The sequence below is a fragment of the Pelorhabdus sp. sgz311002 genome, assembly GCF_056134285.1.
Window position 1 is genome coordinate 57,672 of sequence record NZ_JBWBCL010000006.1, and the last position, 57,671, is coordinate 115,342.

General features: G+C 42.6%; 55 protein-coding genes and 3 riboswitches (2 of these 58 cut by a window edge). Of the genes, 10 read left to right on the top strand and 45 right to left on the bottom strand.

The window, feature by feature from the left end:
* The 6 genes from AC0NJP_RS10735 to AC0NJP_RS10760 form a co-directional block, all read right to left on the bottom strand.
* On the bottom strand, positions 1–572 hold the 5' portion of the coding sequence (locus tag AC0NJP_RS10735; protein ID WP_474039856.1) for a 2-hydroxyacyl-CoA dehydratase family protein. Its footprint begins 406 nt before the window's first position; 572 of the gene's 978 nt are visible here — the first part of the coding sequence; it begins with the start codon at positions 570–572; its stop codon lies beyond the left edge, outside the window.
* 119 nt (positions 573–691) lie between these two features.
* Positions 692–1,348: a coenzyme F420-0:L-glutamate ligase gene (locus AC0NJP_RS10740; RefSeq protein ID WP_474039857.1), complete on the bottom strand. Its 657-nt coding sequence runs from the start codon at positions 1,346–1,348 to the stop codon at positions 692–694.
* Between the two features lie 21 nt (positions 1,349–1,369).
* The gene (locus AC0NJP_RS10745) at positions 1,370–1,915 is read right to left on the bottom strand and encodes a hypothetical protein (RefSeq protein WP_474699774.1); all 546 of its coding nucleotides are present in this window, start codon (positions 1,913–1,915) and stop codon (positions 1,370–1,372) included.
* Between the two features lie 45 nt (positions 1,916–1,960).
* On the bottom strand, positions 1,961–2,374 hold the full coding sequence (locus tag AC0NJP_RS10750; RefSeq protein ID WP_474039859.1) for an acyl-CoA thioesterase: 414 nt from the start codon (positions 2,372–2,374) through the stop codon (positions 1,961–1,963).
* A gap of 12 nt (positions 2,375–2,386) precedes the next feature.
* Positions 2,387–2,797 (bottom strand): DUF3842 family protein, encoded by a 411-nt coding sequence (locus AC0NJP_RS10755; RefSeq protein WP_474039860.1) that lies wholly within the window; start codon positions 2,795–2,797, stop codon positions 2,387–2,389.
* Positions 2,798–2,875: 78 nt separating this feature from the next.
* Positions 2,876–3,430, bottom strand: coding sequence for an HPP family protein (locus AC0NJP_RS10760; protein WP_474699775.1), 555 nt, complete (start codon positions 3,428–3,430; stop codon positions 2,876–2,878).
* Between the two features lie 165 nt (positions 3,431–3,595).
* Between AC0NJP_RS10760 and AC0NJP_RS10765 the strand changes: the two genes are divergently transcribed.
* Positions 3,596–4,444, top strand: a complete 849-nt coding sequence (locus AC0NJP_RS10765; protein WP_474699776.1) for a methyl-accepting chemotaxis protein — start codon at positions 3,596–3,598, stop codon at positions 4,442–4,444.
* Positions 4,445–4,494: 50 nt separating this feature from the next.
* On the opposite strand, the gene AC0NJP_RS10770 is transcribed toward AC0NJP_RS10765, so the two are convergent.
* The 8 genes from AC0NJP_RS10770 to AC0NJP_RS10805 all read right to left on the bottom strand — a co-directional run bounded on the left by AC0NJP_RS10770 (position 4,495) and on the right by AC0NJP_RS10805 (position 13,956).
* On the bottom strand, positions 4,495–5,424 hold the full coding sequence (locus AC0NJP_RS10770; RefSeq protein WP_474039863.1) for a methylenetetrahydrofolate reductase: 930 nt from the start codon (positions 5,422–5,424) through the stop codon (positions 4,495–4,497).
* 76 nt (positions 5,425–5,500) lie between these two features.
* On the bottom strand, positions 5,501–7,519 hold the full coding sequence (locus AC0NJP_RS10775) for a SpoIIE family protein phosphatase (RefSeq protein WP_474699777.1): 2,019 nt from the start codon (positions 7,517–7,519) through the stop codon (positions 5,501–5,503).
* A gap of 105 nt (positions 7,520–7,624) precedes the next feature.
* A complete protein-coding gene (locus tag AC0NJP_RS10780; RefSeq protein ID WP_474699778.1) occupies positions 7,625–8,020 on the bottom strand; it encodes a hypothetical protein in 396 nt (131 codons plus the stop codon).
* 59 nt (positions 8,021–8,079) lie between these two features.
* Positions 8,080–9,825: a methyl-accepting chemotaxis protein gene (locus tag AC0NJP_RS10785; RefSeq protein ID WP_474040068.1), complete on the bottom strand. Its 1,746-nt coding sequence runs from the start codon at positions 9,823–9,825 to the stop codon at positions 8,080–8,082.
* Between the two features lie 102 nt (positions 9,826–9,927).
* Positions 9,928–10,013, bottom strand: a riboswitch (cyclic di-GMP riboswitch).
* Between the two features lie 118 nt (positions 10,014–10,131).
* A complete protein-coding gene (gene kdgT / locus AC0NJP_RS10790) occupies positions 10,132–11,115 on the bottom strand; it encodes a 2-keto-3-deoxygluconate transporter (protein WP_474699779.1) in 984 nt (327 codons plus the stop codon).
* 393 nt (positions 11,116–11,508) lie between these two features.
* Positions 11,509–12,666, bottom strand: a complete 1,158-nt coding sequence (locus AC0NJP_RS10795; protein WP_474699780.1) for an iron-containing alcohol dehydrogenase — start codon at positions 12,664–12,666, stop codon at positions 11,509–11,511.
* A gap of 128 nt (positions 12,667–12,794) precedes the next feature.
* Positions 12,795–12,956 carry a hypothetical protein gene (locus AC0NJP_RS10800; RefSeq protein ID WP_474699781.1) on the bottom strand — a complete coding sequence of 54 codons (162 nt, stop codon included), beginning with the start codon at positions 12,954–12,956 and terminating at the stop codon, positions 12,795–12,797.
* 100 nt (positions 12,957–13,056) lie between these two features.
* The gene (locus tag AC0NJP_RS10805; RefSeq protein ID WP_474699782.1) at positions 13,057–13,956 is read right to left on the bottom strand and encodes a LysR family transcriptional regulator; all 900 of its coding nucleotides are present in this window, start codon (positions 13,954–13,956) and stop codon (positions 13,057–13,059) included.
* Positions 13,957–14,100: 144 nt separating this feature from the next.
* On the opposite strand from AC0NJP_RS10805, the gene AC0NJP_RS10810 reads away from it, so the two are divergent.
* Positions 14,101–15,039 (top strand): AEC family transporter, encoded by a 939-nt coding sequence (locus AC0NJP_RS10810; RefSeq protein ID WP_474699783.1) that lies wholly within the window; start codon positions 14,101–14,103, stop codon positions 15,037–15,039.
* Between the two features lie 84 nt (positions 15,040–15,123).
* On the opposite strand, the gene lpdA is transcribed toward AC0NJP_RS10810, so the two are convergent.
* From lpdA to AC0NJP_RS10855, 9 genes are all read right to left on the bottom strand, one after another.
* The gene (gene lpdA, locus AC0NJP_RS10815; RefSeq protein ID WP_474699784.1) at positions 15,124–16,542 is read right to left on the bottom strand and encodes a dihydrolipoyl dehydrogenase; all 1,419 of its coding nucleotides are present in this window, start codon (positions 16,540–16,542) and stop codon (positions 15,124–15,126) included.
* A 15-nt stretch (positions 16,543–16,557) separates the two neighbouring features.
* Positions 16,558–17,382: a lipoate--protein ligase family protein gene (locus tag AC0NJP_RS10820; RefSeq protein WP_474699785.1), complete on the bottom strand. Its 825-nt coding sequence runs from the start codon at positions 17,380–17,382 to the stop codon at positions 16,558–16,560.
* On the bottom strand, positions 17,363–18,352 hold the full coding sequence (locus AC0NJP_RS10825) for a radical SAM protein (protein WP_474699786.1): 990 nt from the start codon (positions 18,350–18,352) through the stop codon (positions 17,363–17,365). The genes AC0NJP_RS10820 and AC0NJP_RS10825 overlap by 20 nt, the downstream gene beginning before the upstream one ends.
* On the bottom strand, positions 18,349–19,167 hold the full coding sequence (locus tag AC0NJP_RS10830) for a radical SAM protein (protein WP_474699787.1): 819 nt from the start codon (positions 19,165–19,167) through the stop codon (positions 18,349–18,351). The genes AC0NJP_RS10825 and AC0NJP_RS10830 overlap by 4 nt, the downstream gene beginning before the upstream one ends.
* Positions 19,155–20,606, bottom strand: a complete 1,452-nt coding sequence (gene gcvPB, locus AC0NJP_RS10835; RefSeq protein ID WP_474699788.1) for an aminomethyl-transferring glycine dehydrogenase subunit GcvPB — start codon at positions 20,604–20,606, stop codon at positions 19,155–19,157. The genes AC0NJP_RS10830 and gcvPB overlap by 13 nt, the downstream gene beginning before the upstream one ends.
* Positions 20,603–21,949 (bottom strand): aminomethyl-transferring glycine dehydrogenase subunit GcvPA, encoded by a 1,347-nt coding sequence (gene gcvPA / locus AC0NJP_RS10840; RefSeq protein ID WP_474039876.1) that lies wholly within the window; start codon positions 21,947–21,949, stop codon positions 20,603–20,605. Before gcvPA ends, gcvPB begins: the two co-directional genes overlap by 4 nt.
* Position 21,950: 1 nt before the next feature.
* On the bottom strand, positions 21,951–22,340 hold the full coding sequence (gene gcvH, locus AC0NJP_RS10845) for a glycine cleavage system protein GcvH (protein ID WP_474040069.1): 390 nt from the start codon (positions 22,338–22,340) through the stop codon (positions 21,951–21,953).
* Between the two features lie 2 nt (positions 22,341–22,342).
* Positions 22,343–23,443 (bottom strand): glycine cleavage system aminomethyltransferase GcvT, encoded by a 1,101-nt coding sequence (gcvT, locus tag AC0NJP_RS10850; RefSeq protein ID WP_474039878.1) that lies wholly within the window; start codon positions 23,441–23,443, stop codon positions 22,343–22,345.
* A 171-nt stretch (positions 23,444–23,614) separates the two neighbouring features.
* Positions 23,615–23,702, bottom strand: a riboswitch (glycine riboswitch).
* 120 nt (positions 23,703–23,822) lie between these two features.
* The gene (locus tag AC0NJP_RS10855) at positions 23,823–25,466 is read right to left on the bottom strand and encodes an amidohydrolase (RefSeq protein WP_474699789.1); all 1,644 of its coding nucleotides are present in this window, start codon (positions 25,464–25,466) and stop codon (positions 23,823–23,825) included.
* Between the two features lie 492 nt (positions 25,467–25,958).
* On the opposite strand from AC0NJP_RS10855, the gene AC0NJP_RS10860 reads away from it, so the two are divergent.
* Positions 25,959–27,452, top strand: a complete 1,494-nt coding sequence (locus AC0NJP_RS10860) for a sensor domain-containing diguanylate cyclase (RefSeq protein ID WP_474039880.1) — start codon at positions 25,959–25,961, stop codon at positions 27,450–27,452.
* Between the two features lie 8 nt (positions 27,453–27,460).
* Here AC0NJP_RS10860 and AC0NJP_RS10865 read toward each other — a convergent pair whose 3' ends face one another.
* Entirely contained in the window at positions 27,461–28,441 is a 981-nt protein-coding gene (locus tag AC0NJP_RS10865; RefSeq protein WP_474039881.1) for a YeiH family protein, read from the bottom strand.
* Between the two features lie 109 nt (positions 28,442–28,550).
* Between AC0NJP_RS10865 and AC0NJP_RS10870 the strand changes: the two genes are divergently transcribed.
* Positions 28,551–29,438 carry a LysR family transcriptional regulator gene (locus AC0NJP_RS10870; RefSeq protein WP_474039882.1) on the top strand — a complete coding sequence of 296 codons (888 nt, stop codon included), beginning with the start codon at positions 28,551–28,553 and terminating at the stop codon, positions 29,436–29,438.
* Positions 29,439–29,508: 70 nt separating this feature from the next.
* Positions 29,509–30,294: a 4,5-DOPA-extradiol-dioxygenase gene (gene ygiD, locus AC0NJP_RS10875; RefSeq protein ID WP_474039883.1), complete on the top strand. Its 786-nt coding sequence runs from the start codon at positions 29,509–29,511 to the stop codon at positions 30,292–30,294.
* 310 nt (positions 30,295–30,604) lie between these two features.
* A riboswitch (cyclic di-GMP riboswitch) is annotated at positions 30,605–30,690 on the bottom strand.
* A 110-nt stretch (positions 30,691–30,800) separates the two neighbouring features.
* Here the strand turns inward: ygiD and AC0NJP_RS10880 are convergent.
* From AC0NJP_RS10880 to AC0NJP_RS10895, 4 genes are all read right to left on the bottom strand, one after another.
* A complete protein-coding gene (locus AC0NJP_RS10880; protein WP_474039884.1) occupies positions 30,801–31,136 on the bottom strand; it encodes a nitrous oxide-stimulated promoter family protein in 336 nt (111 codons plus the stop codon).
* A 23-nt stretch (positions 31,137–31,159) separates the two neighbouring features.
* Positions 31,160–31,669: an HD domain-containing protein gene (locus tag AC0NJP_RS10885; protein ID WP_474039885.1), complete on the bottom strand. Its 510-nt coding sequence runs from the start codon at positions 31,667–31,669 to the stop codon at positions 31,160–31,162.
* Between the two features lie 117 nt (positions 31,670–31,786).
* Positions 31,787–32,023, bottom strand: a complete 237-nt coding sequence (locus AC0NJP_RS10890) for a hypothetical protein (RefSeq protein WP_474039886.1) — start codon at positions 32,021–32,023, stop codon at positions 31,787–31,789.
* A gap of 81 nt (positions 32,024–32,104) precedes the next feature.
* Positions 32,105–33,442, bottom strand: a complete 1,338-nt coding sequence (locus AC0NJP_RS10895; RefSeq protein ID WP_474040070.1) for an aspartate aminotransferase family protein — start codon at positions 33,440–33,442, stop codon at positions 32,105–32,107.
* A 126-nt stretch (positions 33,443–33,568) separates the two neighbouring features.
* Between AC0NJP_RS10895 and AC0NJP_RS10900 the strand changes: the two genes are divergently transcribed.
* From AC0NJP_RS10900 to AC0NJP_RS10910, 3 genes are all read left to right on the top strand, one after another.
* A complete protein-coding gene (locus AC0NJP_RS10900; protein WP_474039887.1) occupies positions 33,569–34,450 on the top strand; it encodes a LysR family transcriptional regulator in 882 nt (293 codons plus the stop codon).
* Between the two features lie 105 nt (positions 34,451–34,555).
* Complete coding sequence (locus AC0NJP_RS10905) at positions 34,556–34,837, top strand: ArsR/SmtB family transcription factor (protein WP_474039888.1); 282 nt, start codon at positions 34,556–34,558, stop codon at positions 34,835–34,837.
* A 25-nt stretch (positions 34,838–34,862) separates the two neighbouring features.
* Positions 34,863–37,322, top strand: a complete 2,460-nt coding sequence (locus tag AC0NJP_RS10910) for a CoA-disulfide reductase (protein ID WP_474039889.1) — start codon at positions 34,863–34,865, stop codon at positions 37,320–37,322.
* Positions 37,323–37,409: 87 nt separating this feature from the next.
* On the opposite strand, the gene AC0NJP_RS10915 is transcribed toward AC0NJP_RS10910, so the two are convergent.
* The 4 genes from AC0NJP_RS10915 to AC0NJP_RS10930 all read right to left on the bottom strand — a co-directional run bounded on the left by AC0NJP_RS10915 (position 37,410) and on the right by AC0NJP_RS10930 (position 42,914).
* A complete protein-coding gene (locus AC0NJP_RS10915; protein WP_474039890.1) occupies positions 37,410–39,437 on the bottom strand; it encodes a methyl-accepting chemotaxis protein in 2,028 nt (675 codons plus the stop codon).
* 330 nt (positions 39,438–39,767) lie between these two features.
* Entirely contained in the window at positions 39,768–41,099 is a 1,332-nt protein-coding gene (locus AC0NJP_RS10920; RefSeq protein WP_474039891.1) for an MATE family efflux transporter, read from the bottom strand.
* Positions 41,100–41,144: 45 nt separating this feature from the next.
* Positions 41,145–41,951, bottom strand: a complete 807-nt coding sequence (locus AC0NJP_RS10925; RefSeq protein WP_474039892.1) for a MerR family DNA-binding transcriptional regulator — start codon at positions 41,949–41,951, stop codon at positions 41,145–41,147.
* A 90-nt stretch (positions 41,952–42,041) separates the two neighbouring features.
* On the bottom strand, positions 42,042–42,914 hold the full coding sequence (locus tag AC0NJP_RS10930) for a LysR family transcriptional regulator (RefSeq protein WP_474699790.1): 873 nt from the start codon (positions 42,912–42,914) through the stop codon (positions 42,042–42,044).
* Positions 42,915–43,058: 144 nt separating this feature from the next.
* On the opposite strand from AC0NJP_RS10930, the gene AC0NJP_RS10935 reads away from it, so the two are divergent.
* On the top strand, positions 43,059–43,964 hold the full coding sequence (locus AC0NJP_RS10935) for an alpha/beta fold hydrolase (protein ID WP_474699791.1): 906 nt from the start codon (positions 43,059–43,061) through the stop codon (positions 43,962–43,964).
* Positions 43,965–44,101: 137 nt separating this feature from the next.
* Here the strand turns inward: AC0NJP_RS10935 and AC0NJP_RS10940 are convergent, their stop codons facing one another.
* The 3 genes from AC0NJP_RS10940 to AC0NJP_RS10950 are packed head-to-tail and all read right to left on the bottom strand — an operon-like array spanning position 44,102 to position 47,307.
* Positions 44,102–44,605 carry a LeuD/DmdB family oxidoreductase small subunit gene (locus tag AC0NJP_RS10940; RefSeq protein ID WP_474699792.1) on the bottom strand — a complete coding sequence of 168 codons (504 nt, stop codon included), beginning with the start codon at positions 44,603–44,605 and terminating at the stop codon, positions 44,102–44,104.
* An 11-nt stretch (positions 44,606–44,616) separates the two neighbouring features.
* Positions 44,617–45,870, bottom strand: coding sequence for a 3-isopropylmalate dehydratase large subunit (locus AC0NJP_RS10945; RefSeq protein ID WP_474699793.1), 1,254 nt, complete (start codon positions 45,868–45,870; stop codon positions 44,617–44,619).
* A gap of 33 nt (positions 45,871–45,903) precedes the next feature.
* Positions 45,904–47,307: an anion permease gene (locus AC0NJP_RS10950; RefSeq protein ID WP_474699794.1), complete on the bottom strand. Its 1,404-nt coding sequence runs from the start codon at positions 47,305–47,307 to the stop codon at positions 45,904–45,906.
* Positions 47,308–47,545: 238 nt separating this feature from the next.
* Here AC0NJP_RS10950 and AC0NJP_RS10955 point away from each other — a divergent pair, with 238 nt between their 5' ends.
* A complete protein-coding gene (locus tag AC0NJP_RS10955; protein WP_474699795.1) occupies positions 47,546–49,414 on the top strand; it encodes a sigma 54-interacting transcriptional regulator in 1,869 nt (622 codons plus the stop codon).
* Between the two features lie 76 nt (positions 49,415–49,490).
* On the opposite strand, the gene madM is transcribed toward AC0NJP_RS10955, so the two are convergent.
* The 10 genes from madM to AC0NJP_RS11005 form a co-directional block, all read right to left on the bottom strand.
* On the bottom strand, positions 49,491–50,261 hold the full coding sequence (gene madM, locus AC0NJP_RS10960) for a malonate transporter subunit MadM (RefSeq protein ID WP_474699796.1): 771 nt from the start codon (positions 50,259–50,261) through the stop codon (positions 49,491–49,493).
* A 33-nt stretch (positions 50,262–50,294) separates the two neighbouring features.
* On the bottom strand, positions 50,295–50,657 hold the full coding sequence (gene madL, locus AC0NJP_RS10965) for a malonate transporter subunit MadL (protein WP_474699797.1): 363 nt from the start codon (positions 50,655–50,657) through the stop codon (positions 50,295–50,297).
* A gap of 126 nt (positions 50,658–50,783) precedes the next feature.
* Positions 50,784–51,992, bottom strand: a complete 1,209-nt coding sequence (gene madB, locus AC0NJP_RS10970; RefSeq protein ID WP_474699798.1) for a Na+-transporting malonate decarboxylase, carboxybiotin decarboxylase subunit — start codon at positions 51,990–51,992, stop codon at positions 50,784–50,786.
* On the bottom strand, positions 51,985–52,110 hold the full coding sequence (locus AC0NJP_RS10975; RefSeq protein WP_474699799.1) for a hypothetical protein: 126 nt from the start codon (positions 52,108–52,110) through the stop codon (positions 51,985–51,987). Before AC0NJP_RS10975 ends, madB begins: the two co-directional genes overlap by 8 nt.
* Positions 52,111–52,158: 48 nt before the next feature.
* Positions 52,159–52,569, bottom strand: a complete 411-nt coding sequence (locus AC0NJP_RS10980) for an acyl-CoA carboxylase biotin carboxyl carrier protein subunit (protein WP_474699800.1) — start codon at positions 52,567–52,569, stop codon at positions 52,159–52,161.
* Between the two features lie 32 nt (positions 52,570–52,601).
* Complete coding sequence (locus tag AC0NJP_RS10985) at positions 52,602–52,898, bottom strand: hypothetical protein (protein WP_474699801.1); 297 nt, start codon at positions 52,896–52,898, stop codon at positions 52,602–52,604.
* Between the two features lie 36 nt (positions 52,899–52,934).
* Positions 52,935–54,464 (bottom strand): methylmalonyl-CoA decarboxylase subunit alpha, encoded by a 1,530-nt coding sequence (mmdA, locus tag AC0NJP_RS10990; RefSeq protein ID WP_474699802.1) that lies wholly within the window; start codon positions 54,462–54,464, stop codon positions 52,935–52,937.
* Between the two features lie 63 nt (positions 54,465–54,527).
* Positions 54,528–55,712: a CaiB/BaiF CoA transferase family protein gene (locus AC0NJP_RS10995; protein WP_474699803.1), complete on the bottom strand. Its 1,185-nt coding sequence runs from the start codon at positions 55,710–55,712 to the stop codon at positions 54,528–54,530.
* Positions 55,713–56,181: 469 nt separating this feature from the next.
* Positions 56,182–56,943, bottom strand: coding sequence for a LytR/AlgR family response regulator transcription factor (locus AC0NJP_RS11000; RefSeq protein ID WP_474699804.1), 762 nt, complete (start codon positions 56,941–56,943; stop codon positions 56,182–56,184).
* Positions 56,940–57,671 carry the 3' end of a LytS/YhcK type 5TM receptor domain-containing protein gene (locus AC0NJP_RS11005; protein WP_474699805.1) on the bottom strand. It continues 969 nt past the right edge of the window, so the window shows 732 of its 1,701 coding nt (coding positions 970–1,701); its start codon lies off the right edge, out of view; the stop codon is at positions 56,940–56,942. Before AC0NJP_RS11005 ends, AC0NJP_RS11000 begins: the two co-directional genes overlap by 4 nt.

Sequence of the window (57,671 nt, forward strand, 5' to 3'; positions counted from 1 at the left end):
TTGCTCCTCGCTTCCGCTAAAAAGGTATCAAGCTCTGCCTCAAACGCCCCTACATCGCCGTTAAAATCACTGCTGGAAACAAGATAGAGATGATTATAAAAACCATTTACTTGATTCGTTTCCCAGGTAAGACGATCTAGTTCAACGAGTTTTTCCCGTACTGACTTTAGGCGTTCTTTCACTTCATACGTTGCATCCCAAGTCGTGCCTAAGGCGCTGATTAGCTTTTCCATTTGCAGTTTCAGCATATCATAATCACGATCTTCAGGATAGGCAAAAGGAATTGTCTTAATTCCCTCTAGCTGATATGTCTCCATGAGCGCCTGCGTATTGCTGCAATCTCCTTGAGTAACGGCTATCACTTCTTGAATCGCGTCCTGCTCTAAAGCAACCGAATAAAGGCCCTTAATCCAGCCACAGCAATTGCGGGGAAACCCAGCTTCTTCCGCAGTCTCCAAATAAGAATTGGGATTATCATGGGTAATAAAAATATTATTTAAATCAACTGGCTTCCGACCGGAAGCTAGGATAATTTCCACAGGCACTGTTGTGGTCATACCGATTGGTGACATAACGACCTCCTACATCTTACTTTATCTTTTTAGTATAACCTAAAATGACAAAAAGAGGATAGCCTAAGCCTCCCCTTTTGCACTACCTAATTTGTCTCTCAAACAAATCTACTTGCTACTCAAATTTTGTCGGCAGCTTGCGCGTAATTTTTTATAATTACAATCGGCGTCTTCTGGCTGGCATTGCCAAAAGGATTATCAATTAAAATTTTTGCCAGCTTGTCAGCTGTCAGTCCTTGGCTTGTGCCTACAATCAGCGATCGTTTCAAATCATTGACATCGGCTACGGCAGCGCCATAACAGCCAAGTCGGTCTTTAATCTTTTGAGCCACCTGATCTGCATCAGCCGGACCATAAACAATACTCTTGTCAAAAGGCGGCATCGTCCCTGTTACATCATCAACCAAAGCAGCCTGACGTCCTGCCATATTATAAAAGACACCGCTCTTGCCAATCATTTTGCCTAAAATTCCTATAATCATCGCAAACAATACGCGATACTTGCCTTCTACATCCATAACTGCCTGCATGCCATATACACTGGACATACTGCCTTCTTGCGGAATAAACCGACATAACACACGAGCTAAAAAACAAGGTTTTAGCTCTTCCGGCCGCGTCATACGCCCTTGTGTAATTGCTACAACACTTTCCGCCACCGTAATTACATCATTAGGACCAATTTGCTCTTTCGCGTAACGTTCCATCACATCAACAATATCATCGCTATCGGTTAAGATTCTCGTCCGAACTGGTATTAATTCTAACTCTTCCATGATTCTTCTCCCCTTTCGGCCTTACTCGCCTTGCACTGCAGCAAGTTTATTTTTCAGCGCCTCGCGGGCTTCTTCCGCTACAAACAATAGCCGGTTCTTGGTAATATACCAATCACTGCGGGCTACAATTTGATATACAATTTCTACAGGCATATTCACCATATCGGTCATAGCCGTCTGAATCGTTCCTTCTTTCGCCGTAAGCTTCACAGTAACAATGGCCCGCCCGCCCTCATTGGGCGTAACAATGACCGACTCCCAATAGCCGTCAGTTCGGAACATAGCTTCATTCGTAAGTTGAGACTGCACAGTAACAGCATCATATTGTTCACAAGGCAACAAATGGCGCGTATAAGCATCCATAATTGTACCACCCTGCCGCCCTTTATTGATAAAGGGAACTTTGGCCGTAAAGGTAACAGATCTATCATCAAGATCTTCTACGATCCAAGGAGTATGTTCTTCCACTAAAAAAACAAATTCGGCATCTCCCTGTCGGGCGATATAGAGCCAAACTGCCGCAATAAATAGAATAATAAGCAGCAAAATGATCATCAAAGCATCCACAATAAAGCCTCCATTTTACTATTGTTTTCGGTAAATTAGCTTTTCTTATTCATTTTTTTCTAAACGGCTTGCTACTAAGCGCTCATAATAAAGGACTGGCAGTCGAATAATTTTTCCCGCTTCGTTCGTAAACACATTCTCCGTTTCCCCAGTGGCAAGTAAAATGTGGCCTGCTTCCTTAATAATTTCGTAAGTAAAAATCATCTTTACTTTCGAAACTTCCTTCAATGTAGTTTGAATCAAAACTACATCATCAAACCGAGCGGAAGCGCGGTACTTACAAGACACATTCGTAATCGGAAACACGATCCCCTGCGCGAGAAGATCATTGAGCAAAATTCCAGCTTGCCGCAAATATTCGACTCGTCCCATCTCAAACCAGTTAAAGTAATAGGAATGATGAACAACACCCATAAGATCAGTCTCAACAAAGCGCACTTTATTCTCAAGTGATACCATTGACAAGCTCCTTTACTGGCAAAGCGCCACAATTCGATTCGCAGCCTCTTTAATCCAATAGGTCATAGGCCGCGTTTCTAAACCGGCAATTTCAAAGTGATTTTGATTGACTGGAACAAGAATTTTCCTGGCATCAACTGCAGCAACAGCCGCAGCAATCCGCGGTGTAATTTCACCCATAAGGGCATCAGCGATGACGATGCCAATCGGCCCAGCTACGATATCAGCTCTTTTGACTGATACAGCTATAGCATTTTCTCCAGTTGCGCCGCGATGAGCCCCAGCCTTCACCATATTATTAGTAGCTAAAGCATTTGTTCCTAGGGCAATGATTTCTACATCAGAAAGTTTATGATTTTTCAATTGTGTCACAAGCTGCACTCCCAAGCCGCCGCCCATGCCGTCAATAATTGCAATAACCATTAGAAGCCCCCTTTACAATAAATCCCAAACGACAGGACTATAAAAAAAGCACGCTCATAGCATGCCTGATAAGAAATATCATACTTTATTTATTTTACTTTTATTCCCCTCATTTGTCAAAAAAACTTGCTTATTCCGCTCCTTCGTACGCTGCGGTAAAAAATAGCGTCGGTAGCTAGCAGCAAACAGAACGAGGATCATTGTTCCTACCAAAATAGGGAATATTAAAAAAGACCAATCGAGCGGACCTTGCTCCAAGATCAATACAGGATCAGCCGCTGCTGGCGGATGCAATGTACGCGTAAGCTGCATCACCAACATAGCAAGCCCCACTGCTAAACCGTAGCACCACCAAGCCCCTCCCCCAAGAGAAAACACAATAAGCCCTACTAAACTCGCTAAAAAATGGCCGCCCACAATACTGCGCGCTTTGGCATAGGCGCTATCAGGAATTACCAGAGCAATCACACAAGAAGCGCCAAAAGGAGGGATTAAAAAGGACTGATCATGTGACAAAAAGGCGAGCAAAGCAATCGCCAAAGCCCCACCTAGGCTGGTAGCAATAATTTTTTCATACTTTAATTTCCGCAGCAAATAGTGACGTTTTGCCGCTTGTTTTTCAATACTCATCATGACTATATTCTTTCGCTAAAAATAAAACAAACCCTCTAAAGTAGGTCTCTCTACCTTAGTGACAGAAAGCGACCTTCTTATTATTAATATGACAAAATAAAGAGGGAAATCACAAAAAAGGTCGAATCTTTTTGTAACAAATATCTTTTGAGGGGGATGCCTAGGATGACCAAAGACCACACTCCGGAGACGAACGAGGAAATTTTAGCTGCCTTTAAATTAGTTCTTCCTTATCTAAACCAGATTGTTCGGGAAGATATGGCAACAGGCCTAACAGACTTAACCGAATATATTAGCTATCACCGTGCCAAACAGTTTGAACTCGATCTGCCGAACGGCAAATCGATTGCTGACATTCCGACGATTGTCGAATGTATCAAAACAGGAAAAACTACTTTTGCCGATATTCCGCCGGAAGTATATGGTCGAACCATCAAAACGATTTTCACACCCATCTATGGTGTCAATAAGGAAATCATCGGAACCCTCAGCTCAGGCATCGATCTAAATGACAGCGTTGTTTTAGTCCAAAGTGTATCAGATCTTGCCGAATCAACAGCGCAAGCGACGCAAAGTGTAACGCAAGTAGCACAAAGCGCTACCGAACTGGCTGCCGCTGGACAACAAGCCATTAAATTAGCCCAGACACTGCTAGAAAAAAATCGCGACACAGCTAACATTCTCGAATTCATTAAAAATATTGCGGCGCAAACGAATTTACTTGGTCTAAATGCGGCGATCGAAGCAGCCCGCGCTGGTGAACAAGGTCGCGGCTTTGCCGTAGTAGCCGAAGAAGTCCGTAAGCTAGCCGATCAATCGCAAGAAGCGGTAAAAAAGATTCAAGTAACCTTGAAAGAAATTCAAGAAGCGGTAGCGCAAATTAATAAATCAATCGAAGTAACTGGCAGTATTAGTGAGGAACAGGCTGCTACCACGGAAGAAATCGCCTCGACCTTAGAACAAATCAACACGAATGCAAAGCACTTAGAAGATTATGTGGCTCGTTATAACTAACTGAAAAATGAATGAGATTCATATAAAAAAGTAGGAGCCTGGTATGGCGCCTACTTTTTTTGTTTACTTGCAAAGAGAGAGCTTACTGATCTTGCTAATTCCACGGAAGCTTCGATTTCAACCTTGCGTGTCGAAACACTTTCAATACTACAGCCTAGGGGGATATTTTTCGCTAGAGCAAATTCATAGAGCTCTGCAAAAATCTTTTTAGACAGTTCCACCGACTTGTCCAAAATATCTTCAGAATGCATTAAATCATTTTCTAACCATTTAGGAATATTAATGCCTAACCACTTCATAAATTCCAATGTTTTTATGGAACCGCAAGGAGTCAGATTCATCAATATAGGCGCCATCACCCGTTCTTCCTGTTGACAGAAATAGTAGTATTCGGAAAGAAAATTTTTCGCCGCTTCAATATTATAAACAGCTTGAGAAACAAAAAACTGACACCCCTGTTCGCTTTTATGCAAAATCCGCTTGTGTTCATCGCCATACTTACTATGACGCTCTGGAATCACGACACCGCCAAGCATCACTTTAGAAGCTACGTCTTGACGGAGATGATAGGCCTCTGGTAAAGTCAGTGAAACTTTTTGTTCGCGTGACGAGGCTCCGACAAACACGGAAAAACGATCTTCACCATTATCTTCTTTCAGCCAATTCGCCAATTCCACTTTGCCATATTTTCCTACACAACGATAAATAATCTTAGGAATATCGAGTTCTTGCAAATACTCACTAGCATATACATCAGGATCAACGGTTTTCATAAAAGGAAAGGGACGATCTGCGGCAACTCTATCGGCTTCATCTTGAATATCATATAAAATCAGCCCATCCAACGGCAACTTCTTAATTCTTTCTAGTTGCTTTTGCGCGATTTCAGCGATCTTTTCCTGACTATTGTTGTATTTAGGCGGCGTAAGGCCGTAAGTTAAAATACCAGCTTCACAATTTATAATTTTTTCTCGCAGCATAGACTCTCCTCTTTCATAAAAGTAGTAACTTTGTAAAACCTTTCTTTGCTAGTCTACTATATTTTCTTACTTAAAGCTACTGCTTCTGCAAAAAGGAATCTTTAATATGAATTGCCAAAGCGGAACAATCATCTTCGATAGCGCCAGAGGAAATTTTTTCGAGTAATGTTGTCGTTGCCGCAAAATCAGCGGCGCCTTCAATTACCTCAGACGGTAAATGCTCATAAATGCCATCAGTCATGAAATAAAAGCTATCACCAGAGGCAAAATTCATACTGTGAAGTTCAAACTCGGCCTTATCAGTTAAACCAAAATAAATACCAGGAACTTTCTTTAACTCTGCTTGACCACGCTGCGACAAGAGCAAGTAATTAATACCGCCAGAAATGTAAGACAGCTTGCGCTTTGTAAAATCAAAAGTAAAGACCATTAAAGCCGCAAAATTCCCATCACGAAAATAAGTACTTAATTGATTGTTTAATCGATGCATGGATGCTTTTGTCCAAGCTTCTTCCTGATCCATAATTTCATTAAGTAAACTATTAATAGCAGAAGTGTGCAACGCTGCGGCAATGCCATGGCCCGTTACATCCATTAAATAGCCATGTAAAATTTGCTGATTATGAAACCAACGATAGCCATAAAAGTCGCCACTTACGAGTGAAAGGGGCTGAAAAATAGTACGAATCGCAACCCTTCTATCTTGAAATGGCGGCGGCAATAATGACGTTTGTACCAGTCGAGCCAAATAAACCTGTTCTTGTAATTCTGTCTGCAATCTTTGCCGTTCCGTTAAATCACGAAAAGAAAACAAAACAAATTCTTTCCCTAAATAAGTAATCAAAGAGCTGCGCATTTCACCATAAAAGAGCTGTCCGTCCCGTCGATAATACCGTCGATTTTGTCTTGACCAAACCCCTTGTGACCGAAGGCTTACATCCATTTTTTTCGCTTCTTTTTCCGAAAGAATCCCCAGCGAAAACAGTGTTTCTTGCAACGCTTCATCGTTCGTGTAACCAAAGAGTCGGGAAAAAGCGTAATTTACTTCGGTAACAGCCTTTGTAGCAAAATCACTGACAACAATAGCCTCAGCCGACTGCTTAAGCAGAACGCGATAACGCTCCTTCTCTTCTTCTAGCGCTGACTCGGCCAGCTTTTGCTCCGTAATATCCATGACAAATAAAAGCTGCATCAAGTCCCTACCAGGCCACTCAATCTGCCTCGACTCCGCTTTATAATACACGCCTGTTGTTTTATCAAAGTATTCTTTTGATCCATTTTCCAATAGAGGACAATAATGACAAGGGGCAGATTTTCCAAAAAAGCTAAAGCAGCTTTGTCCAATCACGCGTTTGCCATAAAGTTGTTCCATCGAAACACTTATATATAGCAACTGCCACGTTGCAGCATCAATCACATAAGCCAAGCCAGGCAATACTTGCACAATATTATTTAAGATTTGCTGTCGTTCCTGATTTTCTAGCAACGCTTTTTCGATCATATTGCGGCTTAAGACTTCTGCTACTAAGGGAACCATTCCCTCAATCAAAGCGACAATATCCGCTTGAATTTGATTGGGTCGCATATCAGCAAGATGAATCAGCCCCATTATTTTTCCTTGATAAACAATCGGAATCATGGCCGCACTTTGAAATCCTGTAGCAACGCAAATTCCTCGATAATTGCCAAGATCCGCTTCACTAAGTAGACCCTCTAATTGAGAAAAAGCAGGTAAAATATACGAGCCTTGTTCATTTATCAAATGCAAATCGCACGGCAACAGCCTTCCGGCGGCTAGACGGGTGCAAATACAATCCCCGTTGGAAATTTGCACAAAATTTTCTTGTTCCCAAAACTCTTGACTGAAACCAGTATAAGCTTGATAAGGAATCCCCCCCTGCTCATCAAGAACGCGGATTCCTACACATTGACATTGAAATTCCTTTTGCATGAACTGAACAAGCGATATAAGAAATTCTTCCTTTGATGCAACAGCGCTACAGCTATAAATCAATTGTTTAATCGCCTCAAGGCGATCTGTATTGGCGGTAGAGTCGCCAATTGTAGTAATTTTCCTCACTTTTTTCTGTTTCATTTACGCTTCCCCCTCTACCGACGCTGTTATTCATAGTAACATTTTGACACAATTACGCCAAACCCTGCCGTAAGCTCCAAAAAGAAAAGAGCCATTAGGCTCTTTTCATGGCAGAAATTGAATTGTAATTTCGCTCAAATAAGGCACTACCGCGGAAAACGGCTCCTCTAGATAATTTTTATCATCAGCCAAAACCTTTTCTAAAACGGTACGTTCTAACGTCACAAAAGGTTTTATTTTTCCTAAAAAGGGATGCTGGAACTGAGGATCAAGCGTGTTTGATTCGACCGTCTCAATTTTAAGGCCTTTCAGTAAAAATGTATACTCACCAACTATCTTGCCTTGCTCCAGAATACGGATCGCCGCCCGATTTTCTTGGTTCGCCATCACAGAATTGACCATCCCCATAATATGAGGATGTTTTGCACCAAGCGCTTCAACATTGCGCAAATGAAAGGGAACAATTTGGTCGCGAATCAATTGATCTAATTCATCACCCATGGTACAACCTCCTAGTATCATAATATACTAGAGTACCCTGTTTTTTGTTAACAATACCCTTATAGCTTGAATTTGCGAATCGCTGATTGAAGTACTTCCGCCATGCGCGCCAGTTCCTGACTTGAGGCAGCAATCTCTTCCATCGAAGCCGATTGTTCTTCTGTAGCAGCTGAAACAGTCTGAGTTCTACCAGCTGTTTCGCGACTTACCTGATCAATTTGCTGTACTGAGGCAGCAACAGTTTTGCCATTGCCTGCCATTAAATCAATTGCCTGGGAAATACCTTGCACTTTTTCTGTCACATCACTAACCAGTTCCTTGATTTCCCCAAAAACACCACCTGCTTCTTCGACAACAGCAGTACCGGTTTTCACTTCCTTTGTGCCTGTTTCCATTGCAGCTACAGCGGCATCCGTATCGACTTGAATGTCACGAATCAAAACTTCGATCTGTTTAGCCGCATCTTGGGACTGTTCCGCTAATTTTCGCACTTCTTCCGCTACGACAGCAAAACCTTTGCCTTGTTCTCCTGCGCGAGCCGCTTCAATAGCAGCATTGAGGGCTAGCAAGTTAGTTTGCCCGGAAATGCCGGAAATAGTTTCTACAATTTGCCCGATTTCTTTGGATCTTGCCCCTAAATTAGCAACAACTTGCGCCGATTCCACGACAGTTTTTTCAATATGAGCCATCTGCTCATTTGCTTTTTGCACACGGGCCGTACCAGAAAAAGAAGCTTTCGCCGCGGCTTCCGCCACCTGGCTAACAGCCAGTGCGTTAGCCGATATCTTACCCATTCCCTGCGACATTTCTTCTACCGTTGCGGCAGCTGCATCAACGGCTTTCGCCTGCGCTAAAGCGCCCTCGGCAATCTCCGTAACCACAGTTGCAACCTGCGTTGAGGCCCGCGCTGACTGATCAGCACTTGCCGTTAACTCTTCTGATGACGCCGCCACTTGCTCTGACTGTTTGGCTACCGAACCAATGAGTTCACGCATACTCTCCCTGAGATGCGCCAATGACATCGCAACTTGACCAAATTCATCGCCGCGATTGACAAAGGCAGGCGGCAATTGCACCGAATAATCACCACTAGCCATTTGATCAAGCGCTTGTGTCATTACCTGCAAAGGCTTCACAACCATCCGAGTTAACACAAAACTAAGCAAAACACTGACAGCAAGAATCAGTACCATAACAGCCAGAGAAAAGAACTGAACGCGGGCCGCATTTTGAGCAGAGTCTGCTACGATATCAGTTACCACTTTTGCTTCATTGGCTTCAATCGCAGCCAACGCGGCCTGTAATTGCTGCGCAAAGGGCGTTAATTCTTTGGTTACTGCCGCCGCTTCGGCTTCAGCTTTAGCCTGCAGGGCGCCGTTTCCCGCTTTTTTGGCTTGCTGCGCCTCCACTAAGCGAGGAATCAATCGCTCTTTAACCCCAGAATAGTACGTGTTCGTATTGTTAACTAGCTTTTCAACCTCTGCTTTATCAGACGAACTCGCTTTCGCTAATAGTTGTTGTTCTAATTCAACCACTGTATCCATTTTCCCAATAAACCCCTGACGGTATTTATCATCACCATCAGCAATAAATCGACGAATTTCCAAAACAGCGCCTGTATAAACATTCTCGGCCTTAGCAGCTGTTAAAGCTCTTGTATTAGAGCTGCCAATAGTACTAATCGCGCTAGCATTCTTACCTGATTCATGATAAAAACCAATTCCCAAAACCAGAATCAATACGATCATAACCAAAAAACCAATTCCAATTTTCATGCCAATATTCTGCTTTCCCGCTTGTATCACTGCCAAAAAATTCATCCCCCTCTATATTATAAAATGTAAAAAAACAATAAAAAACGTCAGACTGCCTGCTGCGAATCTGACGATGGAGATACAAAATAACCAACTAGCAACCTGGCGATCATGGACCTTCGTCTTTAGACCCAGTGGCTTTGCGTCCTTGTTTTTCAACAAGTTTGCCCAATGGTGAATCAATATCTTTTCCTATAACAGTTAAAAGATTACAGTATATTTGGAAATTTGTCAATAAATGAAAAAGAGCATTATCGAAGCAGAAAAACTTGCTTCAATAATGCAAAGAGGGCCTCGTTAATAGCTGGTTTTTTCTACTAAAGTATCGCCTTTTCTGCGTTTGGCATAATTACTCCACCAAGCAGTAATTATCGGCACTAAAACAGATGTTACAATAACAGATGTGGCGACAAGCGCCGTTGCTGCCTGGGCAACAGGTTCAAACGCCGGATTCATGCCAGCAATAATAATAGGATTCGTTACAGCGGCGCCAGCCGTACTAGAAGCAGCAATCCCTGCCGTTCCATTGCCGCCGCCAATAAATTTATCAGCAAGCATAAGCGGAATTCCTGTAATAATAATAACACCAACACCAAGTAAAATACCAAGTAAACCTGTTTTTAGAATCACACTTAAATCAATTGTATTTCCTAGCGCAAAGGCAAAAAAAGGAATCATTGTATGTGTCGCCTTGCCAAAAAATTCACGCAGTTCGTGGTCGAGATTCCCTAAAGCAAAACCAACGAGGAAGGGTAAAACCGCACCGACAAACAAGTGTGGTTCAAAGGAGGCAATACCGGCTCCACCTAAGATCAACATGGTAACGAGCGGACCTGATTCAATGGACATCAATACAAAAGCTCCCGCTTCTTCCTGAGTACCATATTGCTGCATAATCGAAGCGTAAAGACCGCCATTCGTCATATCCATAGCTGCAATAATAGCTATCGTAGAAAGTCCGGCAAAAAAACCATTTTGAATCCCATTACCAGGAAGAATACTCGCCGTTACTAAGGCGACAACCCAAGCAACAGCAATTTTTGTTATCACTAAAGTACCTGATTTTTTCAGTACAATTCCAGTAGCGCGAACATCAATCGCTGCCCCCATACAGAAAAACCAAACAGCTAAAATTGGTACAGTTCCTGTAATCAAGCCATTGGTAAACGATCCGAAATACTTGCCTGACCAAGGAGCAAAAGTGTGACACAGAGCTCCTAAAAACAATGGAACTAACATGAGACCGCCAGGAATTTTATCAATTTTCTGTTTAATTTGCATATTCTAGCCTTCCCTTCTGTCATTAAATTGCGTATTAATTCATGAATCTATTAATAATATAAAAATTCATCGCCAAAATCTCTTTCTCGCTATTTAATAACTTAAAATTCATTAGTGTACCGGTTTACATTACACAAAAAGACTGTTTTTGCAGCAATCCCACATTTATTTTGCTGAAACTTCTTATTCGTCTATTACAACCCCCTTTTTAAAATTCCATATTATAAAACTTTATTTCACGAATTTTATAATTTTATTATATATTTCATTTTTTGTTTTTACAAGAATATTTCCACAGTTCTAATAATAAATTTCACAATGTGGAATACTAATTCATTTTCATTTATCAAAAAGGGATCTAAGCTGCTGATTTGCAGCTAGATCCCTTATACTTTATAAAGCAGCCAGCAAGATTTTTCTAACTTCCGCTGGTGTAATATCAGCATTTTCCCCTAATTTTACCATGCCGTGTTTTTCTAAACTCTTAACCACTTCTTCAACAGCATCAGCGCCTAAGTGATATTCAGAAAGATGTGTTGGCACGCCCATCGCAACAAAGAATTCACGCGTTTTTGCAATCGCTTGCTCAATCCGTTCCTCTTCCGGCAAATTCCCTAATGACCAAATTCGGTCTGCATATTGAAGCAGCTTATCACGCTTCTGCTCTTTTCGGACAGTCAGCAGCGCTGGTAATACGATCGCCAACGTTTGGGCATGATCCAATCCGTAAAGCGCTGTAATTTCGTGGCCGATCATGTGGGTGGCCCAATCCTGCGGAACGCCTTGACCGATCAATCCATTTAGCGCCAAGGTAGCACTAAACATCCAGTTTGCTCGTACATCATAATCGTCCGTCTTCGCAATAGCTTTTGGCCCTTCTTCGATTAGGGTAAGCAGCAAACCTTCCGAAAAACGATCCTGCACCTTGGCTTGTACGGGATAGGTCATATATTGTTCCATCACATGAATGAAGGCATCAACAACACCGTTGCCAACCTGTTTCATTGGCAGTGTATAAGTGTACTCGGGATCAAGAATTGAAAATTTCGGAAACAACAGTGGATTAGAAAACGCCAGTTTATCTTTCCATTCTTTTCGACTGATAACACCTGTCGGATTCATTTCTGATCCTGTAGCAGGCAAGGTAACAATCGTTCCAAACGGAACAGCCTCGTGAATGGCCAAACCTTTCGCTACAATATTCCACGGATCCTCTTGTGTAAAAGGAACAGCTGCTGCAATAAATTTCGTACCGTCCATAACCGAACCGCCGCCAATTGCCAGTAAAAAATCATACTTTTCTTTTCTAATCTTTTCTACTGCCTGAATCAGTGTTTCATAGGCCGGATTCGGTTCAATACCGCCGAATTCACCAATTTCGAACTCCTTTAATGCAGCTTTCACTGCATCAAGAACACCCGTCTTTTTTACACTGCCGCCGCCATAAATTAAAAGGACTTTTGATCCTGCCGGTATTTCTTTCGGCAGACGTTTCACCTGATTTTTGCCAAAAAGAATCTTAGTTGGGTTTTGAAACTGAAAATTATTCATCTAACCAGCTCCTTATCCATTCTATTTTCTAAATTTTCCACAAAAATCAAAATTCACCTGCTTAATTTAATGACTTTTTCAAAGAAAAAACCGCCCAAATCATATTTCGGCGGCTAAAACGATCACTATTATTTTGCCAAAAGACTAGCAACTAGATGATAATCGATGGACCTCATGTCACCAGGCACTTTGTCAACACCGACTAAAAAAGCTACTTTAAAACGAGCGCAAATATTAAAATCCTTCGTATTTACAGCGCACGTTTGGCAGTTGCTTTTAAATGGGCACATGCTAAAAATCCCCCTGTCACTTCACAAAATTTACCATATTTAAAATATTTGGTTGTAGTATAACACACTCCCTTATTAAATAGCAATGCCTCTCCCGGCTTTAATTGTCGCTATTTTTCGGCAAATCATTCCCTTTACTAAGCAAAATTTGTAGAAACCGTGTCGCTGCCGTCGATAATCGTCTATGTCTAAGCCAAACAATCGCTTTTTTAATTTCTAATGGAGAATTTTCTAGCTCACGATAAAGCAAATGCTGGCTAGGAATCAGTCCAAGTACCGAACGCGGCACAACGGCTAAACCAATCCCCTCATTCGCTAATACGAGAAGTGTCCGTATATCGTCGCCACTACAGCAAATAAAAGGATCAAAACCAACCATTTTGCAACATTTTTTAATCATCATTTCATTGCTTTTATGTAATAAAAGCGGCTTATTTTTCAAATCCGCTAATGCGATCGCCCCCCTCCCCCTCTCTCCTTGCCACCTTTCGCTCATGGCAACAAGCATTGGCTCAGAGGGCAGATCGAGAAAATGATAAAAAGCCGGATCAAAGCCAGAGCGCACAATCCCGATTTCAATCCGTTTATTTTGTAAGAGTTCTAAAATTTCCTGCGTATCGCCCTCGCGTAATTGAAATTGGATTTCCGGATATTGTTCATGGAAATCGCGGATTATGCCTGGCAACAACGTTACACCAGAAGAAGCGATAGTACCAATCGCTAACGTACCGCGCTGGCCCGCCTGAGCTTCCTGCACTTCTTGAACTGTGGTTTGAATTAAATCAAGAATCATACCTGTTCTTTCATAAAGAATCCGACCAGCTTCAGTCAATCGAATTCGTCGATTTCCCCGCTCAATCAAATGAACGCCAAGCTCGCTTTCTAACAGCTTTAGCTGCTGACTCAGCGAAGGCTGAGCCATAAATAACCGCTTCGCAGCTCCAGTTACATTACCTTCTTCCACAATAGTCCGAAAGTATGTTAATTGTTTTATATCCACTTCGTTAGCCTCTTTTATTGTTTTTTCCTATAGAACAAACAGTTTTTACCTATTATTCATAAAATATCATCTTTGTTATAATAATACATAATTTAGCCAACAAGAACAACGAATAGTCTTGTTTCGCTCGCAGGAGGAAATTTCATGGCCTTTTTTCAAGCAATTACTAGTTTAATGACCATAGTAATTATGGTCTCACTTGGTTATTTTCTGACAAAAGGCGGCTGGTTTAGAGGGGAAAGCGTCCCCTTAGTTCCCCGCCTAGTTAATTATGTTGCCTTGCCGACATACATGTTGTGGAACCTGCTCAGCACCTTTGATAAAGATCATTTTATTCCGCTCTTTTCGGGAATTATCGTACCGATTCTATCAATGCTGCTAGGATTTTTGGTCAGTATTCTCATTTCTAAAATCATCAATGTGCCAAAAAACCACCAAGGTACATTTCGTTCCGCCTTCTTTTGCTCTAGCTCTGTATTCGTTGGCGTACCAGTCAATTTAGCGCTCTTCGGTGAAAAAAGCCTGCCTTATGTTCTTGTTTATTTTCTGGCCAATGCTTTTCTCTTTTGGACCATTGGCAACTACTCGATTAGCTTAGATGGCAAACAAGCTCCAGCAAAACTCATTAGCCTTGCTAGCTTAAAGCGAGTTTGTTCCCCGCCGTTTATGGGATTCTCCCTAGCGGTACTACTAATTCTCTTAGATGTTCACTTGCCCGATTTTCTGATGAATACCTGCAAATATCTTGGTGGTATGACAACCCCTTTATCTATGTTATTTATTGGGATCTCTATGTATGGCGTAAAGCGAAGTCAACTGAAGCTGAGCAAAGATATTTTCTTTGTATTAACTGGGCGTTTTCTAATTTCACCATTTCTTGTTTTATTTGTAGCTTCATTCTTCCCGATTCCTGAACTCATGAAAAAGGTATTTGTCATTCAATCGGCCTTACCTGCTATGACCCAAACCGCAGTTCTTGCCAAGGTCTATGAAGCCGATAGTGAGTATGCGTCTATTCTTATTACATTAACTACGCTGTTAGCCGTCTTTGCCATTCCCGTTTATATGACGATTCTACAATAAAGAAGCGCTTTGCCAAAACCTGTACTTTGATTTTCAGGTTTGACAAAGCGCTTCTTTTATTTTTTTATTATTATTTTCGTTTCCTTATTTTCTCTGAATCGGCGCCTGATGAATCATCACACCGCCAATGCCATGAGCGCATTCCATGATCGCCTCAGCTAACCCAGGGTGTGGGTGAATCGTTTGTGCAACAGCTTGCACAGTTAAGCCATTTTGCATAGCTAGAACGCCTTCCATAATGAGGTCACTCGCATGAGGACCTAAGATGTGCATGCCAAGTAGCTTATCAGTTTTCTTGTCCGATAGCATCTTGACAAAACCATCTGTTTCACCCATAGAAACCGCTTTCCCATTGGCAGCAAAATTGAATTTACCTACATTATATTCTTTGCCGCCTGCTTTTAGCGTCTCTTCAGTAATACCAACCATCGCCGCTTCCGGCGTGGTATAAATACAGCTAGGTACAGCCGCATAGTCTACAGTATGATTTTGTCCGCAGGCGTTTTCGGCAGCGATCATTCCTGCCGCGGAAGCCGCATGAGCCCACATATACTTTCCGGTAACATCACCAATAGCGTAAATCCCCGCTATATTCGTCTCAAGTTTCTCATTAACTACAATCCCCTTAGTTGAATAAGCAACGCCGGCAGTCTCTAAGGCCAAATCATGAGCAAGAGGCTTACGACCAATAGAAACGAGAACTTTATCCACCGTAATGGTTTCCATTAGATCGCCGTTAGCCAGGGTAACTACTAGCTCTGAAGTATTACCATTAGTGGGTGTCCCTGCCGCAACATTCGTGACTGTCCGCTTTGTCAACAGCTTAATTCCCTGTTTTCGCAGCATCACAGCCATGCGCTTTACGATATCGCTATCTACATTTGGCAAAATCGTCGATGCCATTTCAATTAGTGTCACTTCACAGCCAAAGGTCTGTAAAATGGCAGCAAATTCTACGCCCACAGCGCCTGCTCCGACAATGGCAAGCCGCTTTGGCAGTTCTGGCAAGTTTAGCAAGGCGTCGCTATCAATCACGCCAGGCAAGTCACCGCCAGCCACCGGCAATTTTACCGTTTCAGAGCCTGTAGCTATAATAATTTTTTCCGCAGTATACAGTTCATCGCCTTGTTCTGTTTGAAGCTTAATTTGCTGTATACCGCACAAACTGGCTATACCTCGTTTCACGGTAATGTGATTACTCCCCATGAGCTGTTCTATGCCTTTTCGCATCGTCGCAGTAACTTGCAGCATTCGTTCGCGCACACTGCTGTACTGAAACGAAGCTCCATCAATCTGTATGCCAAATTCATTCAGCCGCTTTAGGTCGCGCCACTTTTCAGCGCTTTTTAGCAGCGTTTTCGTAGGAATACAGCCGCGGTTTAAGCAAACGCCGCCAAGTGCTGCTCTTTCCAGGAGCAGCACCTTCGCTCCCAGTTGCGCCGCACGAATCGCCGCTACATAACCACCGGGGCCGCCGCCAATAACGGCCATATCATAATCCATCGTATTCTCTCCTTATTAGCGCCGCAAATTCCACGCCGCCTGACTATACTTCTCTTGAACCAAGTGCTTACTTTCTGCAGTTTCTTCAGTTGTCAAAGCTCCTGGCACTAAATGAAAATCTAAAGCCTGTGAAAATCCGCCGCACAGAGCTTCACATACTTCTTCATAAGTTGTTTGCCTTCGTTGCAGTTTACGCAACGCTGTAACCGAGTTACCTAGAAGCTTGGTAAGACGCTGCCGCATTTCTTCGGAATCAACGCGTAACAGAGCCCCCAGGTCTTCTGGCGAAAAATCAAGCAAAATAGAGCCGTGCTGTAAAATAACACCGTGTTTTCGCACTTGTGCGCTGCCTACAAGCTTCGCGCCAGCAACCGTAATCTCGTACTGAGCCGGTGCGTCAAAACAAGCAGCTGACGAATGTTCTTTTCGCCGTTGACTGTAGGCAGCTCTTGGCATGGTTAGCTGCGCATCAATGCCTAAATTTTTTAATCCCCTAAGCAGTCCCTGACTAAAATAATGATAGGAGGCCGTAATCGTCCGGGGAATATTCGGTTCCGTTTCGCTGACAATCATACTATAGGTCACTTCTTGGTCATGCAGCACCGCTCTGCCGCCAGTCATGCGACGCACCACAGCAATCCCCTTCTCCTGACAGCGCGCAAGATCAATCTCTGCTGCAGCCTTTTGAAAATAGCCCAGTGTTAAAGTAGCTGGATTCCAGCCATAAAACCGCAACGTTGGCGGCGCTTTTCCCGCTTTCACAGCAGCCATAATGGCCTCGTCGATCGCCATATTTACCGCGCCTGAGTTTTCACCTGTATCAACAGCACGCCAAAGCATCTTGCCCTTCACCGCCTATACCGCTCTCGCGAATCGCCTGCAAAATTTCTCCGTCACTCAGCGGACGGGGATAATTATAAATCGTACCGCCTGGCCGTTCATTATAATAAGGCCGATTACAATCCTTGCAACCTGACGTCTCAAAGGCTTTTCCGCTAGCAAAAACTGATAAAATATCCACTTGATTAAAACCGCTGATTCGATCGCCATGAAATAAAATGGTTTCATAACCAAAGCCTTGCTGCAACAAATAATAAGCCATTTGAATCCGGCGATACACGCCAATCTCCGGCGGCTTTCGATTGGCCAGCGGGGTTCCCGCTACAGGCGTAAAGGCGAAGAGTCCCACAGTAATCGCTTCCTTTAAGCAATCAGCTAGAAACTGTACCGCCTCTTTTTCAGTTTCGCCCAGGCCGATAATAAGATGCGTGGCCATTCGACCAGGAAAAGTGGCAGCGCAATCTGATAGAAGGTTACGGCGCAGTGAAAAATCGCCGCCTTTCATTGTTGCAAAAACCGCAGGCGATGCGGCGTCTAGAGCTAAGCAAACCTTTTCAGCACCAGCAGCCAGTAGTTCCCCTGCTTGGTCGCAATTCACAATATAATTAGATGCGCAAATAGGCGCCATCAGCTCCCCCTTGCCCTCAGCAGTCAAAACTGAAAGAGCTTGCAGCGTCTCGGCCATACTGCCCTGACTATTCACAACTTGAAGACAAATGCGTTTAAAGGAGCCAGCTGTACAAGCGGCAGCAATGCCTGACGCAGCCTCTGTTTCGGCTATTTTCGGCCAGGTAATCCGCGATAAATAATTTTTATTGCCGCTACTCTGTCGCGACTGCGCGCAAAACGAACAGTTTCCCTGACAATCTTCGCCAAGCATGACATAGGCCGTAGTCGGCATAGCATCACTTTTTAAGCGTTTTTTCCCCATCACGGCAGCTGTCCCTGCTGATACTTTCCACATTGTCATAGCACACAGCACTCCTCTCGCCGCTCAGGCTGTAACCCAAGTTCCTCAGCTAGTTTGACAGCATCTTTAGCTGGATTTACGATTCCATTTAATCCCATTTGAATCGCCATACAATCAAGTTCCCGCCGATAAGCGCCGCCAGGACGCATACAGCCAAGCTGCAGCGGTATATGAGGAAATAAGCGTCTTGCCTCAGCAAAAATTTTTTCTACTTCTGTCAAAGCCGGTGGATTTTTATCGGCGAAAGAGGTTCCCTTCGTCGGCGTAAACACTATAAAAGTAATTTTGTCAGCTCCTAGTCGCTGTAATTCTTCTAAGGCTCGGTACTCACCGCGAATTTCGCCGCCATAGAGACCAATACAAATATGAGGAATAACGCTGCAGTGCTGTTTAAGGCTCTCGTAGCAAGCGGCATAATCGGCCACCGTGCGGTTGAGATGTAAAACCTCCTGAATCGTCCGATCATCCCCCACAAAATCAAAGGAAACCGTATCAGCTAGAGCAGCTACTTTCTCAATCTCATCGTCGGCGATCAGTCCTACATGGAGGTTATAGCGGACGTCCTGCTTTAACTCTGCCAAAAGCTCTAGCGAATCACCAAAAGGAACCCGACCGTCAGCGAGGCAGCCGCCACTCACTAAAAAACTGAGGGCGCCGCGCTGTTTCTCTGCCGCAATCGCGGTGACTGGTTTCATGCCTTGGAGATAATGCCCGCCGCAATGAGAACATTTTAAGTCACAGCGACTGCCTGTCAAAGTAATCGCTTTTGTCTGATTCGGATACGCAAAAATGACTTTTCTATTTAACTCTGCCATCGTACCACCGGTTTTCGCGCCGCTGTTGTTTCGTCGAGACGGCCAACTATCGTATCATGCGGCGCCCCTATAACTTTTTCGGGACACTCCTGAGCTTCTGCCGCAATGGCCTGCATAGCAGCAATAAAACCATCTAACGTCTCTTTGCTTTCTGTTTCTGTCGGCTCAATCATAAGCGCCTCTTCCACAATGAGCGGAAAATAGATGGTTGGCGGATGATAGCCGTAATCAAGGAGTCGTTTGGCAATATCGAGAGTTTTCACGCCAAATTCACGTTGTTTTTTAGAAGTAAGAACACATTCATGCATGCAATGACGGTCAAAGGGAGAATCATAATCGCTCTTTAGCTGACTCAGACAGTAATTGGCGTTTAATACAGCATCCTCGCTGACCTGCCGAAGTCCTTGCGCACCAAGAGTGCGCATATAAGCATAAGCCCTGACAATAATGCCAAAATTCCCGTAAAAAGAATGCATTTTGCCGATCGATAACGGTCGATCAAAATCAAAATTATACTGACCACCTGTAAGCGTAATCACCGGGACAGGTAAAAACGGTACAAGTTCTTTTTTAACGCCTACAGGACCGGAACCAGGACCACCGCCGCCGTGCGGTGTGGAAAAAGTTTTATGCAGATTAAAATGGACTACATCAAAACCCATATCACCAGGACGGGCAATTCCCATAATGGCGTTCATATTTGCTCCGTCATAATACAAGAGTCCCCCAGCAGCATGAACAATCGCGGCAATTTCCTCAATCTGGCGTTCAAACAGACCTAATGTACTAGGATTTGTCAACATCAAAGCTGCTGTATCAGGCCCAACTGCTTCGCGCAAAGCTGCCAGATTGACCGAGCCGTCGGGATTTGATTTAATTTCAATAATAGTTAGGCCGCAGACGGCAGCAGTAGCGGGATTCGTCCCATGGGCCGAATCAGGTACAATCACTTTTGTGCGCACTTCACCGCGCGACCGATGATAGGCGCGAATCAGTTTTAGCCCAGTCAGTTCGCCGTGAGCCCCAGCCACAGGCTGCATGGTAACGGCTTCCATGCCAGCAATCGCCGCTAGATATCGCTCTGTTTCATACAAAAGCGCTAAAGCGCCTTGCACGGAAGCACTGTCCTCAAGTGGGTGGATCGCAGCAAAGCCGTCATAACGGCAGACATCTTCGTTAATTTTCGGATTGTATTTCATCGTACAAGATCCCAGCGGATAAAAACCAGAATCAACACCAAAATTCCGATTGGAAAGTCCCGTGTAATGTCGAATCAAATCAGGCTGACTCACTTCCGGCAATGCCGCCGGTTCCTGCCGCAGCAAATCTGGGGGAATAAAAGCAGTCACTGCTTGGCTTGGTACATCCAGTTTTGGTAAATCTACGGCACAGCGACCACGCTTCGTCATTTCAAAAATGAGTTTTTGGCTCTCTTTCACAATAACGCCCCCATTTCCTGAACAAGAGAATCAATTTCTGCCTTCGTTCGCTTTTCGGTTACGGCAAGCAATAGACACCCCGTAAGTTCTGGATAATATTTTCCCAGATCGAGACCGCCTAGAATCTTTTTCTCTCGCAGTTTTTGATTTAACAGAGCTGGCGGTGTTTTTACCTTGATCACAAATTCCGCAAAGAAGGGTTGCGAAAAAACTGGTTCACAGCCATCTAACTTTAGCAGTTCCGTGTAGGCATAGTGAGATTTTTGCAAACACAAATCGGCTGTCTGCTGCAATCCTGCTCTGCCGAGAGCGCTTAAATAAACAGCCGCCCCTAGAGCGCAAAGCGCCTCATTCGAGCAAATATTCGACGTAGCCTTTTCTCTTCTAATATGCTGTTCTCTCGCCTGCAGCGTCAACACAAAACCGCGATTTCCCCGGGTATCTGTCGTCTGTCCGACAATGCGACCAGGCATTTTGCGCATTAACTTCTCCGTTGTGGCAAAAAAACCAAGATAGGGTCCGCCAAAGGAAAGCGGCAATCCCAATCCCTGTCCTTCGCCGACAACAATATCAGCACCTAGATGACCTGGCGCTTCCAGTATTCCGAGCGCAATCGGGTCTGCTGCTACAATCAAATAGGCGCCGTATCTATGAGCTAAATCCCCTAATGTTTTTATATCTTCAATCGACCCCAGAAAGTTAGGATATTGAACAATGAGCGCCGCCGTGTCCTGATCGAAAAGTTCTTCTAGCTTGACTAAGTCAGTCACTCCGTCAGCATAAGGCGCTGCTACTGTCACCAGTTCCTTATCACGGCCATACGTAGCGAAAACTTCCCGATAATGAGGGTGAACCGTCTGCGCTAAGAGAATTTTAGTTCTTCCCTTAGCAGAGGCCGCCATCATGGCCGCTTCCGCTAACGCCGTGCCGCCGTCATACATAGATGCATTGGCCACAGCCATGCCCGTAAGCTCGCAGATCATGGATTGATACTCCCAGAGAGCCTGCAAATACCCTTGCGAAATTTCTGGCTGGTACTGCGTATAAGCCGTATAAAATTCCGATCGCCCCAGTACATGAGCTACCACGCTGGGAATATAGCGATCATAGGCGCCTGCGCCTAAAAAGCAAGTAAAATCCTGTAGATTATCATTTTTTTGCGCAAGCTGCCGTAAATGACTGGCAAGCTCGTGCTCCGACAAGGGCGCTGGCAGGGGCAAATCACCTTGCAACCTAACACGCTCTGGCACATCTTCAAACAAATCAGCGATCTTAGAAGCGCCAATCGCCTGAAGCATCGCCTGACGGTCTTCTTCCGTATGAGGCAAATAGCTCCAGGCCATATTAGTGGCCCCCTTCGGCCGCAAGTTCTTCGTAGGCTGTACTGTCTAACAGAGCGTCAAGTTCAGCCAAGTTGGAAATTTCTACAGCAACAATCCAGCCTTCACCGTAAGGATCTTGATTGATCAATTCTGGCGCATCTTCTAGCCCCATATTGACCTTTACGATTTTCCCGCTAACTGGCGCATAAATATCCGAAACAGCCTTTACTGATTCAATGACAGAGAAACTGTCACCAGCTGTTAGTTCGCGACCTTCTTCTGGCAGCTCGACAAACACAACATCACCTAACTGTGCTTGTGCGAAATCGGTTACACCAATATAAGCCATATCGCCTTCAACCCGAACCCACTCATGATCTTTCGAATACTTTAATTCTGCTAGAATGTTCATCATTATTTCTCCTCCCGTTTATAAAATGGTTTTGAAATCACTTGGGCAGCAATTTTTTTACCACGAATCTCCACAAAAAGCTCCTGACCGATTTGGGCATACTCACTGTTGATTAAAGCCAGTCCGAGATTTTTATCTAGGGACGGTCCATAAGAGCCTGTTGTAATCTGGCCAATTCTTTCTTCGCCGCAAAAGACGGGATATTCCGCTCTAGCCACACCGCGGCCGACCATTTCAATCCCCACCAGTTTGCGCTGCGGCCCCGTTTGTTTTTGCTTTGCCAACACTTCTTTCCCATTAAAATTTTCTTTATCAACTTTTACAAAAAAGCCAATTCCCGCCTCGATCGGCGTAATTTCTGCGGTCAATTCATGACCATATAAAGGAAAGCAGACTTCAAAGCGCAGTGTATCGCGACAACCAAGACCTGCTGGCAAAAGCCCCATAGGCTTACCAACTTCCATGATCGCTTCCCATAGATCGGCAGCATCCTCAGGTGCGCAGTATAATTCAAATCCATCTTCGCCGGTATAACCAGTGCGAGACAATAGTACCTTCTTGCCTGCAACAATCACTTCCGGCCAAAACCAGTAATAGGTGAGATCCGCTAAGGGAGCATCCGTCAGGTTGGCAAGAATCTTTTTAGCCACAGGCCCTTGCAGCGCCAGTTGGGCTGTCTGATCTGACAGGTTTTCTAGCGTAACAGCAAAACCAGCCTTATTTTCTTCCATCCAGGCCCAATCCTTGTCAATATTCGCCGCGTTCACTACCGCCAGATACTGCTCAGCCGAATATTTATAAATAAGCAAATCATCAACAGTGCCGCCGTCGTTATAACACATGGGTGAATAAAGAATCTGGTTCTCTTGTAATCTCGCTACGTCATTTGTCACTACTTTTTGCAAAAAATCTAGAGCATCTTTCCCTGTGACCAGAAATTCTCCCATATGGGACACATCAAACAGTCCCGCCTTCGTCCGCACTGCCAGATGCTCTTCTTTAATCCCGCTGTACTGAACTGGCAGCGACCAGCCGCCAAATTCCACGATTCGACCACCATAACGCAAATGGGTTTCGTAGAGAGGGGTTCGTTTTGCCGTCACTTACATCACTCCTATCATTTTAATGAAGAAAATACCATTGATTTTAGAGCACACAAAAAGGACAGAGAACAACAGTGTAGTTTCACTCTTGTTCTCTGTCCTTTTACCTGAGAGATTTACTCCTGACGGAGTCCCCATCGGTGACACATCGTTGTGTGCTCTCCAGAGTCTGGTCCGGCTGCAGTTTGTTTACCTGAGAGTTTGAACAAAGCTTTGCTCCTTCGGTGCGCCTCGAAGGCGTCTCTCCCGCAGTCATCATTCCTAGTTATAAAGTTTTAAAATAGTAAAGCTGTAAAACCGTCTTTTTTTAAGTATATGAGAGGAAATATTTTCTGTCAATTCACTTCGTTAAAAGATTTCTTATCAAATTGAGAATATTCTAGCCTTCCAGCCGTTCATAAACTACCTCGCCATCAATCATGGTAAGGTCCACTTGAATATCCATCAACTGTTCCTCGGGATAAGCTAGAATGTCTTCGGAGAGAACAACAAGATCAGCCAGTTTTCCCACTTCAATACTTCCCTTGATGTTTTCTTCAAAGCTCGCATAGGCGCCGTTAATCGTGTACAGCCGCAACGCTTCTGCCACAGTAATCTTTTGGTTAGCGCCAATCACTTCCCCGGTTCGTCGATCCCGGCGATTGACCGAGCCGTCAATGCCGCGCATCACACTCTCTTCGCAAGTTGGCGCATCACTACCGATTACCGGTCGCAGCCCCGCGTCAATATAGCTTCTCGCCGCAAACATATAATCGGCTCTATCGCCATAGTAACGGCGATAGTCACTACCGTTAATCGTCATAAATGCCGGATTTGAGACAGGAATAATTGCAAGGGAAGCCATACGAGCAATCAGCGCTTCATCAGTTAAAGCGCAATGCTCAATACGGTGGCGACAATCCTCACGGGGATACTTCGCCGCTGCCTGCTCATAGCCTGTAAGCATCATTTCTACTGCCAAATCGCCTACAGCATGGGCTGTCATTTGACAATTCGCCGTATGTACCGTCGCAATCATAGCGTTAACCTCATCCTGGGTCCAGGTCAAAATTCCTGGCAGCTTCTCATTATGACTGTAAGGCTGGCGGGTCGCACAGGACGGGCCGCTAGTACCGCCGTCAATCATAATTTTCAACGTACCTAGTTTAAATCTTTCGTCGCCAATCCCGCTTTGCAGTCCCAGCGCCAAAAAATCATCGCAGAGTTTTTTAGAAAAAGGCTTACCAAAAACACTGTGCAGCATCGCATAGACCCTAGGCTTGAACTCCCCATTATAGCAAGCTTGCTGCATCAACTGAAATGATTGTGCGCCAAATTCACCGGGATCATGAATCGATGTAATGCCTGTTTTCAAGAGTAAATCATTGGATTTTTTTAGAGCCGCCCGCATTTCTGCATCACTATAGACAACCTTAGACCAAAGATAAAAATTTGTCGTTTCTTTCGTCATGCCTGTAAGGCGACCATTTTCAACAACAACTTCATTTTTCGCAAACTTAGCCGCATCGGCCGGGCTATGAATTCCGCCAGCTGCTAGTGCCAACGTATTATACACGCCCATATGACCGCAGACTCGCATACACTGCACGGGATTTTCTGGCGCCGCCGCATCAAGATCCTCAATAGTCACATGACGCTGCTCTTGCAATTTATTTTGATCATAGCCCCACAGCTTGATCCATTCACCAGGGCGCCGCTTCGTTGCCTCCTGCACAATAATGGCCTGAATCGCCGCAATCGATTTCGCTTTTTCATAGGTTATATCAATAATCGCTCCATCAAAAAAGCCATATAAAATCGGATGAAAATGACAGTCAATAAACCCCGGCGTCACCACTCGCCCCTTAAGATCGATAACAGTTGTCTTTGTTCCTATATACTCCTTTGCTCCCAAGCGACTGCCGACGTAAATAATCCGATTTCCCCGTACAGCAACAGCCTCGCAAATTTCATTTTGATTATTTATCGTAATTATTTTTCCGCCTAAAAAAACAGTGTCTGCAAAAAATTGATTCAAAGCCATAGAATCAACTCCTCTTTTCAGTCTATGTTTTTTCCGCTGTAAAATGCTTCTCTACTAATCATAATTCCTGAGTCATTCCAGCAAATCCTGCGACATCATTCTACCTTTTAAACAGATGAGTCTAAAAAACAAAAACGCAAGACAGCAATATATCCTGTCTTGCGCCATCGCAATCATTTTTCAGTTTTAAATCATTACCATACATGTAACTTTGTCTTACTATATCAATCTTTGCATTAAAAATCTATAGTTATAATGAACAAAGATTTTGCTCCTTTTTAGCTAAAAGCAACAAAAAAGTAAAAAGATCTTATGGTAAAACACAAAGCTTTCCACAAGATTTCTATGAAGTACAAAGCCCAAGGATTTTTTTGCATTTTTTTCCTAGCAACAATATAAACAGGTTCCAATTTATAAAATCTATGTATTGTTATAATGAACAAAATACCGTAAAATTTATATCAAAATAATCATGATGGGTAGGATGATTCCATGCGGCTTTTTCATAAAATTACCCTTTTATTGAGCTTGTCAATCATCTTAACAAGTTTCATGCAATTTATCGTTTTTGATAAAGTATTTATTTCTGACACAGATTCACTCCTCTTAGATATTAATGAGCAAGCCGCCAATAATATGAGCAGCCAGCTTTCCGATTATTTCGCTAAAGTGGAGAAAAACCTGCGAATTATTGCCGAAGATGAGAGCATCCGAGGAAACCAAGATTTGCTTGATAAAGCAAATGCCTTAATGCCGGAAGTAGATATGATTATTATTACCGATCAAAAGGGCGATATGGTACGCCTATCAGGCAATGAATATCGTCCCGTCTTTTTCAATGTATCGGACAGATATTATTTTAAACAAGTCATTACTGGGCGGACCTATATCAGTGATGTCTTAAAATCAGTCATGAATTTTAAAGTGATTACAATTGCTGTCCCCATCATGAACAACGGCCAGGTTACAGGAGCCGTAATTGGCTCGATAAAACTAGACAGAAGTACCTTTGCTTCTCTATTTGATAATAAACGCTTTGGCCGTAACGGTTATATTGCCCTGTTGGATCGGCAAGGCACGATCGTCTACCACCCCAATAAAGAACGAATTGGTCAAAACACAGCGTATTTTGATCAACTAGACCACGAAGAAGGCGCTAAAATGTTAACAGCGCCTTCGGAAACGATGCAATATGTGGGCTACAGCAAAGTACCCGATCTCGGCTGGATTGTAACTGTCAGCACCCCAACAGAAGATATTGTACGTAGCCGCAATATGCTTGTTTACGAAAATCTCTTCTTATCGCTTCTTGGTATTATCGCAATCATTGTTATTGGACTTTACATCGCTAAAGGTTATACCGCGGCACTAGAACAACTCATTCAATCTTTCAGTAGTCTAAAAAAAGGCAACTATAAAAAACTAAATCCCCTTGATTATGCCAAAGAGTTTCGCCAAATGGCGCTTGTCTACAATAACACGATTGAAACGTTAGCAGAAATCCATACAAATTTGGAAGAAGCCGCCGATAAGGATTCTTTAACAGGCGCTTACAACCGCCGTGCTTTTGACCAAGAATTAAGCCGCTGCCAAACAAATCTCTGGGCTGAATCGATCGGACTGCTGCTCTTAGATATTGATTATTTTAAACGTCTCAATGATACTGACGGACACTTAGTTGGGGACGATATTCTAAAAAAATTCACGAAAATCATGCAAGACATTGCCGGAAACCAAGCCGTATTTCGCTTTGGCGGTGATGAGTTTGCCATTATTTTACGCAACTTTTCCAAAGAGGAGTTATTTTCCTTAGCGGAAACCATTCGTTTAAGCAGCCAAACATCACTAAACGGCTGTACCGTAAGTATTGGCCTAGCAAAATTTCCTGATGACATAACTTCGCTTGACGAGTTAGTCGCCTGTGCTGATAAAGCACTCTACCTTAGCAAACGAAGCAAAAACAAAGTGACACTATATTCGCCTTAATGAGTTCCTCATAACAGGCCACTCAGATGCTGCACAAATAAAGAAGCAAAAGCGACTGCCGCCCAGCATACTGAACCTAATAGAATGGGCCGTACGCCATTTTTCACAAGTTCAACCAATCGAGTATTGAGGCCAATGGCGCTCATGGCCATCACAATTGCAAATTTGCCGCAAGATCCTAATAATCCAGCAAGACTTTCCGGCAAAACTCCCGCTGTATGAATCAGCGAGGCAACAACAAACCATAAAATAAACCAAGGAAATATTCTCTGAAACGAAAAAGAGTTTTTCTGTTTATTGCGATAAGCCATGACACCAGCCAATAAGAGGCAGATGGGAACAATCATCAAGGCCCGCGTCAATTTGACTATCGTAGCATAACTGCCTGCCGCATCACTGTAAGAGTAAGCCGCAGCAACAACCGAAGAAGTATCATTGATAGCCGTACCAGCCCACATACCAAAACCAGTATCAGATAACTGCCAAAAGTGTCCTAAAAAGGGAAACAAAAATACAGCAGCTACATTGAATAAGAAAATAGTAGAAATAGAAAAAGCAATTTCTTTATCTTTTGCTGCAATCACCGGAGCTACAGCAGCAATAGCTGATCCGCCGCAAATTGCGGTACCAGCGCCAATCAGCAGCGTTGTCTTACGATCAAGCTTTAATAGTTTCCCCACTAAGTAAGCTACGCCAAAAGCGGTAAGCAAAGTAAAAATCATTACAGAAAAAGATTTCGCGCCTATAGCTGCTACTTCAAAGAGATTCATCTCAAATCCTAAAAGAATAACTGCATACTGCAAAATCTTCTTGCCAGTAAACGAAATGCCAGCTTCTAAAATTTGCGGGCGTTTCACGCTTGCAAAAATCATCCCCAACACAATACCAAAAACAGGTCCGCCAATAATCGGATAATATAGTCCTAAAGTATAAGCAACCGCCGCAAATAAAAAAGAAAGTCCTATCCCATACAGCTTTTCTTGTTTCATCGATAAATCCCCTTTCCTGTCTTGGTTTGTAGTCTATCACTTGCGGTAAAATAAGTAAAATAGTATAATTTGATAAAAACAATAGGTAAAACTATATAAGGGGATTTTTATGACATTACGCCATCTGCGAATTTTCCTTGCCGTATGCGATGAGAATAATATGACCCGAGCGGCCCGAAGCCTGCATATGACACAACCTTCCGTCAGTTTAGCGGTACAAGAACTGGAAGAACATTATGAAGCGCTTTTGTTTGAACGATTGGGACGCAAACTTTTTCTAACTGAAGCTGGCCGTCGCCTTCTTGTATATGCCCGTCACATCATTCATTTAAATAAACAAGCCGAAGACGAAATGCACTCTTTCGGGAAAACGAGTCGGCTGCGCCTTGGATCTAGTGTAACAATTGGTGAAGCTCTGCTTATAGATCTTCTAATTTATAACCAGCAGACAAATCCCCAGCAGGAAATTTTCTCAGAAATTCACAACACAGCCGAACTAGAAGCGATGCTTTTAAAAGATGAACTCGACCTGGCCTTAGTAGAAGGCGAAATTCACTCGGAATATTTACACAGTCAGCCTTTTCTCCAGGATGAATTGATTTGTATTGTTTCGCCCCAAAATAGTCTAGCAACGAAAAATCACTTAAAAGCAAAAGAGATTGCCTCACTCGGTTTTTTCGTACGTGAAAGCGGCAGCGGAACAAGGGAACTCTTTGAAAAAGCTATGAAAGAACAAGGCTATACCTATACAGTGATTGGCGTCTATAATAACGCAGAAACCATAAAAAAAGCCGTTATGGCCAATTTAGGTATTAGTGTCATTTCACGTCAAGCTGTCCGCCACGAATTAGCTGATGGCACTTTAATCGCTTTGACGATAAAAGAACTCTCCTTGCAACGAAATTTTTCGCTTGTCTATCATAAAAATAAATATCTTTCACCGTCGTTACAACAATTTATCAACTACTGTCTAACACTTGAAACAAAATCGAAGTAGGCCATATCTAATAAGAACTTTACGCTGACTAATAAGATAAATAGAAGATCTTAGTAAGGAGGCTTTTGTCATGACACAACAAAAATCCAAAATGCCTGTCCTCTTTATCGGACACGGTTCTCCCATGAATGCCATAGATAATAACAAATACGCAAAAACTTGGAGCGAAATCGGTCAAAGCTTACCGCGGCCAGAAGCGATTCTGGCAATTTCCGCCCATTGGTATACGGCAGGTACTAGAATCACCGACGCCAAAGAACCTAAAACAGTTTATGACATGTATGGTTTTCCCAAAGAATTGTATCAAGTCCAGTATCCTGCACCAGGTTCACCCCATTTCGCCCAGATTACAAAAAATTTAATTAGCAGTCCTGTAGCTATTGATAATAGCTGGGGACTCGATCACGGATCTTGGTCCGTTCTACATCGCCTCTATCCGCAAGCTGATATTCCGGTATATCAGCTAAGCGTTGACAGAAATGCCTCTGCCGCCAAACATTTTCAAATTGGTCAGGAAATCCGCCAATTAAGAGAACAAGGGGTTCTTATTTTCGCTAGCGGCAATGTAGTCCATAACCTTTCCCGTATCGCCTGGGACTTAGAAACAGGCTATGATTGGGCCGAATCCTTCGATCACTATATTAAAACAAGCATCATCGCTAAAAATTATCAGGCAGTTATTGATTATTCTCAAGCTGGCCCAGCGGCAAACCTTGCCTTCCCTGAGCCGGATCACTTTTATCCCCTGCTTTACGCCCTTGGTGCGGCAGGTTCTAACGACCAACTTTCCATTTTTAATGATTCTTGTACACTAGGTTCTTTATCAATGACAAGCTATCGCTTTGATGAGGTTTAATCCTAAAGGTATCAAAAAAAATAAAAATGCGGCTGTTCTGACAAAATCTTGTCAAAACAGCCGCATTTTACTTACGCTAATCTTCTTCGCAATAGCTGATATTCTTTCACTTTTTCATCTAAAATTTTATTTAACTTAATTGCTTCAGTGGATAAAGAACCTTTGTGCGCAAGAACATCAATTAAAGCTAAACGATGCTTCTCGATTTCTTCTTGCAATTCTTTTAATATATCATAAATAATTACAATCTCCTCCTGCCACTAAAAATAAAGAAACCAGCCGAATGACTGGTTTAAATACAATTATATCAATCGGCAACCTGGCAATCATCGACATTCTGTCTTTAGACCCATGGCTTTGCGTCCCTACCTTTCGATAGGTTTGCCCATATTCATGTTGTCTTGTGATACGAAAAATTGCTAACACAACTTGTTGGTATAATATTACATCTCAGCAGCAAGGAAGTCAAGGTCTTTTGTCCCGGCAAATATGAAAAAAGTCCTAACTTATTGTAAATTTTTTGTTACTGATCGAAGGTGACACTTTAAAACACCAAATAGATGCTGCAAGGCTAGTAAGGGATCTTTATAAATCATTTTAGGTCCAGCATAACGCATGACTGAAATAATCTGCTGCCGTTTCTCTGGTTGATAGCAATGAATCAAGCACTTCTCACAGACAGGCTTTTTCGCCTGAAACGGGCATTTCTCCAATCTTAGCCGGGCATAATGCAATAGTTCGCTGCATTCCTGACAAAGCTCCGAACGCTGTTGATGAACGCCTTGACAGTAGATAGAAATCAGTTTTTCTACACTTTTTTTCTCGCGATCCATTCTGTCCATTTACCAAAATCGCCCCCAGCCATTTAACGATTCCATCCGTACCGTTCCTGAGCCAGCCTTTTACCTGTAGCTGTTCTGAAGTTTTTTTCAATAATTCCTGGCATCTTTTCACTGTGTCGATAAATTTCTTCCTCTTCAATATTTACGATCAAATCAGCTTCCCAAATAATCTGAAAATCAAGTCCGTCATTTTTATCAGCCGTATGATGATGACCAACAATATAAGCCACGCGCTCAATCAGATCTTTTGGTTTACCAAGCTGCTCCATAAGCTGACGCACGACAGGCGGTCCTTCTAGCTCCTGATAAGGTCCCGCGGCAGAATGATATTTTTGCTCTGCCAATTTAATTCCGACGTCATGAAAAACCGCTGCTGGAATGACAGTTTGAAGAATTTGTTCTGATACCTGTTCGCCAGCCATAATCGCTTCCGCTGCGCCCAGTACTTTCAGTGCGTGATTAATTCGCCTGCTGTCAGCGGCAAAATACTCTTTTAACACTACAATGTACTCTCCTGCACTTGTTCTATCCACTTGATCACCCCGCAAAATATATTAGTTTCATTATAAAAACTTTATGGGCTTATTGCTGTTACTTTTATCACACCTACAAAAAAAGACGCCTTGCGGCATCTTCTTTCTCAGCACTATTTATGATACTGTCAGACTTTCTTTATTTAGTGTTGAAATATGCTGCAAAATACCGTCCTTTTGCAGCTCATAAATCTCCACCCAACCGTCATAATCAGATTTTACATATTCTGCAAGCAGTTCACGAGCTGTTGCTTCAGCAGATTCCTGCGTAGCAAAACCATCAGCACGATAAAAATCGTCCATAGCTCCAGCCTCATCACGGTGAAAAGAGTATATTACAAAAGGATTCTCCATAAATTGACCACCTCATTAAAATAAACTTCATGATTTTATACTGTAATAAACTCTTATTCACCAGCTTATTGTTTTTTTCCTTCAATAGTAAGAAGCTAATTCATGAGCAAATTCATGAAATCCTGCCACAAGACTATCAACAAGTTCATCTACTTGATCTTTCGTAATAATTAGCGGCGGCGCCAATAAAAACTGATCGCCGTTTATTCCATCAGCATTGCCGTTCCCGGGATAAACAATAACGCCATGCTTAAGTAGCGTCATTGTCAGTTTGTCAGCAATCGCCAGGTTAGCCGGGTAAGGTTCTTTTGTTATTTTATCTTTGACAAGTTCCACGCCAAGTAGCAACCCTTTGCCTCTGACATCACCAACGAAAGAAAAGGGAAGCAGCTTTTCTTTAAGTAAATTAAGCAGATACGCTCCTACGGTCTGGACATTTTCTACAATGTTTTCTTCAAGCAATGTTTTGATAACAGCTACAGAAACCGCCGCTGACAAGGGATTACCGCCATAAGTATGACCATGGACAAATACACCTGACCCCGCTTTAAAAGTATCATAAATTTTTTTTTGGGCAATTACAGCCCCTAACGGCGAATATCCAGCGCTCATGCCTTTCGCGGCGCAAATCATATCAGGTTCTACGCCCCAGTCAGCAATACTAAATATCGATCCAGTACGGCCAAAGCCAGCCATCACTTCATCAGCAATAAATAAAATATCATAATGGTCGCAAATCTCGCGAATAATTTTAAAATAATCCTTATGGGGAACGATTGCCCCACAAGCAGCGCCGCCAACAGTTTCCGCAATAAATGCCGCTACATATTCAGCGCCTTCCATTTTTATGGCGCGCTCTAAATCTAAGGCACAGTCAACTTCGCAAGTTGCTTCACTTTTGCCAAAAGGGCAACGATAACAGTATGCGGGAACAATATGAGGTAAATTCAACAGCAACGGTGTATAGATTTTACGCCGTTTATCGCCAGTCATCGATAATGCGCCGATCGTATTACCATGAAAGCTTTTCCAGCGAGAAATCACACGATATTTTGAACTTTGTCCATCTCTTTCCACATAATACTGTCGCGCCATTTTCAGCGCCGCCTCAGTGGCTTCCGAACCACCGGAAACCAAATATAATTTATTTAAGGATCCAGGCGCCAAATCAGCCACTAAATCAGCCAATTCCTGAATCGGCTCTGACGTCCAGCGCGACAAATGGCTAAAAGCGACCTTGCCCGCCTGTTTGAGCATAGCCGCCAATATTTTAGGATGGCCATGACCTAAATTGGCTACTGCTGCTCCCGAACAAGCATCAATATATTTATTCCCAGCCTTGTCATATAAATAAATGCCTTCGCCATAGTCCACTTCCAGATAGTGTTTATTTAAGCTGCGGTAAAATACATTACTCATCACATTTCACTCTCCCAAACTATAGACTTTTTTTCTGTCCCAGTATATCATGCAAATATCAACAGAAAAAATAAGTGTTTTATATCATTTCTATCACTTAAACTGATAGATTGAGAGGAGATTTCCATGGAATTTCGCCAATTACAAATATTTTGCACCGCCGCGCAAACGCTAAATTTTACTAAAGCGGGAGAAAAGTTAGGTTATGCTCAATCTAATATTACTGGCCAAATCCACCAGCTTGAAACAGAACTTCAAGTCAAGTTATTCGAACGTTTGGGACGAAATATTCAACTTACTAGCGAAGGAAAAGCCTTTTTGCAAAATGCCCAAACTATTTTAGCGCTTTGCGCCAAAGCGAAAGCTGAGTTTTCACCGCAAGTTTACCGCGGCAGTCTCACGATTGGTGCAGCCGAAACGCTATGTGTATATCGTCTTCCCGCAATTCTTCAGGAATATCGTAGTAAGTATCCCCAAGTAGAACTTCGCGTACGAACAGAACCCTGCGAAAAGATGCCCCCACTTTTAAAAAGCAATGATATTGACATCGCGCTTGTGCTGACAGATAAAATCACCATCCCTAATATTGCGGCAAATCTTCTGCAACAAGAATCCATGCTCCTTGTTGCAAGTCCCCAGCATCACTTGGCAGCAAAACAAAGTATTACCCCCGCCGACTTCACAACAGAATGTCTCATTTTAACCATGGCTGGCTGCGGTTATCGCCCGCTCATTCTGGCTATGCTGCAAGAGCAGCAAGTGAAGCCCAGTTCTCTTATGGAGCTTTCTAGCATGGGCGCCATTAAAGAATGTACTATCTGCGGTTTAGGCATCGCCTTTCTACCTGAAGTTTCGGTCAAACAAGAAATCGTCGACAAAAAATTAGTCGCACTGCCTTGGAACGGTCCTGCTTTTAACGTAAACACGATCTTACTATATCATCAGGAAAAATGGCTAACGCCTGCGCTCAGAGCTTTTTTAGCTCTATGTCAATCCTGTGCAAAGTAAGAATCATCACGATGAAATCCAAATTAAATTTCTTTGACAAGTTGACTTTAAATATCTATATATCGTATTATATAAATATAATGATTTAAAAGGATGGATAAACCCATGGAAAAAGACTATGCAAAATTTACCCAGTATGCCGAGCTATTAAAAGTAATGGCCCATCCTGTCAGGTTATGTATCGTCAGGGGATTGATCAGTAAGGGTTCCTGCAATGTCTCTCATATGCAATCTTGTTTAGATTTGCCGCAATCCACAGTATCGCAGCATCTACAAAAACTACGGTCTGCCGGAATTATTACGGGAAGCAGAAATGGTCTGGAAGTAAACTATCAGGTTTGCAACGAAACAGTGATTCAGCTTATCAAAGTATTATTCCCTGATTAAACCACATCCATTAAGGAGGTTGCTTATGAGTAAAAAAGTATTGATTATCGGTGGAGTAGCCGGCGGCGCATCGGCAGCGGCACGATTGAGACGGCTTGATGAAACAGCTGAAATTATTATGTTTGAACGCGATGAATATATTTCTTTCGCCAATTGCGGCTTGCCCTATTATATTGGCGAAACCATTATGGAGCGCGGCAATTTATTAGTGCAAACCCCAGAAAGCTTCAATTCTCGGTTTAATATTGATGTCAGAGTCAATAGTGAAGTAACTGCAATCAACCCAGAGAAAAAAACAGTCACGGTCAATAGTAAGGAAAAGGGCATGTATGAAGAAAGTTATGACTCTCTCATCTTGTCACCGGGAGCAAAGGCAATTCGTCCGCCGATTCCCGGTATCGATAGTAGCCGGATTTTCACTTTAAGAAATATTCCTGACACAGACTCCATTAAAGAATTTGTTGATCGTCAGGACATCCAAAGCGCCATTATTATTGGCGGCGGTTTTATCGGCGTAGAAATGGCAGAAAACCTTAAAGATCGTAATCTCGCTGTTACTCTTGTGGAAGCGGCGCCACATATTCTGGCTCCCTTTGATACGGAGATGGCTCTCCTTGTGGAAAAAGAATTAGACGATCAGGGTATTCAGCTTAAATTAAATGATGGTGTCAAAGCTTTTACGGACCATAATGAATCAATCGAAGTCCTTCTAAGCAGCGGGGAACGTCTTACAGCAGATGTTGTGATTCTGGCAATCGGCGTAGCGCCTGATACCAGTTTTCTTAAAGCAAGCGGTATTAAACTGGGAGCCAAAGGTCACATCATCGTAAATGACAAATTAGAAACTTCTTTGCCTGGCGTATATGCCGTCGGTGATGCCATCGAAACAAGCGACTTTGTCAATAAACAAGCCACAGCAGTCCCGCTAGCCGGCCCTGCCAATAAACAAGGCAGAATCGCCGCTGACAATATTGCCGGTCTAAGCAGCACCTACAAAGGAACCTTGGGAACATCCATTCTTAAAACATTTGGGCTGACCGCCGCTGCTACTGGCAATAATGAAAGAACTTTACAACGACTCGGCATTTCCTATAAAGCCATTTACATTCATCCAGTGTCGCATGCCTCTTACTATCCCGGCGCCACTCCTTTAACCTTAAAACTTCTATTTACTATGGAAGGCCGCATCTTAGGCGCTCAAGGAGTAGGATTTGATGGCGTAGATAAGCGAATTGACGTCATTGCTACAGTCATTCGTTTAAATGGAACTGTGACCGATTTGACAGAATTAGAACTTTCTTACGCACCGCCTTTTTCCTCAGCAAAAGACCCTGTCAACATGCTTGGCTATGTTGCTGAAAATATCATAACAGGCCGAATGGATACCTTTACAGCACAAGATCTTGCGGACTATGATCTAGAAAACGTCACTGTCCTTGATGTTCGGACTGAACTCGAATTTGAAAACGGCCATTTGCCTGGCTCCATCAATATCCCCGTAGACAGCCTAAGAACTAGAATGAATGAATTAGACAAAAACAAGTTAATTCTTGAATACTGTCAAGTCGGTCTTAGAGGCTATATCGCCTCAAGAATTTTATCGCAAAATGGCTTTCAAGTTAAAAACATGACAGGCGGCTATAAATCCTCATCAGCCCTCGACTTTAAGCCTAGCATGACCGCTCAAAACAACAATAATTTATCCTTACAAAAAGCCACACAACATTCGTTAGAAGAAAATACCCCAGATATCTCTTTTGACAAATTAGTCGATGCTTCCGGTCTATCCTGCCCTGGCCCCTTAATGCGAGTTAAAGCTTCTATCGACGAACTACAAGAAGGCCAAACACTCAAAGTACTTTCATCGGATCCCGGCTTTTTAGAAGACATTAAAGCTTGGTGCAAAAATACGCAGAATGAACTCTTACAGCTTGACAAAACCCAAGGCCAAATTACAGCCTTTATTAAAAAAAAAAATAATTCTGCCTTAACGCTTCCGCCTACGCATCAGGGAAAAGACAATAAAACCATTGTCGTTTTTAGTGGCGACTTAGATAAAGCCATTGCCGCCTTTATCATTGCCAATGGCGCCGCAGCTATGGGAAAAAAGGTAACAATGTTCTTCACCTTCTGGGGACTGAACATTCTCCGCAAGCCAGAACATATTCCCGTCAAAAAAGGCTTTCTTGATAAGATGTTTGGAATGATGATGCCTCAAGGCAGTCAAAATTTAACCTTATCAAAAATGAATATGCTAGGCATTGGAACAAAATTAATGCGCCTAGTCATGAAAAATAAAAATGTTACGTCCCTAGAAGAGCTAATTCAGGCTGCTCTGGACTCAGGCATTGAAATTGTCGCCTGTCAAATGTCGCTTGACGTAATGGGCCTTAAACCAGAGGAATTGCTCGACGGCGTAAAGTTCGGCGGTGTCGGGTATTATCTTGGTGAAACAGACAATGCTAACACCAATTTATTTATTTAAAATAACAGGAGCTATGTTGAAAGATCCATTTCAACATAGCTCCTGTTTTATTATAACGCTTTGTCTAACCGCAAGTATCTCTAGCGTTTATACCCGGAATCTGTGTACAGCGTTTTGCAATTCTTCCGCCATTCCAGTTAAAGCGTGACTAGCCAGCGCGATTTCTTTCATGGAAGCAGACTGCTCTTCGGTAGCGGCTGATACTGTTTGGGTTTGTGTCTCATTCTTTCTTGCCACATTGTTTAACTTTTCCGTATAAGCTACTACTTTTTGACTTCCTTGATTCATTTTTTGCATCAGTTCAGCAATAATAACCCCGTCTTCCGATACCAAGTCTACCAAACTTACAATTTTGATAAATGATTGATTGGCATGACTTACAATTTCGGTGCCACTTCGCACTTCACTCACACCATTTTTCATTGCAATTACAGCTTGATCTGTATCGCCTTGTATTTCCCCAATGAGCTTGGCAATCTGTTGTGCCGCTTGCTGTGATTGTTCTGCTAGCTTCCTAACTTCTTCCGCAACTACGGCAAACCCTCTGCCTTGCTCCCCAGCTCGAGCTGCTTCAATTGCCGCATTCAGCGCTAATAAATTAGTCTGAGATGAAATGCTAGAAATAGTATCAATAATCTGCCCGATTTCTTTAGAGCGATCTCCTAACTTGGTAACAATCCCTGCCGATTCTTCAACTACCGTCTGAATATGCTGCATTTGCTGCATAGCACTTTCCATTCCTTGATTACCAATTCCCGCTTCTCTCGAAGCATTTTGGGATCGAGTAGATATTTGTTCCGTATTTTTCACTGCCTCTTCAATGTTTTCCGCCATTGTATCAATCGCTTGGGCAGTCAAATCAACAATAGAATTCTGGGCTACTGATCCTTCAGCGACTTCCATGATTGACTTAGCAACCTGTTCAGACGCTTTCGCCGATTGCTCCGCGCTAGCACTGAGCTCTTCTGATGAAGCAGCTACCTGATCTGTTGTCTGGGCTATGGCTACAACCAAGCGCCGCAAATTATCAGTCATTGCATTATAGGCTGAAGCTAACTGCCCCATTTCATCTTTTGATGTAAAGACCAATGGTTCTACTGCCAAATTACCGCCAGTGATCTCCTTGGCATATTGCAATAAATACTTGATTGGTTCCGTTAAATGTTTCGCAACAATCCAAATCGCAGCAATCGCAATTAATATAACCAACAACATAATGGCGGCTATTTTTTTACTCAAATCACTGACAGGAGCAAAAAACTCCCGTTCATCAACCACCGTTGCCACTGACCATCCTGTAAGTGGCACAGACTCAAAAAATGCAATCTTTTTCTTGCCGTTATATTCGTAACGATAAAGTCCGCTCTCACCAGCGACCATTTTTTCTCCTAATTTCTTTACCGATACATCCTCCATATCGGTAATTTTTTTCTTCATAACTAAATTACTATCAGGATGATGAATGATTGTCCCATCAGCAGCAATAACGAGTCCATAGCCGGTCTTTCCCCACTTTAACTGTTCGGCCATATTTTGAATCGCTTCCAGTTTCAAGCCAATCCCGACCATTCCCAGGATGGAATTCTGTTCATTTTTGATTGGCGCTACTAAAAATACGCCTAACGTTCCACTCGTAGAGAGCAAAGGAGTTGAAATGGTAATTTTTCCGCTATTTAATACATCTTTATAATATTGACGCGATGTTATATCATTAACAGCAGTAACATAGTCATTGCCTTTTTTATTGATAGCTGTAGATTTCCCATTTCTCTCGGCAATAAATAGACTAAAATATTTATCTGGATGGTTTCCGATAATTTCCTTGCTTAAATTAAGTTGGAGCTTATCAATCATTGGCCCTCTTTCCGCGACCTGTTCTTTCGCTTCCGGCGTAGACGCAATTAATTCTGGTTCGATTAATTGTCCATCGACCCAAGTATTAATTTCACTGGCCGTATGTTTAGTGACAGATAACATACTTTTACTTAACTCTTCTTCCACAAGGCTATTAATCCCCCAATAAGAAATAGCGCCAACAATCCCTAAACCGATTACAATGACCGGTATGATCATAATTAAAAGTTGATTCCGATAAGACATATTTTTAAACATCATATCCCTCCTTCAAATTGACGTTACATAGAAATTTTAATGTAATAATAATTCTCTGAGCCCCCCAAAAAACCTTCATTTCTTATTTTAAAAAAAGACAATAATTGATAAAAAATGATATTTTTTCTAAGTGTATTATTTTTAACGTGATTAATTTGAAGTTAAAAAACAGCATTTATCGACAATTCATCTATCAATTTACTCAGCAAAAAAACAGGAACTATATTGAAATAACAATTTCAATATAGTTCCTGTTACATTTTAATAGCTATAATGACTTTTCTGTTCTCATTTAAGCAAGACTGACAAACGCGCCAGTCTTGCCCTTGCTGTTTATTGAAAAACTTGTCTAAAATGACTGCGAATCAATAAAATCGATAGAATAAAGGTTATAAGCTCGGCAATCGGCACAGTGAGCCAAATTCCTTGTATGCCTAGCAGCTTCGGCAATATAACAATACCGATTCCAACCCAAACCAGCCCCTTACTTAAAGCGATGAATGCCGCATTTTTAGGATAACAAATAGCCGTGAAATAACCTGACACGATAACATTGAGACCATTTATCAAAAAGGCAAAAGCATACACTTCGGCCCCTTGCACAGCAAACTGAATCACAAGCTCATTGGCGCCATCAAGAAAAAGAAGAATAATATTTCTGGCAAAGTTGAAAATCACGGCAAAGAGTCCTAGCCCAATAAATAGCGCCGCCATAGCGGCTAGCTTAAGGGTCTTTTTTACTCGAGCCATACTCCCCTTGCCGTAATTATAACTAATAATCGAACCAACCCCATCGGCTATACCTAACAAAATATTATTGCCTACAAAGGAAAAATAACCAATTGCCGTAAATGCGGCTACGCCAACTTCGCCGACATAACGCATCAATGTAATATTAAATAAAAAGGTCGTAACGCCTGTACAGATTTCGGTAATTCCCTCTGAAGTTCCATTGCAAATAATTTGGTAAGCAAAACGTTTATCAAAATTCCCCTGAAGCAATTTCAAAGTCGTTTGTCCCGTGATAAAAGGCAGTACGGCCATAATAAAAGCAATACTATAACTGATCCCTGTGGCAATAGCCGCCCCTTTTACACCTAAATCGCCTTGGACGATCAGACAGTAATTCAGTATCATATGACTGATAACAGCAACAATCAGAATTTGCATGGAATATATAGGTTTTCCCATAATTTTCAGTACATAATCCAGTACAAACATAATGCCTAAGAGTGGTAAAAATATCCCTTCATATTTCAGATAAATCATGACAAGATCGATCAGTTGTTCATTCGCACCTAAAAAAACAGCAATTTCTTTAGTAAATATAGTAGAAAATAAAGCAAGCAAAAAAGATATACCGCTGATCAAATACAGCGCTGTCTTAAAAGCATCATCGGCTTTGCTCTTTTCACCGGCCCCGAGCAAGCGGCCGACAAGGCTTTGCATACCAATTCCAACTACAACGCCAATGGCAATCATCAAACTAAAAAACGGCATTGCTATATTTACACTGGCTAAAGCATTCAGTCCAATATATTGACCCACAAAAAAACCATCCACCACTGTATTAACGCCTAAAAACACCATGCCCATAATCGAAGGAATTGCATACTTAAAAAACAAGGCAGTCACATTTTCCCTGCCTAATATATTTTCAGACACGTTTATCACCTCATGTTGATGATAAACCTTGGAGCAACTCAAAGGTCAAGTTTTTTGGGTTTCTATCCAAATTTCATAATAATCAAGACTGTTTTTATGCTCGCTTGCTATGTATCGTCCAATCAGCGGTCCGACGATATTTCTCCCTGTTGCATTGATATACTGCAAGGCTCGATCAAGCATGCTATTTTTCGGTTCTATGTAGGTTGTTCCGATGACGGTATAAAGATATTCCGTTCCCGCAAACGAAGAAAGTTCTTGTCGCTCTGATTGATTTATCAAACCAGCGTGCTCCTCTTCCGCACTCAAGCCAATTTGAGCCGCAATAAAACTTGGATTAGTTACAAGCGTCTCACGAAGAACCATTAGAGTATATTGAATGCGCTCACTCAGCCAATCTTCTTTTTTATACTTACGAATCATTGCAACCAAATCTTCCGACTGATTGCTAACAAGCTTATATTTAAATTCTGGCGCAGAAACATATTGAAACTTTCCGATAAGCTTCTTGCATAACTGATATTGGCAAGCCGCCTGTTCAATTTGCTGTTTCAAATGAGTCAGCTCTCTGATTCTCTTTTCCACTCTAGTTTGACTTTGGTAGAGAATACTTGTAATGTCACTAATATCTAATTCTGTGAGAATACGTTTAACTTCTTTCACGGGCAATTCCAGATTTCTAAAAAACAAAATATCCATTAATACAATAATTTCATCATAAGAATAATAACGATAGCCGTTTGCCTCATTTTTCTGTGAGGAAAACAAGCCCATCTTCTCATAATGGCGAAGTGTGTCTGTTGATACCTCAAACAAATTTGCCACTTCACCAATCGTCCATTTCTCTTTCATATTCTCCATCCTAATATAATTGTTATTTCCTTCTATTTTACCATTACCATGATTCCTGCTGTAAGCTTTCCTATCTAAAACAAAATATTCTTACCGAAACTTCGCTTTCATAAAGTCGATGAGTTTTTTCACATCAGAATATATCTGGCGACCTTGTTTCGTAACAATGCCAGCCCGAATCCTTAAGGGAGTTGCAAAGGGAATGGCCACAATATTTCGATCATCTAGAACAGCTTCACGCATCAGAAAAGTCGAAGCCAAATTTTTACTCACCAAATTCTTCACCGTATGTAATTGCGCCGACCGCAAAATAATATTAGGCTTTATCTCGGCATCGGCAAAAACTTGAGATACCAGTCTATTAACGAAAAAACCGCCTTGTAACATAACCAATTTTTCGTCGACTAAATCTCGTACTTGAATATGCTTTTTGGCTGCTAGCAAATGCTTCTCATTGGTGCAAAAACAACACTCACTGTCAAACAACTTCGTATAGTGCAAACCGCTACAATAATCTATTTCGTAGATTGTAATAGCAAGATCCAGCTCTTCCGTACCGACCAGCCGCAATGAATCCATGCCGCCAAGTTCAACGATCTCTAGATTCATTTCCGGATAGCGCTGCTTAAATTCTCCAAGAATAACAGGTATTAAATAGGATCCAACTTGCAGCGGTATCGCTACTCTAATATGATTTTTAGTATTTACGAAGTCGAGGATATCGCTTTCTAATTGTTCCATACCGCTTATAATTCCTTGAATCTTCCCTAAAAGAAACTCCCCTTCTTTCGTAATAAGGATCCGTTTTCCTTCCCGCTTAAATAAATTCAAACCGGTTTCGACTTCTAAATCTTTCATCGAAACAGTGATTGTAGGCTGCGATACATGCAGATGTTGCGAGGCCTTCGTAATGTTTTTCCACTTACATACTTCCATAAAATATTTCATTTGAATCAGCGTCACTAACAGCGCCTCCTTTTATAAAAACAGATCAAACGCTTTAGCTTATATAGTAAAAACTTATTTACAAATAAGAAAAGGATATTTTATTATTTGACATTCAACCGTGATAATAACAATAGATCCAATCTAGGAGGAGGAGTTTCCATGTTAGCAGAAAAATACTTTCCTGGTTTCACAAATCGGTTTATTGAAGTTGAAGAAAACATTAAAATTAATACTTTTATCGGCGGCCACGGCAATGAAGCTATTTTATTACTCCATGGTCATCCCGAAAACTATTTAATCTGGCGATTTATCGCCCCAAAACTCGCGGAAAAATATACTGTAATATTGACAGACCTGCGCGGTTATGGCTTCAGTAGCAAACCGCAAGGACTGCCTGACCATTCTAATTACTCCAAACGAGTCATGGCCAATGACCAAGTACAAGTCATGGAGCAGCTAGGTTTCAAAAAATTTCATTTAGTCGGCCACGACCGGGGAGCCCGCGTTTGCCACCGTTTAATCCTAGATCATCCAGAAAAAGTAACAACTTGCACTTTAATGGATATTTTGCCCACTTATGATATGTACCGAGACACAAATCAAGAGTTCGCCACGAAATATTGGCATTGGTTTTTCTATATTCAAACAAATGGTCTTCCGGAAAAATTGTTAAGCGCTGATCCGGATTTCTTTATTCATTTTAACTTACAACTCAAAATTGGTCCAAAATCCAGAGAAAAATTCCCCGAAGAAGTCTTACAAGAATACACACAGTGTTTTTCCGATCCGGCAACAATCCATGGCATTAGTGAAGATTATCGGGCTTCTGCTACCATTGATATGGAGTATGACTTAGCCGACCGAGATAAAACCATTAAAACCCCTTTATTGGTTCTCTGGGGCGCCAATGGCGTAGTCGGAGGGCTCTGGGATGTATTGGCTGGTTGGAAGGAACGAGCAGAAACGGTAAGCGGTTTTGGCGTTCCTGAATGCGGCCATTTTGTGCCAGAAGAACAACCGGAAATTGTTTTAAAAGCTATGGAAAATTTCTTAGCTAAGTACTAAGTGTAATCATATATTAACTAAATGGGGCTGCCGCACTAAGCGAAAATTCCAACATATATTGTGATTTCTTTACTCAAAACCCACAACATATGTTAGAAACATTTCCTTAATGTGACAGCCCCATTTCAAATATTATTTTATATTTTCCCTAGTTGCTTTTGAATCAGCGGCTTAATTCCCCCGCTTAACAAGATATGCATTACATATTCCGACATGGGTTGTGCCTGCAAAACGCTTCCTGTTGATTGATTCATGATCTCACCTGACTCAATATTTACAGCCAGCTTATCGCCGTTTTTGACTAGCTGGCCAATTTCAGGACAAATCAGCGCAGGAACGCCTAAGTTAATCGCGTTGCGATAAAAAATCCGGCCAAAAGATTCCGCAATGATTGCTCCCACACCTATTGCTTTAAGCGTAATCGCCGCATGTTCCCGACTCGAACCGCAGCCAAAATTCGTACCAGCTACAATAAAATCGCCAGCGGAAAATTCATGGACTAAATTGGGATCAGCCCCTTCCATAGCGTGCTTCGCTACGTCCTCTACATCAGTCAATTCAACAAACCGGCCTGGATAGATCTGATCTGTATCAATATTTTTACCAAATACAAACGCTTTACCATTCAATTCTCTTTTCATTGTTTTCCCCCCTACGCAAGATATGGAACTGGATCAGCAATTTTCCCTTCTAAGGCAGCAGCAGCAACAGCTGCGGGAGATCCTAAATAAATCGAGGCTTTAGTATGACCCATTCGGCCGGGAAAGTTCCGATTGGTTGAAGTAATGCAAGTTTCGCCAGCTGTAAGCATTCCTTCATGCGTTCCCAAGCAAGCAGCACAACCAGGAGTCACAAACGTTGCGCCTGCTTCAATCAGAGTCTGCACATAGCCTTTTTCCATTGCTTCCAAAAGAACAGCTTTCGAAGCTGGAACAACAACAAAACGTGTTTGCAGATGGATATGCTTGCCCTTAAGAATCTTGGCGGCTACAGCTAAATCTTCCACCCGCCCGCCTGTACACGATCCCAGATAAGCCTGGTCAACCGGCGTTCCAATAAACTTCTTCAAATCATCTACATTATCAACACTTGATGGCGCTGCCAATTTGGGACCAATGACAGAAACATCAAATTCAAGTTCTTCGGCATACTGATAATCTGGATCTGTATAATAAATCTCATAAGGTCTAGTAACTTTTTCCTCCAAGAATGCCTTAGTAACTGCATCAGGCTGGATGTAGCATGCTTTTGCTCCCATTTCTGTAGTCATATTACATAAGGCCATTCGCTCTGAAATACTAAGTTTTGCGATGACAGGCCCAGTAAATTCAACGGCTTTGTAAACACCATAATCCGCTCCCAACAAACCGATAACATGAAGAATAATATCTTTCGCATACACACCACTAGCAATCTCACCAGTTAGGTGAATGCGAATAATTTCCGGTACGCGAAACCACAATTTCCCTGTAACTAAAATGGTTGCCAAATCAGTAGCGCCAACTCCAGTACCGAAAGCCCCAAAAGCGCCGTGCGTAGTCGTATGGGAATCTGTTACAACTACAATTTCGCCAGGATGAGATAAACCCTTATCAGCTAAAACCTGATGACAGACGCCTTCATTAATGTCCATAAGCATTTCAATGCCCTGTTTACGGCAAAACTCGCGGAACTGCTTTTGATTGTCAGCCTGAATAATTGTGGACGGCGGTGCATAATGATCCAGGAACATAACGACATTTTCCGGCGCCTTGACTTGTTCACCGCCCATCTCATAAAAAGATCTTACGGTCTGCAAATATAAATCATTAATTCCAGCAATATCAACCGTACAATTTACGATCTCGCCAGTAACGACCGAATCCTTTCCGGCTTTTTTCGCTAATAGTTTTTCAATTGCGTGCATAATAATCCTCCTTAAAATAAATATAACCTGATCTTACCAGAGCCCCAGAACCTTCCACCACATCCCGCCGACGCCAAGCCATAACACCAGATTGACAACCGAAACCATAAACCCAAGCTTCCACCAAGTCCCCTGGTCTACATAGCCGGAGCCAAAGTAAATCGGTGCAGGCCCTGCAGCATAATGGGTTAAAGACATACACAAATTAGACATAAATGCTAGCGCTAAAGCCACGAGATAAACAGGCGCACCGGCAGCAACAGCAACTGATGCGAAGGCTGCATACATAGCGGTTATATGGGCAACCAAGCTAGCAAAACCATAATGAGCATAGGTATAGGCAACAAGCAGCACTACCAATGCCAGTTCCCAGGAAACGCCGTTCAAACTGGCACTGACTTCCTTGGCAAACCAAGGAATAAATCCGAGCTTTGTTAAGGCGTCCGCCAGACCAATGAGCGCCCCCATCCAAACTAAGGTATCCCAAGCGCCTTTTTCCTCTAACACATCTTTCCACTCAAGCACTTTCGTCACAAGCATAATAGATACGGCCAACATCGCCACTATCGTTGCATCGATATGATTATATTGCGATGTACTCCACAGCACCAAAGAAAGTAAAAAGACAGCGGCAACAATTTTTTCGCCAAGCGACATGGGGCCCATATTCATTAATTCTTGTTTAGCGATTTCTTTTGCTTCTGGCGTTTTCGTTATTTGGGGCGGGAAAACCTTATAAAGAAAATAAGGCACAATGAGCAATGACAGCAGCCCAGGAACAATAGCAGCCAAAGCCCACATACTCCAGCTTAAATTAATTTGCAACGTTTTTGCCGCCAACAGGGCAATTAAGGGGTTCCCGGCCATCGCTGTCATAAACATAGCGGAAGTAATCGTATTGGCTTGGTAGGCCGTTTGCATCAAATAAGCGCCAACGCGACGCGATGACTCACCTGGTTCTGATCCAAAGGCGCTTGACAGACTTTTTACAATAGGAAATAAGATTCCGCCTGTCCGCGCTGTATTGGAAGGTGTTGCCGGACTCATAATAAAATCGCTCAAAGCAATTGTGTAGCCAAGTTTCAGCGTACTATCTCCCAACCAGCGAATCAGTACATAAGCAATTCGCTTACCAAGCCCTGTCTTAATAATCCCTTTTGCAAACAAAAAGGCCGATACAATCAGCCAAATCGTACCATTACCAAATCCGGACAACGCTTCTGCCGGTTTTAAAATTCCCGATAAGGCTGAAAAAGTAATACTCAAAAAAGCAATAGACCCAATGGGCAAAGGCTGAGCAATAAACCCGAGAATGGTCGTTACAAAAATAGCGAACAGATGCCAAGCTTCGACTTTTAAACCTGCCGGAACAGGTAAAAACCAAATCATTGCACCAATTAGTAATACAAGTAGTCCGCGACCTGCTTTGGTCTTCATTTTACTCCTCCTAACATGTAAAACCTGTTCCTTATCTCGTAGATAGACTTTTGTCATCCCTCCTTTTTTTCTCTGTATCCTATCTTTTCTAAGGCAACATTATTTATATTAAGCACAAAGTATGCCAAAACAAAAAGCCTGATAAAATCAGGCTCGATCGAATCATTCCATTGATTACAGTATCTATTCGTTTTATAATTGAAACGAAATGTTCTATTTTGTCTTACGGAGGATTTAAATGAAACAAATCGCCTTTTTAGCCCTTGATCAAACAATGTTTCACACAGCATTGCAGATTCGTGATGAACAAAACTTCGCTATGGAAGTTGCGGAAGGCTTACTCAGTAAAGGCGTTAAGATAACATCTGAACTGATTGAAAACGGCTGTGAGATCCTCATTACCCGCGGCGGTACTGCTGCCGCCATCACTGAGGCCAAGCTTCCTGTTACAATTGTTGAAATCCCCATTACCGCTTTTGATCTTGTTCGCGCCTTGGAGAAAGCTAAAAACTATGGCAAGGAAATTGCTATAGTTTCTTTTCCTTCACTGCTCCACGGAGCTAACCTCTTAGGAGATAGTTTAGGAATCGATCTGCGCTGCTACCAACTCAACAATGAAACAGAAGCAGACGATCGCGTCAGGCAGGCTTTTGCTGCTGGCGCTAAGGTAGTGATCGGCGGTTTCATTACGATTCTGGCAGCAAAAAAGCAGCAAAAACCGGCCATTCTGATTGAAAGTGGCAGAGAAAGCATCATTCAGTCCTGCTTAGAAGCCAAACGCATCGCTGCAGCCAAAAATTTAGAAAAAGAAAAATCAAACATATTACGCGCTCTGCTAACTTACGCTTATGAAGGTATTCTTGCCGTAGATGCTGCAGAAACAATCACCTTCTTTAATCCTTTTGCCGAGCAGCTAACAGGCGTCAAAGCTGCAAATGCGCTTGGTAAAAAAATTAATGACCTATGGCCAAGTTTAAATCTAGGAAAAATGATTCGTCAAAAAAATGATGATCTAAGCCACATTACTACAATAAACGGGCGCGATGTCTTATGCAATAAAGTATCAATTTTAGTCAATCACCAAGCTGTCGGCGCTGTCGTTACCTTTCAGGATGTAACACAAATTCAACAAATGGAAGCCACAGTCAGAAAACGACTCTATGTAGAAACTCACGAGGCAACATCTCATTTTGAAACGATTATTGGCCGTAGTCTATCTATTCAGCAGGCGATTCTTACGGCTAAAGACTTTGCCATCACCGATTTTTCTATTCTTATTTTAGGCGAAACAGGTACAGGTAAAGAGGTATTTGCTCAAAGCATCCATAATTATAGCTACCGCCGCAGCGAACCGTTTATCGCTATTAATTGCGCCGCACTGCCAAGCCAAATTCTCGAAAGCGAATTGTTCGGCTATGTGGGCGGCGCCTTTACCGGCGCAAACGCGCAAGGAAAACCAGGACTATTTGAAGTAGCTCACAAAGGAACTATTTTTTTGGATGAAATCAGTGAGATGGATTATATTACCCAGGGAAAACTCCTGCGGGTATTGCAGGAAAAAAAGATACGACGCGTCGGTAGCAGCAATGTAATTCCTATCGATGTTCGCATTATTGCAGCCTCTAATAAAAACCTTTGGGATCTTGTCGAACAAAAACAATTTCGCGCCGATTTATATTACCGTTTGAATGTTCTACAACTTCATTTACCGCCGCTAAGACAGCGAGAGAAAGACATTTCACTCCTAGCTGAATTTTTTCTTACGAACCAGCCCAATCAGTTGTACAAGCATCGCCTCAAATTGCTGCCATCAGCACTGCAGGCGTTAGCCGCGTATAGCTGGCCAGGCAATATTCGAGAATTGCAAAATGTTATGCAACGCATTATTGCCGTCCATAAGCAAGAAACCATCGATGCCGCTACAATTCATCGCTTTCTTGACCATGAGGAAACGGCAAAAACTGAAAGTCTTATCAAATCCAACGAAGTCGAACAAATCCGCCAAGCCTTACTCTTAAGCAAGGGAAAACAAGGCGCTGCTGCTAAGCTTCTCGGAATTAGCCGCTCCACCTTATGGCGTAAAATTAAGCAACTGCAAATTGATTAACCTAAAAAATCCCGCAAACCAGTCGACTGACTCGTTGCGGGATTTTCTGTAACTATTGCAATTTTACAACTCAGATTTAACCAAAAATTGCTTTAGTCGCTAAGAATAAAATTGACGGACATAACAAGCAGCCAAGTCCCGTGTAGAAAGTAGCCGTCATTGCGCCATAAGGAACAAGCTTAGGATCGGTAGCGGCTAGGCCAGCAGCCGTACCGCTAGTCGTGCCCATCAAACCGCCATAAACCATAGCAGACTGCGGATTATTCAAACCAATAAATTTAGCCACTGTAGGTGTAAGCACCATAACAAGAATTGATTTAACAACGCCCGCAGCAATACTAATTGCAATAACCGGTGAGCTTGCACCAATTGCCGCACCAGTAACCGGTCCAACAATAAAAGTAACGGCCCCAGCACCGATTGTAGCTAGGCTTACCGTGTCATTATAACCAAAAGCCAAAGCAAGCAGTACGCCAACAATATAGGCCGAAATAATTCCTAAGAAAAGCGACAGAACACCAGCCACGCCGGTTTTTTTCATTTCGCTTAGATCCGCGCCAAAAGCAGTCGATGCAATCGCATAATCACGCAGCATGGCGCCGCCCATTAAGCCAATACCAGAAAAAATCTTAAGATCAGCGATCCCCTTCGAGCCGCCAGTCACTGTGCCGCCCCAATAAGCTAGTATTAAACCAAAAATAATAGCGATAGCCGAACCATGAATCCGTTTATTCGTAAGCTTATCTGAAATTAAATAAGAAAGATACGTAACGATACCAACAATCATAAAAGACATTACTAAGCCATTGCTAACAAACACATCGTAAACCATTTTTCCCAAATCCATGAACGATCCCTCCTAGCCATTCTTATTTTTAACTTACTTTTTCGCTTTGCCTATTTTACTCAATAGAGGTACAAACAAGAAAGCTACAGCAACTGAAAGCGTTCCAGCAGCGAGTGCCAGAGGCCCGCCTTTGAGAGCTGCCAATACATTTTGTTGTGCCGTCATGGCTACAACAATAGGGATATACATGGCATTCCAAAAAGCAATCCCATCTTGCGCCGGCTTGGAAAGTTTTCCGGCCTTCATTAGTTTTTGCGTGAGAATAATCAATAAAAACATTGCAAAACCAACGCCGCCGACATTTGCTTTTACGCCAAGCAAAGCGCCTAGAACATCGCCAAACCAAACTCCGACAAAGTAGCAAAACGAAAGCAGCGCTACACCATAAATTGCCATGATAATTCCTCCATTTTTATAAATTTGGTTATTCATTTATACACTTACTTAGGCGGTAATGCACTATGGATAACCAAATAACCACAAGCATTACCGCCGGGAGAACCTTATAAACCCGTACTGATTTTACTTCACAAAATGCGCTGTTGAAACAAATACCCCAGTAGCAATGGCACTCACAATAACGCCACTGATATTTGCCCCTAAGGCAACTGGCAAAATCATAGCATAAGGATTTGCTTCCATGGCCGCATATTGGGCGAGCTTTGCTGTACTTGGCACACACGATACACCTGCAATCCCAACTGTCGGATTAAATTTACCCTTGGTAAACCAATAAACAACCCAGCCGCCGATAATACCGCCAACGGCAGAAATCGCCAGAGCTAAAATACCGAGAACAATTAAAATGCCAACTTTCGGATCCATAATGGTTTTGGCGTCACACAACACGCCAAGTAGCAAACCTAGGAACAACGTCGCACTATAGAGAAGCGTATTATCTAACAACTTTTGGTATGGCTCAATCTCCGCTTCCTTAATCGCTACACCGAGGAAAAAGGACATAATCAGCGGTGCTGCCACTGGCAGCAATAAGCAAAGTACGCCGCACATAATCACAGTAAAGATAAACTTTTGGCTTTTAGGTACCTCTGAATGTTGCACCTTCATCTCAATTCCGCGATATTTCTTCGGAATCATCAGCTTAATGATATAAGGATAACCCGCATAGGTTAAGCTTAGATACAAGTACGCAATGATCGAAATCGGAACAAACAGATTCGGCGCCAACATCAACGAGGTAAATAGCACCATGGGACCATCAGCGCCGCCAATAGTTCCCACAGCCGCCGCCTCGCCAATTGGTAGACCTAGCTTATAGCCGATTACCAAAGTAGCAAACGTTCCCGCTTCGGCAAAAATGGCTACAACAATACTAGCCCAAGGCCGCGCTAAAACAAAACCGATATCACACATGGCCCCAATCCCAAAAAAGACAATACAAGCAATAAGGCCATTACTAAAAGTCAAGTTATAGATTGGCTGTAAAAAGTTAATTTGCATAATATTCATTAAGTCGTCAGGTTTAGCTACAAGCGGGTCAAGGAAAATATTGCCAATCCCGCCATTTTGCATAAATAGAACACCTGTATTGATCGCAATCATGCCAATTCCCATAGGAACCATAATTAATGGCTCTAAAGTTCGTTTAAATCCTAAATAAGCTAATACAAAACCAAATAGAATCAGAAAAAGTCGCGCATAAACAACCGACGGATCTTGCACAAAGAAAGAAAAAATACCAGGAAATAGATTATGGATAATTTCAGTCACTATTCATACCACCTAACTTTGATATGGCTTTATTAATAATTAGGATTAATCCTACTGTCGCAAAAGAAAGTGCGGCAGTTAAACCATAGGAAAATCCCGCATAGGTATAAATGTCCAACTTGTTTCCTCCTTGTCTTCTTGAGCTAGCACTTCACTTCGATTCAGCTTAGCCAATTACTAAGAGCGGCGTACCAGCCTGCACTGGATCGCCATCTTTCGCACTAATTGATTTTACGACGCCGTCGCAAGGCGCCATAACCGGATTGTGCATTTTCATGGCTTCGAGTATCAAAAGTTCCTGTCCCTTTGTTACACTATCGCCGACGCTCACTTTTACAGTAATCACTTTACCAGGCATCGGCGCGGTAACTTGACTGCCGCCTGCAGTTGCTGGCGCTGCCGCTGGTTTAGCCGGTGCTACTGGTGCTGCCGGTGCAGGAGTCGCAGTAACTACTGGGGCCGCTTTCGCAACAGAAGCTGGGGCTGGAGCAGCAGCGACTGCTGCTGTTGTGGCGTTATTTTTTGCTACCGTTACATCATAAGTTTTACCATTCACGGTAATTGTATAGTTTGCCATGGTATTGCCTCCTTGAAATATCGTTTCGCGCTTTATAAGTAATTGTGTACAGCTTCTTGTCTGGCTGTAGTACGCCATCTGCTGCTATGTCGCTCTAAGACACTCAGTACCGTAAAATCACTTGTTCCCTCTAGTTCAGCAATGGCGGCGGCAATCACGGCTACCAACTCATCCGCTTCGTCTGAATTCGCAATGATTTCAGGAACTTCAGCGACCGCAACTGTGGCAGATACAGCAACTGTCGGCACTTCTATTTCATCCTCGTTATAGCGGCTGCGCAAGAAAAAAACGACAGCCACAATAACGCATAATAATCCAATCCACACCACGTCTCAACCCCTCCTCCGATTCAGCTTATCCCTTGTTTATAGCGGAATATTGCCGTGTTTTTTAGCAGGGCGAGATTCCCGTTTGGCATTAAAAGCATTTAAGGCACTAATAATCCGCGGCCGTGTTTCACTGGGGACAATAACTTGATCAGCATAACCACGTTCTGCCGCCTTGTAAGGCGTAGCAAATTCTCTAACATACTCATCGGTTTTTTCTTTGGCATTAGGATCATTACGGAAAATGATATTGGCCGCTCCGGCAGGCCCCATAACAGCAATTTCAGCTGACGGCCAAGCCATGACTTGATCAGCGCCAAGATGACGTGAGCACATTGCAATATAAGCGCCGCCATAGGCTTTACGCGTAATTACGGTAATCTTAGGCACAGTCGCTTCAGAATAAGCAAAGAGCATTTTAGCGCCATGCCGAATAATACCGCCATGTTCTTGCCCCGTACCTGGTAAGAAGCCGGGAACATCGACAAGGCTCAATAGTGGAATATTAAAGGCATCGCAAAACCGAATAAAGCGGGCTGCTTTATCAGACGCATTAATATCGAGGCATCCAGCCATCATCGTCGGCTGATTCGCAATAATTCCCACAGTGCGTCCATCAAATCTAGCAAAACCAATAATCATATTTTTGGCAAAGTGAGACTGTATTTCATAAAACTCGCCGTTATCTGCGATCTTTTTGATCACATCATACATGTCATAGGGTTGATTCGGATTATCAGGCATTAATGTGTTAAGGCTTTCATCGGTTCTTGCCGGATCATCACCTGTCGCCACAATCGGAGCTTCATCAAGGTTATTGCTAGGCAGAAAGCTAAGTAAGTACCGTACCTGCTCCATGCAATCCTCATCGTTTTCCGCGGCAAAATGTGCGACCCCTGATACAGCATTATGAGCCATAGCACCGCCCAACGCTTCCGCCGTCACTTCTTCCGCTGTCACCGATTTAATGACTTGCGGTCCTGTAATAAACATTTGGCTCGTATTTTTAACCATATAAATAAAATCCGTAATAGCTGGCGAATATACAGCGCCGCCGGCACAGGGTCCCATGATGACCGAAATCTGAGGAATTACGCCAGACGATAAGGTATTGCGGTAAAAAATATCACCAAAGCCAGAGAGGGCATCAACGCCTTCTTGAATACGAGCCCCACCAGAATCATTCAGTCCAATGACAGGCGCACCCATTTTCAAAGCTAGGTCCTGTACCTTCGTGATTTTGGCTGCATGCTGTTCTCCCAGAGAACCGCCGATTACCGTGAAATCCTGAGCATACACGTAAACAACTCGCCCATTGACAGTTCCATAACCTGTAACAACGCCTTCGCCAGGAGCTTCTTCTCGCTCCATGCCAAAATTCGTGCAACGATGTTTTACAAACTGATCTAATTCATTAAAGGAACCTGGATCTAAAAGTTTTTCAATTCGCTCCCGCGCCGTTAGCTTGCCGCTGGCATGCTGCTTATCAATTCTTTTTTTCCCGCCGCCAAGAGCAATTTTTTCCTGTTTTGTTACAAGCTCTTCAATCTTTTGATGAATAGTTCCCATTGCGCACCTCTCAACTTGGAGTCACTACTTTTAAGTAATTACAACTGATTGGATTGATGAAGTTTACAGTACGTTGTTAGCTTTCAATTCGTCCACTTCATCACTAGAAATACCTAGCATAGCCGCAAGAATTTCTTTCGTATGCTGCCCTAAAAGCGGCGCCGGGATTTCAACTGAGCCTGGTGTTTCGGACAATTTAATCGGCAAACCTGGCATTTTCAGCTTACCAGCTATGGGATGCTCTACTTCAACGATCATATCGCGTGCAGCCACTTGCGGATCTTTCAACACACGATCGACTGTGTTAATCGGACCGCAGGGAATGCCCGCTGCATCGATAACCGCCAACCACTCATCAACCGTTTTATCAGGAAATACTGTATCAAGAATTGCTTTCAATTCTTTCTGATTTTGGGTTCGCTGTGAATTCGATACAAACCGCGGATCTTCAATCAATTCGGTTTTGCCGATCAATTCGCAGAACTTAGCCCAAAGCCGATCATTGCCAACAGCAATAATTACATAACCATCTTTCGCCTTAAAGCCTTCAAAGGGAGTAATCGAAGGATGTCTATTGCCGATCGGTCCAGGAACAACGCCTGACGTAACGTAGCGTGAAATCGCATTTTCTAAAATGGCTACTTGACAATCAAGCATAGCAACATCTACTTTTTGGCCAATGCCCGTCACCTCGCGCGTATATAAAGCGGTCAACGTACCGATTGCCGCAAAAAGTCCGGCAGTGACATCGCCCACGGAAGCGCCTACTCGCGTTGGCTCGCCATTTTCTTGACCAGTAATGCTCATAATGCCGCCCATCCCCTGAACAATTACATCATAAGCTGGCTTTTTGCTATAAGGACCTGTATGGCCAAAACCAGAACAAGCCGTATAAATAATTTTCGGATTGATTTCTTTCAGTACATCATAACCAAGGCCTAATTTTTCCATCGTTCCAGGACGATAGTTTTCCAGTACCACATCGGCCTTCTTAACCATTTCCTTGAAAATTTCCTTGGCTTTCTCTTCCTTAAGATTTAAGGTCATCGAACGTTTGCCGCGGTTCAAGCTCATAAAATAAGCGCTTTCTTTGCCGACAAAGGGACCAAAAGCCCGTGAATCATCCCCACCGTTCGGTGCTTCAATTTTAATAACATCTGCGCCAAAATCAGCAAGCATCATGGATGCATAGGGACCAGCAAGCACCCGCGTCAAATCAAGCACTACAAGATTCTCTAACGATTTCATTCTTAGCCCTCCTCAAATTCTTCAAACTGTATGATTATTGCAAACTGTATGGTTATTTTAGCAAAAAAAAATAAGGCAAAGTAAAATCTGCAATACTATAACAAAAACGTGACGTAAGAGCTCATTTTTTTGCAGTAAGATTCATCCTTTAAATTCACTTTTGCTATCTACTAGAAAAAATAAAAACGCTTCCTTTATCGATAAGATAAAAAAAGCGTTTTACACAAATATTTTATGATAGAGCTTAATAAAAGCTCCTATTATTTTTAAGTCTTATTGGTGTACAGGAAGCTGACATAGTTCGTGTTCTCAGATCCCCAAGAAACATTTAAACAATGCCTCCCCCTTCCTGCAGACCAAAACGGTTACTACCAGTATATCTATTATAACAAAAAAAATGAATCCATGGCAAAAAATGCACCAATATACCAAAAAAGATACATAACCTTCCCGATTTTACTGACAAGATTCACAGCTTAATGCCCATAACCCGATTAAATTCTTTAATATAATGGCGCGCAACAGGAATATTCGTCTCTCGGCAATTTTCTAAAGTAAGTACATAGGTATTATTAAACCAAGGAATGACTTCCCGTACTTTCGCTAAATTCACTAAATAACTCTTATGAATTCGTAAAAAGCCTTGCTCTTTGAATAGACCTTCTAAATCCCTTAGTGTCATCTTCGTGAATAATTGTCCTTGTTCCGTTTCAAGTAAAGTCTGCCTATATTTATCAGCTTTCGCAAAAAACACTTCTGACGCTCGCAGCATAATCATACGGTCACTGCCCCAAACACAAAGACTGGAACGCATAATCTGACTAAATTCCATATTCTCGACGACAAGCGGCTTCCGTGTCGTGACCGTTTCTGGCGGTCGTAATTTTTCTACACTTTTTTGCACCCGCGCCAAAGAATAAGGCTTAAGAATATAATCGACAGCATTTAATTCAAAAGCTTTGGCAGCAAATTGATTAAAGCCTGATGTGAAAACAATGCGTGGCGGATAATTCAGTTCAAGAATTTCGCCAGCAGTGACTAGCCCGTCTTTATTCCGCATCTGAATATCCATAAAAACGACATCAGGATTTTGTTCCTGTACCATGTCTAGCACTTCATCGCCATCTTCACATTCACCAACTATATCAATTGCGCCGATGTCGCGAAGAATTGCCTTTAATTCCTCGCGCGCTGGAAATTCATCATCGACAACAATAACCCTCAAATTCATACCTCGTCCTCCTTATCCGGAAAAGTAAGCGAAACGCAAGTCCCTTCTCCTGCCTCACTTTCGATTTTCAATCCAAAATCCGCCCCATAAATCGCTTGTAATCGCTGATGAACATTAAAAAGTCCAATACTTGTTTTCTTCTCATCATCTTCCGGCGTAGCGAGAAGTAAATGATTCAGCTTACTACGTGGAATTCCAACACCATCATCTTTTATTGAAATAATATAAAATCCCTTAGCAGTCCTGCGACCAGAAACAATCACATTCCCACCGGATTTTTTCGGATATAACCCATGTTTAATTGCATTTTCCACAAGAGGTTGTAATATAAGAGCCGGAATTTTTCGATGATATGTTTCAGGAAAGTCATAAACAATCTGCAAGTTGTTGCGAAATCGAGCTGATTCAAGCTGTACATAGGCATTAATATGCTGAATCTCAGTCTCAAGATCTACCCACTCACCGGCGTTAGTCAAATTATTGCGATAAAAATCCGCCAAATGCAATAATAGGTCACGGGCGATTTCCGGCTCACTACGACAATAGTAGACGATTGTGTTTAGAGCATTAAACAGAAAATGAGGATTAATTTGCGTTTGTAGCGCTTTAATCTCCGCATCGGCTTGTAAGGACGCATAAAGTTCAACACGGCTCGCCTCTAATTGCGTCGAAATCAGTTGCGACAGCCCTTTAATTAACTCAATTTCAAAGGGAGATATACTATCAGG

What these genes read in the sequence shown, in the direction of transcription:
- AC0NJP_RS10770 (WP_474039863.1), bottom strand. Translation starts at nt 5,424, where the DNA reads ATGCTGCGAGAAAAAATTATAAATTGTGAAGCTGGTATTTTAACTTAC.
- AC0NJP_RS10825 (WP_474699786.1), bottom strand. Translation starts at nt 18,352, where the DNA reads ATGACAATGTGGAAAGTATCAGCAGGGACAGCTGCCGTGATGGGGAAA.
- AC0NJP_RS10910 (WP_474039889.1), top strand. Translation starts at nt 34,863, where the DNA reads ATGAGTAAAAAAGTATTGATTATCGGTGGAGTAGCCGGCGGCGCATCG.
- AC0NJP_RS10775 (WP_474699777.1), bottom strand. Translation starts at nt 7,519, where the DNA reads ATGAAACAGAAAAAAGTGAGGAAAATTACTACAATTGGCGACTCTACC.
- AC0NJP_RS10855 (WP_474699789.1), bottom strand. Translation starts at nt 25,466, where the DNA reads ATGGCTTTGAATCAATTTTTTGCAGACACTGTTTTTTTAGGCGGAAAA.
- AC0NJP_RS10800 (WP_474699781.1), bottom strand. Translation starts at nt 12,956, where the DNA reads ATGTGCCCATTTAAAAGCAACTGCCAAACGTGCGCTGTAAATACGAAG.
- AC0NJP_RS10945 (WP_474699793.1), bottom strand. Translation starts at nt 45,870, where the DNA reads ATGCACGCAATTGAAAAACTATTAGCGAAAAAAGCCGGAAAGGATTCG.
- AC0NJP_RS10810 (WP_474699783.1), top strand. Translation starts at nt 14,101, where the DNA reads ATGGCCTTTTTTCAAGCAATTACTAGTTTAATGACCATAGTAATTATG.
- lpdA (WP_474699784.1), bottom strand. Translation starts at nt 16,542, where the DNA reads ATGGATTATGATATGGCCGTTATTGGCGGCGGCCCCGGTGGTTATGTA.
- mmdA (WP_474699802.1), bottom strand. Translation starts at nt 54,464, where the DNA reads ATGGGAACTATTCATCAAAAGATTGAAGAGCTTGTAACAAAACAGGAA.
- AC0NJP_RS10890 (WP_474039886.1), bottom strand. Translation starts at nt 32,023, where the DNA reads ATGGAGAATCCTTTTGTAATATACTCTTTTCACCGTGATGAGGCTGGA.
- madL (WP_474699797.1), bottom strand. Translation starts at nt 50,657, where the DNA reads ATGGCAATTTATGGTGTAGCGCTGCTTTCGTTTTGCTACTTTGTCGGA.
- AC0NJP_RS10950 (WP_474699794.1), bottom strand. Translation starts at nt 47,307, where the DNA reads ATGAAGACCAAAGCAGGTCGCGGACTACTTGTATTACTAATTGGTGCA.
- kdgT (WP_474699779.1), bottom strand. Translation starts at nt 11,115, where the DNA reads ATGCAAATTAAACAGAAAATTGATAAAATTCCTGGCGGTCTCATGTTA.
- ygiD (WP_474039883.1), top strand. Translation starts at nt 29,509, where the DNA reads ATGACACAACAAAAATCCAAAATGCCTGTCCTCTTTATCGGACACGGT.
- AC0NJP_RS10905 (WP_474039888.1), top strand. Translation starts at nt 34,556, where the DNA reads ATGGAAAAAGACTATGCAAAATTTACCCAGTATGCCGAGCTATTAAAA.
- AC0NJP_RS10870 (WP_474039882.1), top strand. Translation starts at nt 28,551, where the DNA reads ATGACATTACGCCATCTGCGAATTTTCCTTGCCGTATGCGATGAGAAT.
- AC0NJP_RS10750 (WP_474039859.1), bottom strand. Translation starts at nt 2,374, where the DNA reads ATGGTATCACTTGAGAATAAAGTGCGCTTTGTTGAGACTGATCTTATG.
- AC0NJP_RS10900 (WP_474039887.1), top strand. Translation starts at nt 33,569, where the DNA reads ATGGAATTTCGCCAATTACAAATATTTTGCACCGCCGCGCAAACGCTA.
- AC0NJP_RS11000 (WP_474699804.1), bottom strand. Translation starts at nt 56,943, where the DNA reads ATGAATTTGAGGGTTATTGTTGTCGATGATGAATTTCCAGCGCGCGAG.
- AC0NJP_RS10795 (WP_474699780.1), bottom strand. Translation starts at nt 12,666, where the DNA reads ATGAATAATTTTCAGTTTCAAAACCCAACTAAGATTCTTTTTGGCAAA.
- AC0NJP_RS10755 (WP_474039860.1), bottom strand. Translation starts at nt 2,797, where the DNA reads ATGGTTATTGCAATTATTGACGGCATGGGCGGCGGCTTGGGAGTGCAG.
- AC0NJP_RS10765 (WP_474699776.1), top strand. Translation starts at nt 3,596, where the DNA reads ATGACCAAAGACCACACTCCGGAGACGAACGAGGAAATTTTAGCTGCC.
- gcvPA (WP_474039876.1), bottom strand. Translation starts at nt 21,949, where the DNA reads ATGGCCTGGAGCTATTTGCCTCATACGGAAGAAGACCGTCAGGCGATG.
- AC0NJP_RS10860 (WP_474039880.1), top strand. Translation starts at nt 25,959, where the DNA reads ATGCGGCTTTTTCATAAAATTACCCTTTTATTGAGCTTGTCAATCATC.
- madM (WP_474699796.1), bottom strand. Translation starts at nt 50,261, where the DNA reads ATGGATTTGGGAAAAATGGTTTACGATGTGTTTGTTAGCAATGGCTTA.
- AC0NJP_RS10780 (WP_474699778.1), bottom strand. Translation starts at nt 8,020, where the DNA reads ATGGGTGATGAATTAGATCAATTGATTCGCGACCAAATTGTTCCCTTT.
- AC0NJP_RS10925 (WP_474039892.1), bottom strand. Translation starts at nt 41,951, where the DNA reads ATGAAAGAGAAATGGACGATTGGTGAAGTGGCAAATTTGTTTGAGGTA.
- AC0NJP_RS10995 (WP_474699803.1), bottom strand. Translation starts at nt 55,712, where the DNA reads ATGAAATCGTTAGAGAATCTTGTAGTGCTTGATTTGACGCGGGTGCTT.
- AC0NJP_RS10760 (WP_474699775.1), bottom strand. Translation starts at nt 3,430, where the DNA reads ATGATGAGTATTGAAAAACAAGCGGCAAAACGTCACTATTTGCTGCGG.
- AC0NJP_RS10895 (WP_474040070.1), bottom strand. Translation starts at nt 33,442, where the DNA reads ATGAGTAATGTATTTTACCGCAGCTTAAATAAACACTATCTGGAAGTG.
- AC0NJP_RS10915 (WP_474039890.1), bottom strand. Translation starts at nt 39,437, where the DNA reads ATGATGTTTAAAAATATGTCTTATCGGAATCAACTTTTAATTATGATC.
- AC0NJP_RS10865 (WP_474039881.1), bottom strand. Translation starts at nt 28,441, where the DNA reads ATGAAACAAGAAAAGCTGTATGGGATAGGACTTTCTTTTTTATTTGCG.
- AC0NJP_RS10980 (WP_474699800.1), bottom strand. Translation starts at nt 52,569, where the DNA reads ATGGCAAACTATACAATTACCGTGAATGGTAAAACTTATGATGTAACG.
- AC0NJP_RS10955 (WP_474699795.1), top strand. Translation starts at nt 47,546, where the DNA reads ATGAAACAAATCGCCTTTTTAGCCCTTGATCAAACAATGTTTCACACA.
- AC0NJP_RS10820 (WP_474699785.1), bottom strand. Translation starts at nt 17,382, where the DNA reads ATGCTTTGGCGTGCTGTTGATACAGGTGAAAACTCAGGCGCGGTAAAT.
- AC0NJP_RS10940 (WP_474699792.1), bottom strand. Translation starts at nt 44,605, where the DNA reads ATGAAAAGAGAATTGAATGGTAAAGCGTTTGTATTTGGTAAAAATATT.
- AC0NJP_RS10935 (WP_474699791.1), top strand. Translation starts at nt 43,059, where the DNA reads ATGTTAGCAGAAAAATACTTTCCTGGTTTCACAAATCGGTTTATTGAA.
- AC0NJP_RS10830 (WP_474699787.1), bottom strand. Translation starts at nt 19,167, where the DNA reads ATGGCAGAGTTAAATAGAAAAGTCATTTTTGCGTATCCGAATCAGACA.
- gcvH (WP_474040069.1), bottom strand. Translation starts at nt 22,340, where the DNA reads ATGAACATTCTAGCAGAATTAAAGTATTCGAAAGATCATGAGTGGGTT.
- AC0NJP_RS10880 (WP_474039884.1), bottom strand. Translation starts at nt 31,136, where the DNA reads ATGGACAGAATGGATCGCGAGAAAAAAAGTGTAGAAAAACTGATTTCT.
- AC0NJP_RS10740 (WP_474039857.1), bottom strand. Translation starts at nt 1,348, where the DNA reads ATGGAAGAGTTAGAATTAATACCAGTTCGGACGAGAATCTTAACCGAT.